This window comes from Streptomyces sp. NPDC031479 (genome assembly GCF_055581065.1).
Genome location: NZ_JBVIKC010000009.1, coordinates 170,233 through 224,294, shown reverse-complemented (window position 1 = coordinate 224,294; position 54,062 = coordinate 170,233). Strand labels below are relative to the sequence as shown.

Here is a 54,062-nt window from a genome sequence, read left to right as displayed (position 1 = left end):
TCGCTGCGAAGCTCGTGAACGGCGAGGTCCAGCCCTATGAGATACCCGGAGGATCCGGCGGCGGCATAAGGCTTCAGGACGGTACCCGGACGAAGCCTGCCAAGGGTGGCGGCTGCAATTGCTTCCTCGCGGGCACTCAAGTGGTCATGGGTGATGGTGAATCCAAGGCCATTGATGAGATCCAGATAGGGGACGAGGTCCTCGCGACTGACCCGAGATCGGGGGAATCCGGGAAGCGGCGTGTAACCGGGCTGATCGCTACCGAAGGTGACAAATTCTTTAACAAGTTATCCATCGCGACAGGTGAAGGGGTCGAAGACCTCAGCGCTACTCACGAGCACCCTTTCTGGTCGCCATCCCAGAATGCCTGGGTTGCTGCCAGCGACCTGAGGGCCGGCATGTCGGTGATGGTCGAGGGCGGCAACGCGGCAATCATCGTAAAAAATGAGCCGTACGCGCAGCACGTGAAGACCTACAACCTGACGATCGAAGACCTCCACACGTACTATGTGCTGGCGGGCGAGACTCCGGTCCTCGTACACAACGCCACATGCCCTAAGTATGAGAATCCGGGGCACCACGATCCGACGGGTGGTCCGAACCCGTATGTTCCGAAGAAGGCAGTGCTGCCGGGTGATGCTGAGGAGCAGTTCAGCAAGAGCGTCCTCGTTGACGGCACCAGGTGGACCAAGGTTGGCTCCGGTAGAAATGCCGAATACTACCGCTACTTCGATGACGGCAACGGCGCGTGGCACTGGAGTGGCAGTACCAACGGTGTGACGAAGTCGGGTACCCCGGTTCCGATCCCGATGAGTCGTGTGCCCATTCAGGTGAGGAGAGGCTAGACGTGAGGTTCTTGACCGACGATGGTCGATTCGGATTTCTTGTCGCCCCATTGAAGGGCCGGAGAATGTTCCGTTTCCAGCTCATCGTGGACGGTCAATTGATCGGTGACACCGAACCGTGCATTCTGGGTACAGCTATGGCCAGGCTGGGAGGCCTGACGCATCTGGACGATGATCGTCTTGGCCTCTTGTTCTCAGATAGGGATGTCGTACTCTCGGCGTTGCTGACCGAGGAGGAACTCCACGACCGCGCAACCCTGTCTATCGCCGAGTCGTTGGATGACTGGTTGATCCACGGATATGTATATAACGGCAACGTAGTTGTGGTGGCGCGAGGTGACGAGGATGGATCAATGACGGGCCCTACGTTGGTCGCGGTCGTGGCGTCTGCTGAGTACGATCCGATTTTCGAGGCAGCGCGAAGTTATTGGTCGAGCGTTAATTGCTCTCCGGTTACTTGATTTGCCAATTCAAGGGAGGGGGTTAATTGCCAGCTGGGGGCAGGTAGGTTACCGCGCTGAGCGATAGGGAAGCTGGTCCTATCGAGGACGGATCTCCACTCGAAGCTGCATGAATTTTCCGCGCGCGCCTATGAAGCCCCCACCAGATGCGACTGATGGGGGCTCCATAGGTGTCTGACGTCAGTGCTTGACGGCAACGTCAGCGGACGGTGCTGCACAAAGTGGCGCTTTGTCGTCGTTGTCGGGCTCGGCGGCGGTTCCGAGGGCTACCGAGGGCGCGGGCGAGGAGAGCGGTGCGGCGTTCAGAGACGCGCGTCTTGGTGGGCAGCGTGGTGAGGCCGCCGGCGCTGGTGCGCTGCAAGGTTCGGCGGATGGCGGCGATGCCCGCGTTGAGGTCGAGGCATTCTCAGTGGAGGCCAAAGAGTCGTCCTTGAGTAGTCCAGTGTGGAGGGTGAGTTCGAACAGCGCGTACATCCCGTGCCGTTGGGCAGTGGTGAGGAGCTGACGGGCTTCGTCAGTGGCGAGGGGTTCGAAGCAGTGGGGTCGGGGGCGACGTTGCGCGAGATCTCCTCTTCGCTCACAGCGTGTTCCAGGGCGGACTTGAGCACCCAGTGGATGTAGGTGAGCGTCAGTGGGGAGAGCGGCTTGCGGCAGCACTGGCCGGCGACGCAGCAGCGCGGCTGGTCACGAAGGGCGTCGATGCCCCGCGCGCAGCACTGGCAGGTGGTGCGGAGCTGGTTGAGCTCCCGGTGCGGACGTCCTTGGCAGTGAGCTTGGTCAGCTTCTTCTTGCCAAGACCGGGGACGGGATAGCAGTTGACGAATGCGGTGTAGTGGGTGTGGGTGTTCTCGCGCAGCGGATGAAGTCGGTCGCGTGTGGGCGGGGATGCGGCGTGGGCGGCCGAGCTAGAGGCGGTCCATAACCTGCGGCACCGTCAGCAACTCATCGGCGTGCTCAGCGTCTCGTCGGGCGCGGTGGTTCTGCGGGCGGTCATCAGCCGCCCCTTCAGCGATGAACTGCCGGGAAAGTTCTCTGCAGTGTCAGAGGGCGATGGCGAGGAGCGCGGCGCCGGGACTGTAGCCGGAGTCGAGGTAGGCCTCGGCGGGCAACGAGGGTCGTGTCCGGATCGGGGTAGGGCAGGCCGGCGCGATGGGCAGGAAGGTGACAAGGGGCGAGCGTAGTGCGGAGCTCCGTGGTGGCAGCGGAGCGGTGCTGCGGGCTCAGGATGGTTCGGGGATGGACGGACTCCCTGCGGGCGCTTCAGCGGGGCGGGGAGGTTCCGGCGTGCTGAGGGGCTGGGGCGGGGTGTGGTCGAGGCCGCGCCAGGCGGGGAAGAGGGGCGGCGCCAGGGTGGTCAGGAAGTAGACGGCGCCGAAGGCCAGGAGGGCGTGCGTGATGCCGAAGGCGTCCACGAGGAGGCCCGCCGCGAGGCCGCCGAGGGGCATCACCAGCTCGCAGCCCGCCATGGTCACGCCGGAGACGCGGCTGCGCAGTTCCTCGGGGACGAGCTCGTACATCACCGTGCCGAGGATGGGGTTGAGCATGCCCGCCCCGAGGCCGGAGAGGGCCATGACGACCGCCAGCGGTGGCGCGGTGTCGGTGAGGGCGGCCGTCACGTAGCGGGGTGCGCCGCAGAGGAGGAAGGCCACCGCGAACACCGCCCGGCGGGGGAAGCGCTCGCCCCACGCCCCGTAGAGCAGGGCGCCCAGCAGGGCGGAGCCGCCGAACAGGGAGACCATCAGGCCGACCGCGCCGGCGCTGCCGAGGTCCTCGCGGCCGTGCACGGGCAGCAGGACCGAACTCCAGCCCTGGTCCAGCCCGTTGGTCATCATCACCATCAGGGTGACGCCCATCAGGAGCCGGGAGCGGGTCAGGAAGCGCCAGCCCTCGGCCATCTCGGCCCGGTAGGCGCCGAACGTCACCTTCTCCGGGGTGGGTTGCGGGTCGGCGGCGGCGACCCCGCGCACGAACGCCGTCATCAGCAGTGCCGAGACGGCGAAGGAGGCCGCGTCCAGGAGCAGGACGGTCTCGGCGCCGACGAACGTGATCAGCAGGCCGGCCGTGGCGGCCCCGAGCATGCGGGCTCCGCGCGAGACGGCGTCGTAGAGGCTGGACGCCCGGCCGATGGTGGTGCCGGCGTGCTCGGCGAGGGCGGGGAGCAGGACGTTGCGGGCGGTCAGGCCCGGGGTGTGCACGAGGCCGCTGACGGCCATCAGCGCGCACAGCATCCAGAACTCCAGCAGGCCCGCGTAGTGGAGCAACGGGATCGCGCCGACCGCGAGCGCGCAGATGAGGTCGGAGGCCGCGGAGACGCGGCGGCGGCCGATCCGGTCGATCAGCGGGCCGCCGACGAGCGCGGCGACGATCACGGGCAGGGTGGCGCAGAAGGCGACGACCCCGGCCCGGCCGGCGCTCCCCGTGGTCTGGAGCACGAACCACGGGACGCCGATCAGGGTGAGTGAACTGCCGGCTATGGAGATGGTGTTGGCGGCCAGGAGTGCGGTGAGGGGGCGCCTGCTCATGCCGCGTGCTGCCGGACGCGGGCGTGGACGTGGGCCGGTTCCATCAGGCGCAGTCCGGCACTGATCAGGGCCTCGCCGAGCCGGTTGCGCAGGGCCGGGACGGCGTGGGTGGCGCGGGCGGAGTGGGCGGGGGCGGCGCTCTCGTGCGCGAGGTGCCAGGCGGCGGCCTCGGCGGCGAGTTCGGCGGTGCGGGCGGCGTGGATCTCGGCGTGTATCTCGGCGTACGGGAAGGCGTGCATGGCAGGACTCCTTCGGTGGTGGTGTCGCTCGGGAGGGAGTGGGGCGGGCCCGGGGCCTACGCGCCCTCGCGGCGCGGGAAGGCGTGCGTGTGGACGCGCACGCTCTCGGTGCCCTCCGACTCCGGCAGGTCGCGGTAGTCGTTGACCAGGTCGTGCATCTTCTGGATCAGTTCGATTGCCTGCTCGGCCGTCAGCCGCAGGGTGAAGTCGCTGATGTCCGAGCCGCGCCGCCATTTCTGCGGCCAGCCCTCGGCGGTGCCGAGCCAGGCGTTCATCTCCTGGGCGTGGATGTTCGCGATCTCGTGGAGGAAGAGCTCCGCCGCGCCGCGGGTGGCCGGGTCCTCGTCCTGGAGCAGGGATTCGTCGAACGCCGTGCCGTCGTGGGCGGCCTTCCACCAGCGCTCGCGGCCCTTGCCGTGCTCGGGGGCGTCCTCGACGAACCCGTGCGCGGCGAGCTGGCGCAGGTGGTAGCTCGTGGCCCCGCTGGACTCCCCGAGCTGCTCCGCCAGCTGCGACGCGGTGGCGGGGCCGTTGCGGCGCAGGGAGGAGAGGAGCCGGATGCGCAGGGGGTGGGCGAGGCCGCGCAGGGAGCGGGCGTCGAGCTTCCGGACGTTGGGCTCTTCGCCGCCGGGCTGCGGGGCGCCGGATGCGGCGTTCTTCTCGGGCATGGCTCAACAGTAGAGTTGCAAAGAGTCCTATGCAAGGGTTTCTTTGCAACGTCTTCTTTGGAACTCCCCGGACGGCTCAGCCCTCGTGCGCCGCCTGCTCCACCAGCGGGATGATCCGCAGCGGCACCGGGTTCTCCATCACGATCGCCGTCGACGCCCGCACGATCCCCTCGAAGCCGACGACCCGGTCGATCACCCGCTGGAGGTCGGCGTTCGAGCGCGCCACGAGCCGGCACAGCATGTCCACGGTCCCGGTGGTCGTGTGCAGTTCCAGTACCTCCGGCACGCCGGCCAGGTGGGTCCGTACGTCCGCCCCCTGCCCCTGCTTGATCTCCAGCGTGGCGAACGCCGTGACCGGATACCCCAGGGCCGCCGGGTCGACCTGCGGGCCGAAGCCGCGGATGACCCCGTTGGACTGGAGCCGGTCCAGCCGTGCCTGCACCGTGCCGCGCGCCACCCCCAGGCGCCGGGAGGCCTCCAGGACCCCGATCCGCGGTTCGCGCGCGAGCAGGACGATGAGCCGGCCGTCGAGTTCGTCGATGCCCATGGGAACCTTCCCTCATTCGGCTGGTCATACTGCACAGATCTCTCAGTCATCATGCGCTGGTGCTGGGCATTCTGTACAGGAGAAAGGGAAACTATTGCGCAGCTTGTGGAAGGGCGGGACTCTGCGCTCATGACTGAGTCTCTGGTGAACCTCGAAACCACCCCGCACACCGCGCGTGAGGCAGACCCCTTCCCGGTGAAGGGCATGGACGCGGTCGTCTTCGCCGTGGGCAATGCCAAGCAGGCCGCGCACTACTACTCCACCGCCTTCGGCATGAAGCTCGTCGCCTACTCCGGACCGGAGAACGGCAGCCGCGAGACCGCCAGCTACGTCCTCACCAACGGCTCCGCGCGCTTCGTCCTCACCTCGGTCATCAAGCCGACGACCGACCACGGCCGCTTCATCGCCGAGCACGTCGCCGAGCACGGTGACGGCGTCATCGACCTCGCCATCGAGGTCCCCGACGCCCGCGCCGCGTACGCGTACGCCGTCGAGCAGGGCGCGCGCGGGCTGGACGAGCCGTACGAGGTCAAGGACGAGAACGGCACCGTGGTGCTGGCCGCCATCGCCACCTACGGCCAGACCCGCCACACGCTGGTCGAGCGCACCGACTACGACGGCCCGTACCTGCCCGGCTACGTCGCCGTCGAGCCGATCGTCGCCCCGCCGGCGAAGCGGACCTTCCAGGCCATCGACCACTGCGTCGGCAACGTCGAGCTCGGCCGGATGAACGAGTGGGTGGCGTTCTACAACAAGGTCATGGGCTTCACGAACATGAAGGAGTTCGTGGGCGACGACATCGCGACCGAGTACTCGGCGCTGATGTCGAAGGTGGTCGCGGACGGCACCAAGAAGGTCAAGTTCCCGATCAACGAGCCGGCGATCGCGAAGAAGAAGTCGCAGATCGACGAGTACCTGGAGTTCTACGGCGGCCCCGGCGTCCAGCACATCGCCCTCGCGTCGAACGACATCGTGGCGACCGTGCGGACGATGCGGGCGGCGGGCGTCCAGTTCCTGTCCGTGCCGGACTCGTACTACGACACGCTGGGCGAGTGGGTCGGCGACACGCGCGTGCCGATCGACGAGCTGCGCGAGCTGAAGATCCTGGCGGACCGTGACGAGGACGGCTACCTGCTGCAGATCTTCACGAAGCCGGTGCAGGACCGTCCGACGGTCTTCTTCGAGATCATCGAGCGGCACGGGTCGATGGGCTTCGGCAAGGGCAACTTCAAGGCCCTGTTCGAGGCGATCGAGCGGGAGCAGGAGAAGCGGGGCAACCTGTAGGTCGCCTGGGCCCGGGTCCCCGGGCGGGGCGCGGGCCGGCCGCCGGCGGGGGTGGGGCGGGCCGGGGACTGCCGCTGCGCGGAGCGGCATCCCCCGGCCCACCCCACCCTTCTGCCGTCCCCGGCTGCCCCGGCCCCCGGGGAGGGCTCCGGTCAGGTGGAGGACGGGCTCGGCTCCGGTCAGGTGGAGGACGGGCTCGGCTTCGGTGAGGCCGGCTTCGGTTTGGGCTTCGGGGGGTTGGGCTTCGGGAGTTCCGGGGCCACCCACGGTGTGCGGGGCTGCATGTTCTCCGGGCCGCCCGAGGGGGGCTGGCCGATCGTGGCGAGGGCTTCCTTCGCGAGGGGGCCGCGCACCGGGGAGAAACCCGGGTTCGTCCGCAGGGCCTCCTCCAGGTGGCGGCGGGCCGCCGCCTCGTCGCCCAGGCCCCGCTCGATCATCGCCCGGTGGTAGGAGAACTCCGCACTGCGCACCCCCAGCTCGGTGGCCTTCTTCGCGTGCTCCAGGGCCGCCGTGTCCTCCCCGCCGCGGTGCAGCGCCCAGCCCAGGGCATCGGCCACCTGCACGCTCTTGTGCCGCTTCCACTCCGCCGACAGGCGGCGTACGGCGGCGCCCGCGTCCCCGTGGTCGGCCTCGAACAGGCCCAGGACCACCGCCTCGTTGACGCCGTTCGCCTCGCGGCGCGCCGCCAGCACCGACACGGCCTCGTACTGGACCCGGGCCTCCTCCGGCCGTCCCAGCGAGTCCAGCAGCTCGCCCAGCTCCAGCGCCAGGCGCGGCTCCGGCGTACGGCCCAGCGCCAGCCGGTAGTCCCGGACCGCCTCCCCGCCCCGGCCCAGCGCGGCCAGTGCCCGTGCCCGGCCGCCCAGGGCCTCCGCCCGCGCCGGGTCCGTGCGCAGCGCGGCCTCCTGCTGGCGCAGCGCCTCCGCCGCGTCACCCCGCTCGAAGGCCAGCTCCCCGAGCCGGTACAGCACGTACGCCTTCTCCGCCGGCGCCTTCGCCGCGCCCGCCGCGTGCTCCAGCGACACCACCGCGTCCTCGCGCCAGCCGCGGTCCCGGTAGACCTGGGCGGCCCGCAGGTGCGCGGCCAGCCCCTCGCGGAGCTCCGACAGCTGCTCCAGCGCCTTCTGGGCGGCCTTGTAGTCGCCGAGGCCCGTGTACGCGTCCACGAGGACCGGGTACGCCGTCCAGCGCCGCGGCGCCTGCGCCCGTACGAGCTCGCCCCACTTCTTCGCCGTCCCGAAGTCCGCGCGGGCGTTGGCGAGGGCGCCCATGCCCGTCATCGCGTCGAAGTTGCCCTTCTCCGCGGGCCGGGTCTCCAGCGACCGCTTGAGCGCCTTCTCCGCCTTCGGGTACCAGTCCGATTCGGCCGTCCGCCGCGCCTGTTCGAGGTACGCGGACCCGAGCACCGCCCACGAAGCGTCGTCGTCGGCGTGCGCGGCGACCCACTTTTCCCGGTCCGCCACCAGCGCCGTCAGGTCCACCGCGGCCGCCGGGGCGCCCACGCCGACCGCCGACGCGGCCCGTTCGCTCGGCCCCGGCGGGCGGGCGTCGTCGCCCGTGCGGGCCGGGCGGATCAGCAGGGCCCCGGCGATCAGGACCACCGCCACCGCGGCCGCCACCACCGTCTTGCGGCCGGTGAAGGTCACGGGCGGCGCGGGCTGCTGCGAATGCTCGTCGAAACCGTCCATGCGCTCACTGTGCGTCAATATGAAGAGCTCGCCGAGGTGTCCGAAGCCGGTCGCGGCCGTGTTCACACCGATGGCCCCGGCTGTCACGCTGGCCCCATGGATGACGATCTGCCGGCACGGCTTTCCGCACGGTCCCCCGAGCAGCCCCCCGAGGAGTTCTCCGAGGAGCCCGCCGCGTACTCCTCCGGGCGGCCCTCCGCGCAGCGGCTCGTCGCGCGCCTGCGCGAGGGGCTCCCGCCCGAGGCCGTCCTCACGGATCCGCAGGTCACCGCCGCCTACGCCACGGACATGGCGAGCTTCTGCGTCGCCGGCACGCCCGCCGCCGTGGTCCTGCCCCGCACCGTCGAACAGGTGCGGCACGTGATGCGCACCGCGACCGCCCTACGGGTCCCGGTCGTCCCCCAGGGCGCCCGTACCGGCCTGTCGGGCGCCGCCAACGCCTCGGACGGCTGCATCGTGCTGTCCCTCGTGAAGATGGACCGGATCCTGGAGATCTCCGCCGTCGACCGGATCGCCGTCGTCGAACCGGGCGTGGTCAACGCGGTCCTCTCGCGGGCCGTCGCCGAACAGGGCCTGTACTACCCGCCCGACCCGTCCAGCTGGGAGCAGTGCACCATCGGCGGCAACATCGGCACCGCCTCGGGCGGCCTGTGCTGCGTCAAGTACGGGGTCACCGCCGAGTACGTGCTCGGCCTCGACGTGGTCCTCGCCGACGGCCGGCTGCTGCACACGGGCCGGCGTACCGCCAAGGGGGTCGCCGGATATGACCTGACCCGGCTCTTCGTGGGCTCCGAGGGCAGCCTCGGCGTGGTCGTCCGGGCGGTGCTGGCGCTGCGGCCGGCGCCGCCCCGGCAGCTGGTGCTGGCCGCCGAGTTCCCCTCCGCCGCGGCGGCCTGCGAAGCGGTCTGCGCCGTCATGGAGGCGGGGCTGGCGCCCTCGCTGCTGGAGCTGATGGACCGGACGACCGTCCGCGCCGTCAACGCCCTCGGCCGCATGGGCCTGCCCGAGAGCACGGAGGCGCTGCTGCTGGCCGCCTTCGACACCCCGGACGCGCCCGACGGTCTCGCGGCCGTCGGCCGGCTGTGCACCGCCGCCGGCGCCACCGCCGTCGTCCCCGCCGAGGACGAGGCGGAGTCGGAACTCCTGCTCCAGGCCCGCCGGATGTCCCTGACCGCCCTGGAGGCGCTGAGGCCCGCGACGATGATCGACGACGTCTGCGTACCCCGGTCGCGGCTCGCCGAGATGCTCGCCGGCACGGAGGCCGTGGCCCGGGAGTACGGGCTGCTCATCGGCGTCTGCGCGCACGCCGGCGACGGCAACACCCACCCGGTGGTCTGCTTCGACCCCGCGGACGAGGACGAGGCGCGGCGGGCCCGGGAGTCCTTCGACGCCATCATGGCGCTGGGTCTGGAACTCGGCGGGACGATCACCGGCGAGCACGGGGTCGGGGTGCTGAAGAAGGAGTGGCTCGCCCGCGAACTCGGGCCGGTGGGCCTGGAGATGCAGCGCAACGTCAAGCGGGCCTTCGACCCGCTCGGGCTGCTCAATCCCGGCAAGCTCTTCTGAAGGCGAGGGGGAGGAAAAGGGGGCCGGGGACGGGGCCTGCGGGGCGCGGTCGTCGGGCGTGAGGTCGTCAGGCGTGTGGTCGTCGGGCGTACGCATCACAGGTCACCGTCCGCCGACTCGTCCGAGGGCCACGGGTCGCGCAGCCACAGCTCGTCCGCCGGGGTCGGGGTCAGCAGCTCCGCCAGCGCCGCGTCCAGTCCGAGCCGGTCCGCCTCGGTCCCCGGCGGCACCACGCGCAGGGTCCGCTCCAGCCATGCCGACACCGATCCGGCCGGGGCCTCCAGCAGGGCGTCGCCGTCGGGGGAGCTGAGCGCCATGCACAGGACCGCCCTGCTGTCGATCTTCGTGGGCCAGATCCGGACGTCTCCGTGCCCGCACGGACGGAACACCCCCTCGACGAGCAGCTCGCGCGCGAAGGTCCAGTTGACCGGGGCGCTGGAGCCGGTGTGGAAGGTGACGTGCACGGCGAACGGATCGTCCGTGAGGTACAGCAGCCTGGCGGGGACGGGGACGCTCCGCTCGGGGGACAGGACCAGCTTCAGTTCCAGTTCGCGTTCGATGACGGGGTGGTGCATGGCGGCCTCACTTCGGTGCTTCGCTTGCGGGCGCGGGGCCGGGACTGCCCCACACCCGCAGAGAGCGTCCGTGTGCCCGGGTATGACGCGACTTTCGGCACCGAAGGAGAGGTTGGCCGAAATCTATCGGCTGACCGAAAACAATCGGGTGGAGTGACGTTCGCTCGAAGGCTTGGAATCTCCCGTTACCGGACCTGTCGGGAGGGGGTTCTTGGCTATGGTCCTCCCCTTGGGTCCTCCCCTGCACAATCCTCAAGCCACGATCGGAGTTGGGGACATTGACGGCCTCCCCTGGTGACGGCGAGCGCGCGGCCCGCGAGGGCTACTACCCCGATCCGTCCATCCCCGGGTACGTCCGGTACTGGAACGGCGCTGCCTGGGTCCCCGGTACGAGCCGCCCCGCCGCCTCCGTCGCCCCGGCGCCCGCCCCCGCCGCGGCGCCCGCCCCTGCCGCGGCGTTCGCCTCGGCCTCGGCCTCGGCCTCGGCGCCGGCTCCCGCGTCCGCTCCCGCGTCGGTGTCCGGACCCGCTCCCGTGGACGAGACGGGGCCGGTGTTCCTCGACGAAACCTCCGCGACCGAGGCGCTGACCGGGCCGCGGACCGGCGTCGGCCCCGGCCTCGGCGCGGGTCCCGGGGCGGGTCCCGGAGCCGTCCCCGGACCGGGACCGGATTGCGATCCGGCGGGCTGGCAGGCCGACCCCCTCCACCAGGCCGGCTTCGGCGGCCCCCGCGACGTGCGCGTCTCCTGGGGCGGCCCGGCGGAACCGGAGCACCGGCCCGGGGGGATCTCCCTGGCCCGGCCCGCGCCCGCCGCGGCTCCCTCCGCCCCCGCCCGGCAGCTTCCGGCGCAGGCCGCGGCGGAGAGCGGGGGCGTCCTCTCGGCCCGCCCGCCGGCCTGGCCCGACGCCCCGGGGGCCGGCGCCTCGGGTCTCACCTCCAGCTGGCCGGAGGCCGCCCCGTCCGCTCCTCGGGCGCGAAGCGCGCCGCGGCCCGTGGCGTCACCCGAGGTACGGGGCCCGGCCCATCCGGCCCACCCCCACCCGGCCCCGTCCGAGGCCGAGCCGTACGGCGGGTGGCCCCCCTCGGCCCCCTCGGCCCCGTCCCCCACGGCAGCCCCTTCGGCCCCGCCGGCCCCCTCGGCGTTCGAGCCGCGGGATGCCGGCCGGAGCCCCGTGAGCGCTCCGGCGCCCGCCCGCCCGGCCCCCGTCCGGCCCCGCCCGGAGGCGCGCGAGGCGGCGGCCGAGTCCCCGTCGCGGTCCGCGCCGCCGCCCGCGCCGCGTGGCACGGAACCCGCGGCTCCCTCCGGGTTCCAGCCCCGTGGCGCGGAGAGCGCCGCCCCCGCCGCCGCCCCCGTCCCTCCCGCGGAGGCGACCCGGGCCGTCTTCGAGGAGATGGCCGAGCGCGCCGTACGTCCCGCCGGGCTGGTCCGCCGGACCCTGGCCCGCGCCGTGGACTCCCTCGTCCTCGCCGGGGTCGCGACGGCCGCCGCGCTGCCCCTCGTACCGGAGGTGACGGCCCACGTACAGGTCAAGGTCGAGGAGGCGCGGGCGAGCGGGCGCACCACCACGGTGTGGCTGCTCGACGGCACCATCACCGGCTACCTGGGTCTGGTCCTGGCGGCCGTCCTCGTCTTCGGGGTGTTCTACGAGGCCCTGCCCACCGCACGCTGGGGTCGCACCCCGGGCAAGAAGCTGTTCGGGGTCCGCGTGCTGGCCACCGCCACCCTGCGCCCGCCGGCCTTCGGGGCGGCCCTGCGGCGCTGGCTGGTGTACGCCCTGCTCGGCCTGCCGGGGAGCCTGTGGTGCCTGGTGGACCGCCCCCGCCGCCGGGCCTGGCACGACCGGGCCGCCGGGACGTACGTGGCCCGGTGAGCGCCGCGGCGGGGCCGTGCCGGGCCCGGCGCCGGGGGCGGTACTCCGAACGGACGCGGTCCCGTTGCGGACCCCGCGGACCCGGGTTCGACTCGGGCCATGAGTACCGACCAGCCGCCGGGCCAGCCGCCCGAGGACGACCCGTTCCTCAAGAAGCCCCAGGAACCGACGCCTCCGTCGGGCGGTTCGCCGTACGGCTCACCGCCTCCGCCCCCCGGCGGCGGCAGCCCGCCCCCGCCGCCCCCGCCCCCCGGCGGCGGGTACCCCCCGCCTCCGCCCCCGTACGGCGGCGGAGGCGACCCGTACGGCGGGGGAGGCGGCTACGGCATGCCCGATCCGCTCGCCGGGATGCCCCCGCTCGCCGACTTCGGCAGGCGGCTCACGGCGCGCATCATCGACGTGTTCATCGTCGGGGTGCCGCTGTTCCTCATCCAGCTGGCGTTCGGCAGGAACCGGTACATGGTCGACACGGACAGGGGGGAGGACGTCAGCGAGGTCATCACGAAGTCGTACAACGGCTCGGGCCTGGTGTGGACGCTCGTCTCGATCATCGCGTACGTCGGCTACGACTGGTGGCTCACCAAGCAGAGCGGCCGAACGGTCGGCAAGAAGGTCATGGGCCTGCGCGTCGCGATGCTGAACGACGGCAGCGTGCCCCCGTCGAACGCCTCGCTCGGCCGCGCCGCCGTGCTCTGGATCCCGACCCTGGTGTGCTGCTTCTGCCTGTGGCCGCTCGCGCTGATCGTGTCGATGCTCGTCGACAAACCGTACCGGCAGGGCCTGCACGACAAGGTGGCCAAGACCGTGGTGGTCAAGACGACTTAGACGCGTACGCCTACGCGTACGCGCACGGGTCCGCGCGGGCGGCCGTCCCTCCGGGGGTGGCCGCCCGCTCCGGTGTTCCCGCTCAGAGGTGGACGGGGTGCTCGGCGGGGGCCGTTCGCGGTTCGGGCACCCGGTGGGCGTCCGGGGCGGTGGCGGTGGCGGCCGCCTGCCCCGTCCGCCCGGCGGCGTGCCGGCCGCGCCGGCGCGGCTGCGGCACGGTGAGGGCGACCAGCAGCCCCAGGGCGAGCGCGGCCGCGGAGATGACGGCGACGCCGAGCCCCGTGCTCGTCTGCGAGAGCAGCAGCATGGCGATCGTCGACACGATGACGGTGGCGGACCCGTAGGCGAGCTGTGCGGCAGTCGGACGCGGCATGGCGTGTTCCGTCCTCAAGGCGGGGAGGGGGAGTCGGCTCGACCGGTCGCGCGTCAAGTGACTCCAGGACGGGATGCCCGAGCCGCACCGGAAGTAAGCGTGACCTTACCCACGGTGTCGCAGCACGGGGGGCGCACGGGCTCTCGTGATGCGCCGTCACCGGCCTCCGTGGAGCGCCCTTCGCCCTGGATGACCCCCGTTGGCGACGGAACGTCCGAATAGCGGAACTCCTTGACCGCATAGTGCAGTTGTAAGGAAGAAGTCAAGGTCTGTCTTTTCTTTAGACTCTCCGGTCAAATGTCGTCACTTGAGACGCGCGCCGCGCGGAACCCCCCGCTCCTATGGAGACGTTCCGACCTACGTTGCGGCCGCGGGAGGGGAACGACATCAAGTGACCGGCAATTCCGTCAGACGACGCACCCTGCGCACCCTGGCCATCGGTGTGACCATGGCCGCCTGCGCGACCAGCGCCACCTTCTTCACCGTCACCGCGGCCCAGGCCGAGGACAAGGGCCCGGGCGTCTCGGCTTCCGACCGGCAGGACCCGACCGCTCCTGCCAAGCTCGTCGACCACGACCTCAAGGGGCCGTTCAGCGAGCAGCAGGCGAAGCAGAAGAAGGCCGCCCTGGAGCAGGTGCTGAGCGGCAAGAAGGACGTCGAGCAGCGCGGCGCCTCGAAGGTCGTCAAGCTCGACGACAAGAAGTACGTCGAGCTCGGCCGCGAGAAGACCGACAAGATCTTCACGATCCTCGTCGAGTTCGGCGACCAGGTCGACAACACGACCATGTTCGACCCGGACGGCCCCGACGGCCCGAAGCCGCCCGCGCCGAAGTACGGCGGCACCCCCGGCCCGCTGCACAACCAGATCGCGCAGCCTGACCGCGCGAACAACAACAGCACGGCCTGGCAGAAGGACTACAGCCGCCAGCACTTCCAGGACCTGTACTTCGGTACCGGCCAGGGCAAGGACTCGCTGAAGACCTACTACGAGAAGACCTCCTCGGGCCGCTACTCCGTCGACGGCCAGGTCGCCGACTGGGTCAAGATCCCGTACAACGAGGCCCGTTACGGCTCGAACTACTGCGGCCAGACCAACTGCTCCAACGTGTGGGACACCGTCAAGGACGGCGTCAACGCGTGGGTGGAGGCCCAGAAGAAGGCCGGCAAGACCGACGCCGAGATCAAGGCCACGCTGGCGCAGTACGACCAGTGGGACCGCAACGACTACGACGGCGACGGCAACTTCAACGAGCCCGACGGCTACATCGACCACTTCCAGATCGTCCACGCGGGCGAGGACGAGTCGGCCGGCGGCGGAGTGCAGGGCACCAACGCGCTGTGGGCGCACCGCTGGTACGCGTACGGCACCGACGCCGGCAAGACCGGCCCGGCGAACAACAAGGCCGGCGGTACCCAGATCGGTGACACCGGCATCTGGGTCGGCGACTACACGATGCAGCCGGAGAACGGCGGCCTCGGCGTCTTCGCGCACGAGTACGGCCACGACCTCGGTCTGCCGGACCTCTACGACACCTCCGGCGGCGGCGACAACTCCGTCGGCTTCTGGTCCCTGATGTCGGCCGGCTCCTGGCTCGGCGACGGCAAGGAGTCCATAGGCAACGTCCCCGGCGACATGACCGCCTGGGACAAGCTGCAGCTGGGCTGGCTGAACTTCGACAAGGCCAAGGCCGCGACGAAGTCCACCCACAAGCTGGGTGTGTCGGCGTACAACACCAAGGACAAGCAGGCGCTGCTCGTCGAGCTGCCGAAGAAGCAGGTCAAGACCGACATCGTCGCTCCCGCCGAGGGTTCCTCGCAGTGGTGGAGCAACATGGGTGACGACCTGAAGAACACCCTCACCCGCTCCGTCGACCTGACGGGCAAGAAGTCCGCCGCCCTTTCCCTCAAGGGCTGGTGGGACATCGAGCAGGACTACGACTTCCTCTACACCGAGGTGTCCACGGACGGCGGCGCCACCTGGACCGCGGTGGCCGGCACCGCCGACGGTGCGGCCATCCCGAACGACGCCTCCGGCAGCCCGTCGCTGACCGGTGTCTCCGGCGCCTGGAAGTCCCTGAACTTCCCGCTCGACGCCTACGCGGGCAAGAAGGTCGACATCCGCTTCCGCTACCAGACGGACGGCGGCGCGGGCGGCAAGGGCTTCGCCGCCGACGCCCTCAACCTGACCGCGGACGGCGCCACCGTCTTCGCCGACGGTGCCGAGAACGGCGACAACGGCTGGACCGCCAAGGGCTTCTCCCGCCAGGGCGCCGGCTTCACCAAGGAGTACGCGCAGTACTACCTGGCCGAGAACCGCCGCTACGTCTCGTACGACTCGACCCTCAAGGTCGGCCCGTACAACTTCGGCTTCGCCAACACCAAGCCGGGCTGGGTCGAGCACTACCCGTACCAGGACGGCCTGCTGCTGTGGCTCTGGGACACCTCCCAGAAGGACAACAACACCAGCCAGCACCCGGGCTCCGGTCTGATCCTGCCGATCGACGCCAACGCCAAGCCGATGAAGTGGTCGGACGGCACCCTGCTGCGGAACAAGATCCAGCCGTACGACGCCCCGTTCAGCGCCTACTCGACGGACGCGTTCACGCTGCACAAGAACGGTGAGGCGCTCTTCGTCAAGCCGAAGCCGGCCCAGCTGGTCTTCGACGACCACAAGGGCAAGTACTGGTACGAGGAGAACCCGACCGGTTCGGTGAAGGTCACTGACACCAACACCAAGATCAAGATCGCGAAGGAGACCTACGACGGCCTCCAGATGACGGTCGAGGTCGGCCCCGCCGCCAAGTAACTCGGCAAAACTGCAGGTCACAGCATGATCGGCCGTCGCCCTCTAGCGGGCGGCGGCCGATCGCGTTTAGATGCGGGTGCGAGTTTTCTTATTGACGGGGGAGCTGAAGATCATGCCAGGTGGAGGTTTCGTCAGACTGCCGGGCGGCAGCGTGGTGGTCGCGCTGACGCTGCCGCGGCCGACCGGAGAGGGCGGGAACGTCCGCGTGCTGGTGCACGCCGCGAACCGGGCCCGCGCCCTGACCAGGCTGCGGAACCTCGGCATGCGGGCCGTCTACCTGCGCGGCAACGCCCAGCCGCCCACCCCGGACGAGGTCACGGCCGTCCTCCACCACCCCGACGGCCTGCTGTGGCGCTGCGCACCGGACCGCGCCACGGAGCTCTGGCACCCGATCCGCGCCCTCCTGGGCAACGCCTAGCCGCGGCCGCGCGGGGGCCGCAGGAGGGCCGAGGCCGCCGCCGGGGGCCCTGCCGGGGCCTCACCGGGCCCCTGCCGGGCCCCGGCGGCCCCGGGTCAGCGAAGGCCCGGGGCGTCGCCCACGAGGGCCACGCCCGCCGTGCGCAGGTCGTCCAGCGCCCGGGTGGTGGTGTGGGGGGCCACGGCGGCCGTGAGGTCCAGCAGGACGCGGGTGGCGAACCCGGCACGGGCCGCGTCGAGGGCGGTGGCCTTCACGCAGTGGTCGGTGGCGATGCCGACCACGTCGACCTCGCTCACCATGCGCTCGCGGAGCCAGTCCGCGAGCGTCACGCCGTTCTCGTCGGCCCCCTCGAAACCGCTGTACGCGGCCTCGTGGGCGCCCTTGTCGAAGACGGCGGCGACCGCGCCGGAGGCGACGGCCGGGGCGAAGTTCGGGTGGAAGCCGACGCCCTCGGTCCCGGCGACGCAGTGCACCGGCCAGGAGGTCTCGAAGTCGGGCTCGGCCGGGGGGCGCGCGAAGTGCGGACCGGGGTCGACGTGGTGGTCCCGGGTGGCGACCACGTGCCGGTAGCCGGCGGTGCTCTGCCCGATCAGCTCGGTGATCGCGGCGGCGACGTCGGCCCCGCCGGTGACGGCGAGGCTGCCGCCCTCGCAGAAGTCGTTCTGTACGTCGACGACGATCAGTGCGCGGTGCATGTCACGTGCCTTTCGGCTGGTTGGTGTGCGGCGGGCCCTGCGGGGGCTCTTGCCCCGCCCCGCCCCTACCCGAAACGGGCCCCGGCCCGCTCCGTCCGGCGGCTCAGAGGTACTCCGTCGGGATCACGGCCTCGCCGCGGGAGAGCTGCGTCGCCGAGAGGGGCAGTGCGGCGCGGGCCGCCAGGTGGCGGTCGCGGGCGGCCTCCAGGGGCTCGCGGGCGACCACCTCGCCCGCCTTGACGAGCTGGGTCAGCAGCTGGTGGTCGGCCAGGGCGGCCGGCACCGGGCCGGTGCCGACGACCTCGGCCTCGGCGATCCCGTCCGCGTCCACCCGGCGCGCGGCCCACTTGCGCCCGCCGATGGAGGTCTTGCCGCCGGAGGACTTCTTCGCCACCGGGGCCAGGGCGGCCTTCGGGTCGGCGGAGACCGCACGCGCGACCAGCTTGTAGACCATCGAGCACGTCGGGTGCCCGCTGCCCGTCACCAGCTGGGTGCCGACCCCGTACGCGTCCACCGGCGCCGCCGCCAGCGAGGCGATGGCGTACTCGTCCAGGTCCGAGGTGACCACGATCCGCGTGTTCACCGCGCCGAGCTCGTCCAGCTGCTGGCGCACCCGGTGCGCGACCAGCAGCAGGTCGCCGGAGTCGATCCGGACGGCGCCCAGGTCGGTGCCCGCCACCTCCACGGCGGTGCGGACGGCCTCGGCCACGTCGTAGGTGTCCACCAGCAGGGTGGTGCCCCGGCCCAGCGAGGCCACCTGGGCGGTGAACGCGTCCCGCTCGCTGTCGTGCACGAGGGTGAAGGCGTGCGCGCTGGTGCCGACCGTCGGGATCCCGTACCGGAAGCCGGCCGCCAGGTCGGAGGTGGAGGCGAAGCCGCCCACGTACGCCGCCCGCGCCGAGGCGACGGCGGCCAGCTCGTGGGTGCGCCGTGCGCCCATCTCGATCAGCGGCCGCCCGCCGGCGGCGGAGGCCATCCGGGAGGCGGCGGCCGCGATGGCGGAGTCGTGGTTGAGGATCGACAGGATCACGGTCTCCAGCAGCACGCACTCGGCGAAGCTGCCCTCGACCCGCAGGAGCGGCGATCCGGGGAAGTAGACCTCCCCCTCCGGGTAGCCCCAGATGTCACCCGAGAAGCGGTACGAGGCCAGCCAGTCCAGCGTCCGCATGTCGACGACGGCCCGTTCCCGCAGGAACTCCAGCACCGCGCCGTCGAAGCGGAAGTTCTCGACGGCGTCCAGCACGCGCCCGGTGCCGGCGACGACTCCGTAGCGCCGGCCCTCGGGCAGCCGCCGGGTGAAGACCTCGAAGACCGAGCGCCGGTCGGCGGTGCCGTTGGCCAGGGCGGCCTGCAGCATCGTGAGCTCGTAATGGTCCGTGAAGAGCGCTGTCGACGGCACGTCCACCGGCAGGCCCAGGTCCGCAGGGTTCATGTCACGGATGCTAGCGCACATCTCGTCAAAGTGACGAGATGTAGGGGCCCGTTTGTGCGACGGACCCTCCACAGTGGCAGCATGGGACAAGTGAGTGTTGCTCCCATTGAGATCGAACGCACCGAAGCGGCCGAAGAGACCTTCGCGGTCCCCGAACCCGACGTCCCGTGGGTGACCCTGGTGCACAACGACCCGGTCAACCTCATGAGCTACGTGACGTACGTGTTCCAGGCGTACTTCGGCTACCCCAAGGACAAGGCGACCAGGCTGATGCTCGACGTCCACCACAAGGGCCGGGCGGTCGTGTCCAGCGGCAGCCGCGAGGAGATGGAACGGGACGTGCAGGCCATGCACGGCTACGGGCTCTGGGCGACCCTCTCGCAGGACCGCTTCTGATGGGCGGCGTGTTCGAGACCCGCGAGGGCGGCGGCGCCGTCGTGGCCCTGGACGGGATCGAGATCTCGATCCTGCGCTCCCTCGCCGTGCAGCTGCTGGAGCTGATCGGCCCCGGAGAGCCGGAGCCCGCGGCGGACGCCGACCCGCTGGCCGTGCTCTTCGCCTCCGACGGCCCCACCGAACCCCCCTCCGACCCGGCACTGGCCCGGCTCTTCCCCGACGCCTACGGGGGCCCCGGCGCGGCCGAGGGGCAGGGCGAGGAGGAGCTGCGGGCGCGCTCGGCGGAGTTCCGCCGCTTCACCGAGAACGACCTGCGCACCCGCAAGCGGGAGGACGCGCTGGCCGTCGTCCGCAGCCTCGACGGGCTCTCCCCGGACGGCGAGGGGGCGGCGCTGCTGGAGCTGACCGACGAGCTGCCGCTGCGCTGGCTCGGGGCCCTCAACGACCTGCGGCTGACCATCGCGGCGCGCCTGGACATCACCGAGGACGACGAGAGCGCGGTGCTCTTCCGCCTTCCGGACGACGATCCGCGCAAGCCGATGGTGATGGCCTACCTCTGGCTCGGCGGCCTGCAGGAAACGCTCATCGAGACCCTTTAGCCGCGCATCGGTCACGTGAGGTTCGCTCAGCGGACGCTCAAATCCGGATAACGATCAGATCACCACCATGTGGTGATCTGATCTGTTCCATGCTCTATGTCCGGATTTATCTATGTCGTGCGTCACATTCTGGTTCCTCGGCCACCCGTAAGCACGTGATAAATCTTCACGACCGCCGACGGGGCGCCACCCATGCCCCCCGGCCTGCTTGAACCGGCTGACCGCCGGCGTGCAACTCCATCCGTATCCGGGGGGATCGAGGACCCGATCCGCAGCCAGTGAAGGCGCGGGTCGGCGTGGAGAAAGGCGCACCAGACATGACCTCTGTGCAGGTCGAGCAGCACGACAGGACGCCCGGCGAGGGCGCGCAGGGCGAGGGCGAGGGGTACCACCGCGCGCTCGGAGCCCGCCAGATCCAGATGATCGCCATCGGCGGAGCCATCGGCACCGGCCTGTTCATGGGCGCCGGCAAGGCGATCTCCAAGGCAGGCCCGAGCCTGATCCTGGCCTACGCCATCGCGGGTCTGGTCATCTTCTTCATCATGCGGGCGCTGGGCGAGCTGCTCATGTACCGCCCCGTGTCCGGTTCCTTCTCGGACTACGCCCGCGAGTTCCTGGGCCCGTTCTGGGGGTACGCGACCGGCTGGACGTACTGGCTCTTCTGGGTGGTCACCGGCATCGTCGAGGTCACCGCCGCGGCCAAGTACATGTCGTACTGGACCCACGACAGCTTCCCGCAGTGGGCCTACGCGCTGATCTTCACGGTCATCCTCTACCTGGCCAACCTGATCTCCGTGAAGCTCTTCGGTGAGCTGGAGTTCTGGTTCTCCATGGTCAAGGTCACCGCCATCGTCGGCATGATCCTGATCTGCGCCGGAATCCTCACCATCGGCTTCTCCGACGCCGCCGACACCGCCTCCGTCTCCAACCTGTGGAACAACGGCGGCTTCTTCCCCAACGGCATCGGCGAGACGCTGATGACCCTGCAGATCGTGATGTTCGCCTTCCTCGCGGTCGAGCTGGTCGGCGTCACCGCCGGCGAGTCCAAGGACCCCGAGAAGACCCTGCCCAAGGCCATCAACACCGTGCCGTGGCGCATCGCCGTCTTCTACGTCGGCGCCCTCATCATGATCATGTCGGTCATCCCGTGGTCGAACTTCAAGGCGGGCGAGAGCCCGTTCGTGCTCGCCTTCGAGAAGATGGGCCTGGGCGTCGGCGCCGCGATCGTCAACTTCGTCGTGCTGACCGCCGCGCTGTCCTCCTGCAACTCGGGCATGTACTCCACCGGCCGCATGCTGCGCGACCTCGCGCTCAACGGCCAGGGCCCGAAGTTCTTCACCAAGCTCACCAAGAGCGGCACCCCGCTCGTCGGCACCACCTTCTCCGCCGCGCTGATGCTGGTGGGCGTCTGGATCAACTACGTCGCCCCGGGCAAGGCCTTCGACTACGTCGTCTCCTTCGCCACCATCTCCGGCATGTGGGCCTGGATCATGATCCTGGTCTGCCAGATCCGCTACCGCGCCAAGGCCGACCGCGGCGAGCTGCCGCAGTCCCCCTTCCGCGCCCCCGGCGCCCCCTGGACCAGCTGGTTCGCCCTGCTGTTCATCGGCATGGTCATCGTGATGATGGGCGTCGACAAGGACGCCCGCGTCTCGTTGTACTGCGCGCCGCTGTGGGGCCTGATCCTCGGTGTCTCCTACCTCGTCCTCAAGAAGCGCAACCCCACCGGCGCGGCCTTCAACAAGGTCGAGAAGGCCTCGCAGTCGGCCTGATCGCCGCCCCCCGGACCGTGGGTCCCGGCCGCCTGCCACGGCCGGGAAGCACGCCCCGGAAGCCTCGTGTCCATCATTCGGGCCCTCCCGTACCGCTCCTCGGTACGGGAGGGCCCGTCTGCTTATCCTGTCGCTCATGCTGACCCTCACCCAGGACCTGTACGACCGGATCGTCGGGCACGCCCGCAAGGACCACCCCGACGAGGCGTGCGGCATCGTGGCCGGCCCGGCGGGCACCGGGCGCCCCGAGCGGTTCGTCCCCATGCTCAACGCGGCCCGCTCGCCCACGTTCTACGAGTTCGACTCGAAGGACCTGCTGAAGCTCTACCGCGAACTGGACGACCGCGACGAGGAGCCGGTGATCGTCTACCACTCCCACACCGCGACCGAGGCCTACCCCTCGCGCACCGACATCACGTACGCGAACGAGCCCGGGGCGCACTACGTCCTGGTCTCCACGGCCGACCAGGACGGCCTCGGGGAGTTCCAGTTCCGGTCCTACCGGATCGTCGACGGAGTGATCACAGAGGAAGAAGTGCAGGTCGTCGAGGGCTACTGACCAGTATGCGAGCGGATGTGGTCCACGATGCGGGATCACACTCCAAACGGGGGACCGGGAATCGTTAACATGACCGCATGGTTTCCCACGACGTGAGCATCGAGACGCCCGGCAGGCTGCTGCTCGTGGCGCGGCTGCACGTCGACCTGTGCCGCCTCGCCAGCGCCATCTGTCCTGCCGCCTGAGCACCCCCGGCCCCCGCGCGGGGCCGCAAGAGCCGCGCGCCCGCACTTCCCTTCACGCCCTCCCGACACTGGAGCCTGCTGCCATGGCCATCGAGGTCCGCATCCCCACCATCCTCCGCACCTACACCGACGGCGAGAAGGCCGTGAACGGTGAAGGCGCGACCCTCGCCGACCTGCTCGCCGACCTGGAAACCCGCCACAAGGGCATCGAGGAGCGCATCGTCGACGGCGGCCAGCTGCGCCGCTTCGTGAACGTCTACCTCAACGACGAGGACGTCCGCTTCCTCGACGGCATCTCCACCGCCCTCAAGGACGGCGACAGCGTCACCATCCTCCCGGCCGTGGCCGGCGGCTCGAAGTAATGCGCTACGACTCCCCGCTCGCGGCGGTCGGCAACACCCCGCTGGTCCGGCTGCCGCGACTGTCGCCCTCGGCGGACGTCCGCATCTGGGCCAAGCTGGAGGACCGCAACCCGACCGGCTCGATCAAGGACCGCCCCGCGCTCCACATGGTCGAGCAGGCGGAGAAGGACGGCCGCCTCTTCCCCGGCTGCACCATCCTGGAACCCACCTCCGGCAACACGGGCATCTCGCTCGCCATGGCCGCGAAGCTCAAGGGCTACCGGATCGTGTGCGTCATGCCGGAGAACACCTCGCAGGAGCGCCGGGACCTTCTCGCGATGTGGGGAGCCGAGATCATCTCGTCGCCGGCGGCGGGCGGCTCCAACACCGCCGTGCGGGTGGCCAAGGAACTGGCGGCCGAGCACCCCGACTGGGTGATGCTCTACCAGTACGGCAACCCGGACAACGCGGGCGCCCACTACGCGACGACGGGCCCCGAGATCCTCGCCGACCTGCCCTCCATCACCCACTTCGTGGCGGGCCTCGGTACGACCGGCACCCTGATGGGCGTCGGCCGCTACCTGCGCGAGCACGTCCCGGGCGTGAAGATCGTCGCCGCCGAGCCGCGCTACGACGACCTCGTCTACGGCCTGCGCAACCTCGACGAGGGCTTCGTCCCGGAGCTCTACGACGCCTCGGTCCTGACGACCCGCTACTCGGTCGGCTCCGCGGACGCGGTCACCCGCACCCGCGACCTGCTCCGCGAGGAGGGCATCTTCGCGGGCGTCTCCACGGGCGCGGCGCTGCACGCGGCGATCGGCGTCGGCCGCAAGGCGGTGGCGGCGGGGGAGACGGCGGACATCGTGTTCGTCGTGGCCGACGGCGGCTGGAAGTACCTGTCGACGGGCGTCTACACGGCGGCCACCACGGAAGAGGCCATCGAGGTCCTCCACGGCCAGCTCTGGGCCTGACCCCCCCCGGGGGGCTCCCCGCCCGCCCGGCCGGCCGCCGGGCGGGCGGGGCGTCACGCGGGCGGGGCGTCACGCGGGGCCGGGGCCCAGGAGTTCCGCGAGGACCGCGGCGTGGGCGGCGGCCGGGTCGCGGACCGCGGTCAGCAGGGTCACCGTCCCCGACGCCGCCACCTCCCGCAGCCGCTCCAGCTCCGCCACCGCCTCGGGCTCCGCCAGCTCCGCCTCGTAGCGCCGCCGGAACTCCGCGGCGGAACCACCCCCGTGGAACCACTTCCGCAGCTCCGTCGACGGCGCCAGCGCCCGCGGCCACTCGTCCACCGCGGCCGCCGCCTTCGACAGCCCCCGCGGCCACAGCCGGTCCACCAGCACCCGCACCCCGTCCGTCCCCGGCTCGGGGGGATCGTAGACGCGCCGCAGCCGGATCACCCCGCTCCGCCCCCCAGCCCCTTGGCCTCGTCCCACACCACCGGGTCCACCGTCCCCGTCCGCGTCCCGAACTCCCACAGCGACACCTCCTCCGGCCGGTCCGCCTCCAGGAAGGAGACGCGCCCCTGGGAGCCCACGACCCCGGGCGGCAGCGGGATCACCCCGGGGCGCCGGTCGTCGTACTTCCCGGTGATCCACGCGACCCGCGCCCGTTCCCCGTGCCGGCGCACCGCCAGCACCAGGCACGGCCGGCCGTCGGCCAGACACCACAGCTCACCGGCCCGCACGGAGGGCGGCGGCCCCGGCCCGTGGGGGCCGCCCGGGGCCCGGCGGACCGGCCGCGCCCGCCGTGGGATCAGCACCACCACCGCCACGGCGACCGCCGCAAGCACGGCGGGCCACCAGGACGTGTCCATATTCCGACCGTAGCCGCGCCCGGGGGCCCCGGCGCGGCAACGCCCGTCCCCCCTGTCGCTCCCCTGGGTGACAGCGCAGGTGATTCCCCCCACAACGGCCTGCCGCGGAGGAGCGACCGGAGGTTTCGCGCCTTACGCTCGACCCACGCACGGCCCGCATTCCGTCCACGGACCGTCCACGGAGGTTCACGCTCCATGAAGCTCACCGTCGTCGGCTGTTCGGGGTCCTTCCCGTCCGCGGATTCGGCATGTTCGAGCTATCTCGTCGAGGCCGACGGCTTCCGGCTGCTCCTCGACATGGGCAACGGCTCCCTCGGCGCGCTCCAGCGGCACTGCGGTCTCTACGACCTCGACGCGATCTTCCTGAGTCACCTGCACGCCGATCACTGCATCGACATGTGCGCGTACTTCGTCGCCCGCTACTACCGGCACGAGGGCGGCCGCTGCGGCGCCCTCCCCGTCTACGGGCCCGAGGGCACCGAGCAGCGGCTGACCACGGCCTACGAGGACGTCCCCGACGCGCGCTCGATGAGCGAGGTCTTCGACTTCCGCACCCTGAAGTCCGGCGGCTTCGAGATCGGCCCGTTCACGGTGCGCACCGAGCGGGTCAGCCATCCGGTGGAGTCGTACGGCATCCGCGTGGAGCACGGCGGGCGCTCGCTGGTGTACTCCGGGGACACGGGTGCCTGCCCGGAGCTGGCGGCGCTGGCCGAGGGCGCCGACCTGTTCCTGTGCGAGGCCTCCTTCACGGACGGCAAGGAAGACGTCCCCGACCTGCACCTCAACGGGCGCGAGGCCGGCGAGTACGCGCGCGGCGGTGGCGTGGGGCGGCTCGTGCTGACGCACATCCCGCCGTGGACGGACGCCGAGCGGAACCTGGCCGACGCGCGGGCCGTCTACGACGGCCGCGTGGACCTCGCGCGGCCGGGCGCCGTCTACGAGGTCTGACGCGCAGCGCATCCCGGCGCGGATCCCGGCGCCCCGCCGCGCCCCGCCCCGCCCAGCCCCGCCCCGCATCCGGCAGAACGCAGGAGCCCCCGCCGTCCCTTCCGGGAGAGCGGGGGCTCCTGTGCTCGGTGAGGCGTGCGGGCCTACTTGCTCTCGGCCTTCAGCAGCTCGGCGAGCTCCTCGTCGGACTCGCGGCCCGGCGTCGGGAGGTTCCACTTGGTGATCGCGAAGCGGAAGACCACGTAGTAGACCGCTCCGAAGGCCAGGCCGATCGGAATGATCATCCACGGGTTGGTGGCGAGCTTCCAGTTCAGCAGGTAGTCGATCAGGCCGGCCGAGAAGCCGAAGCCGTCGTGGACGCCCAGGCCCCAGGTGACGGCCATGGAGATACCGGTCAGGACGGCGTGGACCGCGTACAGCAGCGGCGCGAGGAAGAGGAAGGTGAACTCGATCGGCTCGGTGACACCGGTGACGAAGGAGGTCAGGGCCAGCGAGATCATCATGCCCATCACGACCTTGCGGCGCTCGGGGCGGGCGCAGTGCGCGATGGCGATGGCGGCGGCCGGCAGGCCGAACATCATGATCGGGAAGAAGCCGGACATGAACTGGCCGGCGGTCGGGTCACCCGCGAAGAAGCGCGGGATCTCGCCGGTGACGATGCTGCCGTCGGCCTTGGTGAAGGAGCCGACCTGCTGCTGGAAGAAGGTGTTGAGGAACTGGTGCATGCCGACCGGGATCAGACCGCGGTTGAACACGCCGTAGATGCCGGCGCCGACGGAACCGAGGCCGATCAGCCACTCGCTGAAGCTGCCGAGCGCGTCACCGATCGGGGCCCAGGCCAGGCCGAAGAAGACGCCGAAGAGGGTGCCGACGAAGGCCATGATGATCGGGACCAGGCGGCGGCCGTTGAAGAAGCCGAGCCAGTCGACCAGACGGGTCTTGTGGTAGCGCTGCCAGATCATCGCGCTGACGAGACCGATGAGGATGCCGCCGAGCACGCCCGGGTCCTGCGGCTTGCCCTTGGGCAGCAGCGCGGTGACGCTTCCGTCCATGGGGAACGCGGTCAGCACGTTCTTGTAGACGAGGAAGCCGACGAGGGCGGCGAGGGCCGTGGAGCCGTCGGCCTTCTTCGCGTAGCCGATCGCCACACCGACGCAGAACAGCAGCGCAAGGTTGGAGAAGACGGCGTCACCGGCGGAGGCGAACACCGTGGCGACCTTGCCCCACTGGAGGCCGTCCTTGCCGAACACGTCGTCCTGGCCGAGGCGCAGCAGGATCGCCGCGGCCGGCAGGACGGCAACGGGCAGCTGCAGGGCCTTGCCGACCTTCTGCATGCCCTGCAGCAGCGCGGCACCCGGCTTCTTGGCCGGTGCGGCGGTAGCCGTAGTCATCAACTTCCTCCATTGGGCAAGGCGCCGCCAGGGGACAAGAAGAAAGGGGGACGGCGACGTCTCAGAGAGAGTGACCACGGCTGCTCGGCAGGCGCATGGTCTACACCATTCGGTGGTGTAGACCAGTTGTAGCACGGTGGGGGTTAGATAAGGAACCTTCGATTTCCTGTGGTCTCGACCACGTGACGAAGGTCCCCCGGATCGAAGGATCCGAGGGACCTGGAGGCATGAGACGAAAGGCCTGGAAGTCGTTTCCCCTGCATATTGTGCCGGGTTCTATGCCTTGGTGTTCTCCGCCTGCATCGCGGCGATCTCCTCGTCCGACTCCCGGCCGGGGGTCGGGACGTCGAACTTCGTGATCACGAACCGGAAGACGGCGTAGTAGACGACCGCGAACGCCAGGCCGATCGGGATGATCAGCAGCGGCTTCGTCGCCAGCCCGAAGTTGATGACGTAATCGATCAGGCCCGCCGAGAAGCTGAACCCGTCGTGCACCCCCAGCCCCCACGTCACCGCCATCGAGACGCCCGTCAGCAGCGCGTGGATCACGTACAGCACCGGCGCGACGAAGAGGAAGGAGTACTCCAGGGGCTCCGTGATCCCCGTGACGAACGAGGTCAGCGCCACCGACAGCATCAGGCCGCCGACCTCCTTGCGACGCTGCGGCTTCGCGCAGTGCGTGATCGCCAGCGCGGCCGCCGGGAGCGCGAACATCATGATCGGGAAGAACCCGCTCAGGAACTGCCCCGCGTCCGGGTCGCCCGCCAGGAACATGTTGATGTCGCCGTGCACCGTCGTCCCGTCCGGCTTGGTGTAGCTGCCGAACTGGAACCACACCGGCACGTTCAGGAACTGGTGGAGGCCGATCACCAGCAGCGCGCGGTTGGCGACGCCGAAGATGCCGGCGCCCCAGGAACCCAGCCCCACCAGCCAGTCCGAGAAGCTCTCCAGCGCGCTGCCGACCGGCGGCCAGACCCACAGGCACAGCGCCGCGAAGCCGATCGCCACGAACGACATGATGATCGGGACCAGGCGGCGGCCGTTGAAGAAGCCCAGCCAGTCGACCAGCTTCACCCGGTGGTAGCGCTGCCAGAACCAGGCCGCCAGCAGGCCCATGATGATGCCCCCGAACACCCCCGGGTTCTGGTACGTGAACTCCACGAACGTGTTGTCCGGCCCCACGCAGCCGCCGCCCACGGCCTTGCTGCCGCTCGGGCAGTCGTTGGGGAAGGCGTGCAGCACGCCCCGGTAGACGAGGAAGCCCGCCACCGCGGCGAGGGCCGTCGAACCGTCCGCCTTCCTGGCCATGCCGATCGCGACGCCGATGCAGAACAGGAGCGGCAGGCCGAGGTCCGCGTTCAGCAGCGCGCCGCCCGCGGCCACCATCACCTTGGAGACGATCGTCCAGTTCAGGCCCTCGGAGCCGAACACGCCGGGCTGGCCGAGCCCGTTGAGGAGCCCGGCCGCCGGCAGGACCGCGATCGGAAGCTGCAGGCTCCGCCCCATCTTCTGCAGCCCCGGGTACAAGCCGCTCCACCACTGCTTCCGCGGCGCTTCCGCGGCGCTGCTCGCGCTCATCGCGTACTCCTCCCTGGACCGGCCCGTTTTGGCAGCCGCGACACTTGCGGCACACTGGTGTAGACCAGTCGAGGGCAGGCTGCTGCTGATCGTCATCATTCGGCAGAAGTCCGGCTCGTGCTCGCGTGAATAGGCCAACCGTGAGCTAACGTGACGAAGCGGACGATGTTGGTCACGGCCGCCGAGACTCGTTCTTCGTAACACCCAGGGAGAAACGCATGGCCACCAAGGCTGAGAAGATCGTCGCCGGGCTCGGCGGTATCGAGAACATCGAAGAGGTCGAGGGCTGCATCACCCGCCTGCGCACCGAGGTCGTCAACCCCGACCTCGTCGACGATGCCGCGCTGAAGGCCGCCGGCGCCCACGGCGTCGTCAAGATGGGCACCGCCGTCCAGGTCGTCATCGGCACCGACGCCGACCCGATCGCCGGCGAGATCGAAGACATGATGTGAGCTGAGCCCCCGGCTCGACACGGCTCCGCGAGGACCCCGTACCGCACGGCGGACGGGGTCCTCGCGTACGCGCGCACCGACTAGGCTCACAGGCATGTCTCGCATCGACGGCCGCACGCCCGAACAGCTCCGCCCGGTCACCATCGAACGCGGATGGAGCAAGCACGCCGAGGGCTCCGTCCTCGTCTCCTTCGGAGACACCAAGGTCTTCTGCACCGCCTCCTTCACCGAAGGCGTCCCGCGCTGGCGCAAGGGCAGCGGCGAGGGCTGGGTCACCTCCGAGTACTCGATGCTGCCCCGCTCCACCAACACCCGCGGCGACCGCGAATCCGTCCGCGGCAAGATCGGCGGCCGCACCCACGAGATCTCCCGCCTCATCGGCCGCTCGCTGCGCGCCGTGATCGACTACAAGGCCCTCGGCGAGAACACCATCGTCCTGGACTGCGACGTCCTCCAGGCCGACGGCGGCACCCGCACCGCCGCGATCACCGGCGCCTACGTCGCCCTCGCCGACGCCATCGCCTGGGGTCAGAAGAAGAAGCTGATCAAGGCCGGCCGCAAGCCGCTCACCGGCACCGTCGCCGCCGTCAGCGTCGGCATCGTCGACGGCGTCCCGCTCCTCGACCTCTGCTACGAGGAGGACGTGCGCGCCGAGACCGACATGAACGTCGTCTGCACCGGCGACGGCCGCTTCGTCGAGGTCCAGGGAACCGCCGAGGGCGAGCCCTTCGACCGCAAGGAGCTCAACGCCCTCCTCGACCTCGCCGCCGGCGGCTGCGCCGACCTGGAGGCCCTCCAGCTCGGCGCCCTGGAGCTGCAGCTCCCGTAGAACCGCAGGACGCGGGCACGCGTCCACTCAGGTACGGGCGCACGGTGTCGAAGCCGTGCGCCCGTCCACGCATCCGAGCCCCGGGGGACCCGAATGAAGCCGAAGCACCGCCTCGCCGCCGTCGCGCTGACCGCCGTACTCGCCGTCCCGGCCCTGGCCTCCTGCGACGCCATCTCCACCGCCATGGACTGCGCCAACACGGCGGTGGCCATAGCCAACAGCGTGGACCAGCTGCAGCAGGCCGTCTCCCAGGCCGGGAACAGCGTCCAGGACACCCAGAACGCGCTCACCCAGATAGAGACGAACCTCAAGCAGATCAAGGACTCGACGGGCAACGCCGACCTCTCCAAGGCCGTCGACTCCATGACCACCGCCGTCAAGAACGTGCGCACGTCCGTGGAGAGCGGCAACACCGCCCCCGACGTCCAGCCCGTCGCGGACGCCGCCAAGGAGATCTCCAAGGTCTGCACCCCGGGCTGACCCGGCCCGGCCCGGACCGGGCTGACCCGGCCCGGACAGGACCGACCCGGACCGGACAGGACCCGGCTCCGGCTCCGGGTGCGGCGCGCGGCGGAAATAATGGGGGCATGACTTCCACGCCCACCTCTCCCCAGCCGCCCCGCCGCCTGATCCTGGCCACCCGCAACCCCGGCAAGGTCACCGAGCTCCACGCGATCCTGTCCGAGGCCGGCCTCCCCTTCGAGCTGGTCGGCGCCGACGCGTACCCGGAGATCCCGGACGTGAAGGAAACCGGCGTCACCTTCGCCGAGAACGCCCTCCTCAAGGCCCACGCCCTGGCCCGCGCCACCGGCCTGCCGGCCGTCGCCGACGACTCCGGGCTCTGCGTGGACGTCCTGAACGGCGCCCCCGGCATCTTCTCCGCCCGTTGGGCCGGCGCCCACGGCGACGACAAGGCCAACCTCGACCTCCTCCTCGCCCAGCTCGGCGACATCGCCGACGAGCACCGCGCGGCCCACTTCTTCTGCGCGGCCGCCCTGGCCCTCCCGGACGGCACCGAACGCGTCGTCGAGGGCCGCCTCCTCGGCACCCTGCGCCACACCCCGGCGGGCGACGGCGGCTTCGGCTACGACCCGGTCCTCCAGCCCCTGGGCGAGTCCCGCACCTGCGCGGAACTGACGGCGGCCGAGAAGAACGCCATCTCCCACCGCGGCCAGGCCTTCCGCGCCCTGATCCCGGTGGTCCGCGAACTGCTGGGCTGAGGCCCGACACGCCGAGGGCCCCGTACGCGGCTGCGTACGGGGCCCTCGGCGTCGATGTGCGGTTGGGGGGACTCGAACCCCCACGGGTTTTACCCCACTGGGACCTAAACCCAGCGTGACTGCCAATTCCACCACAACCGCGACACTTCGACCAATTCGGACATCAGGTCCTGGTGATCGCGCTCAGTCTACGACCGTGGGGGCCTGTGGGGCCACGGGGTCGCGTCGGCGTCCCTTGCCGCACCAGGTGTCGGTGAGGGCGTGACAATTGGGGCGCAGGTGGCGGAGGTTCTCCCGACGGTTGTCGAGCCAGTCGCCGCTGATGTGGTCGGTCTGCAGGGTGATCGGCCGCCCCGGCCATTCCCCGGGATTCCCGCACGTGGCGCAGGAGTAGGGGACGCCGACTTCCTGCAGGGCCCGCTGTAGTCGACTGCGACGGGTCCGGGCGGACCCCTCGGACGTGCGCCGCCTGAAATGGCCGACGTCGAGTCCCGGTTGCGTCTGGTAAACGGAACGGCCCGCGCCGGTTGGGCGCGGGCCGTGTGGTGCGGTGGTGCGGATGGCGTCAGATGCCCAGGTCCTTGATGATCTTGGCCACGTGGCCCGTCGCCTTGACGTTGTAGAAGGCGTGTTCGACCTTGCCCTCCTCGTCGACGACCACCGTGGAGCGGATGACCCCGGTCACCGTCTTGCCGTACAGCTTCTTCTCGCCGAAGGCGCCGTACGCCGTCAGGGTCTCCTTCTCGGGGTCGCCGACCAGGGTGACCTTCAGGTGCTCCTGCTCGCGGAACTTCGCGAGCTTCTCCGGCTTGTCCGGGGAGACGCCGATGACGTCGTAGCCGGCCGCGGCCAGGAGGGAGAGGTTGTCGGTGAAGTCGCAGGCCTGCTTGGTGCAGCCCGGGGTCAGGGCCGCCGGGTAGAAGTACACGATCACTTTGCGCCCCTTGTGGGCGGCCAGCGAGACCTCGTTGCCGTCCGCGTCGGGCAGGGTGAAGGCGGGGGCGGTGTCGCCCGGCTGGAGTCGCTCGCTCATCGGTGGGTCTTCTCCTCGGGAGGGGAACGGTACGCCACGAGACTAAGCTGACAGACTGTTCACGGCGGAGTACGCCCCAGACGACCACGAGCACGACACGACGACGGAGGCAGCGCGGTGCCGGAAGCCAGGACCCCCGCACAGATCGAGGCGGACATCGTCCGCCGCCGCGAGCAGCTCGCCGAGACGCTCGACGAGATCGGCGTGCGTGTGCACCCGAAGACGATCATCGGGGACGCGAAGGCCAAGGCGGTCGGGGTCGTGGACCACACGGCCGGCCGCGCCTTCGCCGCCGTCAATCGTCTGGTCACGGACGTGAAGGACAGTCTGCGCGACGAGAACGGCGCACCCCGGGCGGACCGGATCGTGCCCGTGGCGCTCTTCGCGGCCGGCGTCGTCGGGCTGATCGTCGTCACGGCGCGGCGCAAGCGGTGAGCACCCTCCGGCGTGCGGGGCGTGCGGCGGCAGGTAGGTTCGGGTCGTGAGCGAGAACACCACCCACGACAAGCTGCCCATCCGCATGCTCCACGACCGCGTGCTCGTGAAGTCCGACCTGCCCGAGGGCGAGCGGCGCTCGGGCGGCGGCATCCTGATCCCGGCGACGGCCGCGGTGGGCAAGCGGCTCGCCTGGGCCGAGGTGGTCGCGGTCGGGCAGAACGTACGCAGTGTGGAGCCGGGTGACCGGGTCCTGTACGACCCCGAGGACCGGGCCGAGGTCGAGGTGCGCGGGGCGACGTACGTGCTGATGCGCGAGCGGGACCTGCACGCCGTGGCGGCGGAGCGGCTGGAGGGGGCCAAGGACTCCACCGGGCTCTACCTCTGATTCTGAGCCGCAGATCCATCATGAAGGGCCGGTGACCGGGGTCACCGGCCCTTTTCGGTTGGATTTGTTACGGTGGTGGGGAATTACCCCGACGAGACGCGCCGTACCGGGTAGCAGGACGCAAAGACGACGCACTCCCTTTCCGTCCTCGTCCCGGAGGTGCCTCGTCATGGCATGGGTTCTTCTTCTCGTCGCCGGTCTCATCGAAGTCGGCTGGTCGATCGGCATGAAGTTCACCGAGGGCTTCACCCGGCTCTGGCCGTCCGTGTTCACCGGTGCCGGCATCGTAGCCAGCATGGTGCTGCTGTCCATCGCGGCCAAGACCCTGCCCATCGGTACGGCGTACGGCGTCTGGGTCGGCATCGGCGCCGCGGGTGCGGCCGTGCTCGGGATGGCGGTGCTGGGGGAGCCCGTCACCGTCTCCCGGATCTTCTTCATCTGCCTGCTGCTGGTCGCCGTGGTGGGGCTGAAGGTCACCTCCGGGCACTGACCCCGGCCCGGATCACTCCAGGAGATCGGCCGCGGGGCGGCGGCGGAGTGCCCCTCCGCCCGTGGTGTCGCCCCCGGTCGTCTCGCCGCCGGTGGTCCGGCCGCCCTGGGTCTGGTCCCCGGTGGTCCGGCCGCCGGTGGTCTGGCCCCCGGTCGTCTCGCCGCCGCTGGTCTGGCCTCCCTGCGTCTGGCCTCCCTGCGTCTGCCCGCCCTGGTCCTGGCCCCCTTGAGTCTGCCCTCCCTGGTTCTGGCCGCCCTGCGTCTGGCCCCCCTGGTTCTGCCCTCCCTGGTTCTGTCCCCCCTGGTCCCGGCCGCCCTGCGTCTCGCCGTCCGTCGGCGGGCTCGGCTCGGACGGCGGCCGGCTGCCCTGGGGCTGCTGCGGGGTGGTCGGCGCGACGGGCGGCGGGGGCTGGGCCGCGCCCGGCTGGAGGTCCAGGTCGAAGTCCACCGGGTCCGTGGCCTCCAGGGCCTTCTTCGTGTAGGCCGCCCAGATCCGGGCCGGATAGCCGCCGCCCCCGATGCGGGCCTCGCCCAGGGCCCCGTAGAGGGGCTGCAGGGTGCCCGTGTCCGGGTCCTGGCCCATCATCGAGACCACCGTGACCAGGTCCGGGGTGTACGCCGCGAACCACGCCGAGCGGTCCTGCTCGGCCGTGCCCGTCTTTCCGGCGGCCGGATGGCCGGCCGCGAGGGCGGCCGTGCCCGTGCCGTTGTCCACGACGCTGACCAGCATCGAGGTGGTCGTGTCGGCGGCCTCCCGGCTGATGGCCTGGGTCGGGGTGCGGTCGGGGAGGCGGACGTTCTCGCTGCCCTTGGTGATCTTCTCCAGGAAGGTGTACGGGGTGCGGCGCCCGTGGTCGGCGAGGGTCGCGTACGCCTGCGTCATGTCCAGCACGCTGGCCTGCATGGTCCCCAGCGCGATGGCCGGGCCCGCGTCGAAGTTCGGGGTGTTCTCCGGGATCCCCAGGGCGATGGCGGTCGACTTGACCTTCGCCCCGCCCACGTCGACGGCCATCTGCGCGTACACGGTGTTGACGGAGAGGTCGGTGGCGGTGTTGACGGTGATCGGACCGTACGACACCTGCCCCTCGTTCTCGGGCGCGAAGCGGATCCGGCCGCCGACGACGGGGCGCTTGTTGTCGCCGTTGTAGAGGGTGTTCGGGGTGATGCGGCGGCCGTCCTGGGTGCGGGATTCGTTCTCGACGGCGGAGGCGAAGACGAACGGCTTGAAGGTGGAGGCCACCTGGTAGTCGTGCCGGGTCGCGTTGCTGACGTACTGCTTCGTGTAGTCGATGCCGCCGTAGAGGGCGACGATCTTGCCGGTGGCCGGGTCGACGGAGACCCCGCCCGCGCGCACCAGGCGGTCCGCGGGCCGGGCCGCCGGGTCGAGCTTGTCGACCATCTGCTTCCGGACGGCGTCGACGAACTCGCCCTGGCGCCGCTTGTCGATGGTGGTGGTGATCCGGTAGCCGCCCTCGGCGAGGGTCTTGTCGTCGAGGATCCCGTGCTCGGTGATGTAGTCCCTGACGGCCTCCACGAGGTAGCCGCGCTGCCCGGACAGCCCGGCGGCCGGGCGGACCTTCCCGGGCTCGGGGAAACGGACGGCGGCGCGCTCGGCGGGGGACATCCACTTCTTCTTGACCATGCCGTCGAGCACGTAGTTCCAGCGGGCGACGGCGCGGTCGCGGCTCTGGGGGTGCGAGACGACGTCGAAGGCGCTGGGGGAGTTGAGGAGGGTGGCGAGGTAGGCGCCCTCGGCGGCGGTGAGTCGGGTGACGTCCTTGCCGTAGTAGGCCTGGGCGGCGGCCTGGATGCCGTAGGCGTTGCGGCCGAAGTAGCTGGTGTTGAGGTATCCCTCGAGGATGTAGTCCTTGGACTTCTCACGACCGAGTTTGATCGCGATGAAGAACTCCTTGGCCTTGCGCTTCAACGTCTGTTCCTGGCCCAGGTAGTAGTTCTTCACGTACTGCTGGGTGATGGTCGATCCGGACTGGGTGCCCTTGCCGGTCGCGGTGTTCCAGGCGGCGCGCAGTATCGCCTTGGGGTCCACGGCGCGTTCGGAGTAGAAGTCGCGGTCCTCCGCGGCGAGTACGGCTTCCTGGACGCTGCGGGGTACCTGCGAGAGCGGCACGTTGACGCGGTTGACCTCGCCGTCCCGGGCGATCTGGGAGCCGTCGGCGTAGAGGTAGACGTTGGACTGCGCGGTGGCGGCGGCGTTGGCGGGCGGGATGTCGACCAGCAGGTAGCCGGCCACGAGGGCGCCGCCGACGAGCAGGGCGAGCAGCAGGACGCCACCCAGGAGCATGCGCCAGGTGGGCAGGGCGCGGCGCCATCCGGTGCGCCGGCGCCCGCCGTTCGCGGTGGCCGCCGGTCCGCGGCCCGGGGGTGGCGGGGCGCCGGGCGCGCCCTCCCGGGCGCCGTCGCCGGGGGGTTCCCGCGGGGTGTCCGGGTCGCGAGGGGGCCAGCCCGGGGGTGGTGACTGGTCGCTCATCGCCGGGACTCCTCGTGACCGTGCGAAACATCCACTTCCGTACCTCAAGGTGTGTCTACCCGATGGCCGTTGATTCCGCTCCGGACGGGCATAAAACGGTCGCGTGGCTCGCCCCTCCGCACTAAGCTCGCGCGCTTTGGCCGACGTAGGAACGACGTGGGAAACGGAGGGATACGGTGCGTCAGAGAGCGGGTGGCGGAGCGGCCCGGCGCGAAGGCGTCCGGGAGGGCTCGGGCGGGGGCTCCGGCGGGGGCTCCGGTGACGGTAGCGCAGGGCACAGGCCGTGGCTCTACGCGGCTGTGGCGGCGGGCGGGTTCCGGCGTTACGCCACCTACGGAACGGCCACGGCCGCCGGGGTCTTCACCAACACCGTCTTCGGCTTCATCGTCGCGTACACGTACATCGCGCTGTGGGACGAGCGTCCCGGCCTCGGCGGGTACGACCAGGCGCAGGCGCTCACCTTCGTCTGGGTCAGCCAGGCCATGCTGGCGGCCGCCTCGTTGCTCGGCGGCGGCTTCCAGGAAGAGGTTCAGGAACGGATCCGTACGGGTGACATCGCCGTCGACCTCTACCGGCCGGCGGACCTCCAGCTGTGGTGGCTGGCGGCCGACCTCGGGCGGGCCGCCTTCCAGCTGCTGGGGCGCGGGGTGGTGCCCCTGCTGGCGGGCGCGCTCGCCTTCCGGCTGGCGCTGCCGGCCGATCCGGCGCGCTGGCTGCTGTTCACGGTGTCCGTCGTCCTCGCCCTCACCGTCAGCTTCGCGGTGCGCTACCTGCTGGGCCTGGCGGCCTTCTGGCTGATGGACGGCGCGGGGATCAACATGATGGCCGCCGTCGTGACGATCTTCTGCTCGGGGATGCTGCTGCCGCTGACGGTGTTCCCGGGCGGCTTCGGCGAGTTGGTGCGGCTGCTGCCGTGGTCGGCGATGCTCCAGGTCCCGCTGGACGTGCTGCTCGGTACGCACGCGGGGGCGGGCGGCGCGGCGCGGGCGCTGGGGTTCCAGGCCGGGTGGGCGCTCGTCCTGCTGGGCGCGGGGCGGCTGGTGCAGTCGGCGGCGACGCGGAAGGTGGTGATCCAGGGTGGCTGACGCCGCCGGGGTACCGGGCGAGGTGGCCGAGGTGGTCGAAGCGGTCGAGGTCGGTGTCGCGGGGGACGCCCGGGGCGTGCGGGACGACCGGGGCGTGCGGGATGTGCGGGACGTCGTGTCGTGGCGCGGACGGGCCCGCGAGGGGCTGCGCGGCTACCGGCTGATCGTGGCGATGTGGATCCGGTCGACGATGGCGTACCGGGCGTCCTTCCTCCTCGCCTCCTTCGGGAACGCGGTGATCTCGCTGCTCGACTTCGTCGCGATCGCCGTCATGTTCTCCCACATCGAGGCCCTCGGCGGTTTCACGCTGCCCGAGGTCGCCCTGCTCTACGGGACCTGCTCGGTCTCCCTCGGCCTCGCCGACCTGTTCCTCGGCAACACCGACCGGATCGGGCTCCGGATCCGCGACGGCTCCCTCGACACCATGCTGGTGCGCCCCGTCCCGGTCCTCGCGCAGGTCGCGGCCGACCGCTTCGCGCTGCGCCGGCTGGGGCGGATCACGCAGGGGCTGGCGGTGATGACCTGGGGGATCTCCGTACTGGAGGTGGACTGGACGGCCGGGAAGGTGCTGCTGGTCCCGGTGATGGTGGTGGCCGGGGCGGGGATCTTCGCGGCGGTGCTGGTGGCCGGTGCGGCGTTCCAGTTCATCGCGGGGGACGCGGCGGAGGTGCAGAACTCCTTCACCTACGGGGGCTGCACGATGCTCCAGTACCCGCCGACGGTGTTCGGGCGGGACCTGCTGCGCGGGGTGACCTTCGTGGTGCCGCTCGCCTTCGTCAACTGGCTGCCCGCGCTGTACGTGCTGGGGCGGCCCGTTCCGCTGGGGCTGCCGCAGTGGACGGCGTTCCTGAGTCCGCTGGTGGCCTTCCTGTTGTTCCTGCCCGCGTCGCTGGCGTGGCGCGCGGGAGTCCGTTCGTACCGAAGCACGGGGAGCTAGTCGTGGCGGATCCGCTGATCTCGTTGGACGGGATCGAGAAGGTTTTCGACGTACGCCGTCGGGTGGGGCTGATGCGTCGGGAGAAACGGCAGGTCAGGGCCGTCGACGGGATCAGCTTCGAGGTCGCCCGGGGTGAGGTGGTCGGCTACATCGGGCCCAACGGCGCGGGGAAGTCCACCACCATCAAGATGCTGACGGGCATCCTCACCCCGAGCGGCGGCCGGCTGCGCGTCGCGGGCATCGACCCGGCGCGGGAGCGGATGCGGCTGGCGCACCGCATCGGAGTGGTGTTCGGGCAGCGCACCACGCTGTGGTGGGACCTGCCGCTGAAGGACTCGTACGGGCTGATGCGGCGGATGTACCGGATCCCGGAGGCGAGGTTCGCGCGGAACATGGAGCGGTGCGTCGAGCAGCTGGACCTGGCGGCGTTGCTGGACGTGCCGGTGCGTCAGCTGTCGCTCGGGCAGCGGATGCGCGGGGACATCGCGGCGGCGCTGCTGCACGATCCGGAGGTGCTGTACCTGGACGAGCCGACGATCGGGCTGGACGTGGTCAGCAAGGCGAAGGTACGGGGCTTCCTGCGGGAGTTGAACGAGGAGCTCGGGACCACGGTGCTGCTGACCACGCACGACCTCCAGGACATCGAGCAGCTGTGCGAGCGGGTGATGGTGATCGACCACGGGCGCCTGATGTACGACGGGGCGCTGGGCGGGCTGCACGCGCTGGGGGAGGGCGAGCGGACACTGGTGGTCGACCTGGAGCGGGAGCTCGCGCCGGTCGAGGTGCCGGGGGCGCGGGTGGTGAAGGTCGAGGGGGCCCGGCAGTGGCTGGCGTTCCCCGCGGGGGTGTCGGCGGCGCCGCTGGTGGCGGAGGTGGCGGGGCGGTACCCGCTGCTGGACCTGTCGGTGCGGGAGCCGGACATCGAGGACGTGATCGCGCGGATGTACGCGGGGCGGGGGTGAGTGGCCGGTGGGGGCGGAGCCGGGGCCTGCGGGGCATTCAACTGGGCCGCGTCTCTGCATAGGGTGGCCCACATGAGTGACGAGCGGCCGCAGAAGCCATCGCTGGACAAGCCCTCGCTGGACAAGCCCCCGGCGGAGATGGCGGCGCCGGAGAAGGCGGCGCTGGACGAGCCGTCGCCGGAGCCCTCGCTGGAGAAGCCGTCGCCGGACAGGCTCTCGCTGGAGAAGCCCTCGGCGGAGAAGGCGGCGCCCGCGCGGTCGGAGGCGGCGGTGCCCGCGATGAGGGCGTCCGACGCCGACCGCGAACGGGTGGTGGAACGGCTGCGCGACGCCGTCGCCGAGGGCAGGCTCGACCTGGAGGAGTTCGAGGAGCGGCTGGAGGCGGCGTACGGGTCCCGGACGTACGCGGAGCTCGAACCGCTGACCCGCGACCTGCCGCCCGTACCCGGCCCGTCGCTGCCCGGCGCCGCCCCCGCGACCGCGCAGGCGCCGGGCGGAGCCGCCTGGCCGGGCCGGATCGGCGGCTCCGGGGCCTCGTCCACGGCGGTCGCCGTCATGTCGGGCTTCCAGCGCAAGGGCCGCTGGGTCGTCCCGGCGCGCTTCAACGCGGTGGCCGTCTGGGGCGGCGGTGAGCTCGACCTGCGCGAGGCGGATTTCGCGGAGCGCGAGGTGGTCATCACCTGCGTGGCGATCATGGGCGGTATCCAGATCACGGTCCCGCCGGGCGTGCAGGTCGACGTACGGGGCATCGGCATCATGGGCGCCTTCGACCACAGCGGCGCCCAGACCGTGCCGCAGCCGGGCGCCCCGCGGGTGATCGTGAACGGGCTGGCCTTCTGGGGCGGGGTGGAGGTCCGCACCAAGGCGCCGAAGGGCTCGAAGCCGCTGGACGGCGACAGGCCGCGCAAGGAGCTCTAGCCGTCGTACGCGCCGCACCCGCCGTCGTACGGCGCGCCGGGAACTCCCCGAGCCTCCCGGGAGTCGGATGCTATGCAGACAAAACCGGCCACCGGGGGAAGGCAGGAGCACGTGGACAGCGTGAAGAGCGGCGACGGTGACGGCGGCGAGGTTGACGGCGGTGGCGGTGGCGGTGGCGGCGGTGGCGGTGGCGGCGCGGACGGTGGCCTGAGCGGCGTCGACCGCGGCCGGGGCCACGGCGGTGCCGCGGGTGACGCCGGGGGCGATGCCGCGGGCGTCCGTACGAGGGCGCGCGCCGCGCCCCCGCCGGCCCGCGGCGCGTTCGTCTTCAGCGCGGCGGACGAGGAGCGGCGGCACGGCGTACGCCGGATGAAGACCACCGCGACGGGACTGCTGCTCCTGGTCGCGCTGGTGTACGTGCTGGCCAAGTACGCCCAGCACGCGTGGGGCGCGGGCGGCTGGGCCGGGTACGTCGCGGCCGCCGCCGAGGCCGGCATGGTCGGTGCCCTCGCCGACTGGTTCGCGGTCACGGCGCTGTTCCGGCGGCCCCTCGGCCTGCCGATCCCGCACACCGCGATCATCCCGACCAAGAAGGACCAGCTCGGCGTCTCCCTCGGGGAGTTCGTCGGGGAGAACTTCCTCTCCGCCGACGTGGTGCGCGCCCGGCTGCACGCGCTCGGGATCGGAGGCCGGCTCGGCGCCTGGCTGGCCGAGCCGGAGCACGCCGACCGGGTCACGGCCGAGCTCGCCACGGCGCTGCGCGGGGCCCTGACGGTGCTGCGGGACTCCGATGTGCAGGCCGTCGTGGGGGAGGCGATCACGCGGCGCGCGGAGACCGCCGAGATCGCGCCGGGCCTCGGCAAGACCCTGGAGCGGGTCGTCACCGACGGCGGCCACCACCGGGCCGTCGACCTCGTCTGCGCGAAGGCCCACGACTGGCTCGTCACCCACGGGGACTCGGTGATGGACGCCGTCCAGGGCGGCGCCCCCGGCTGGACCCCGCGTTTCGTGGACCGCAAGATCGGCGACCGCGTGTACAAGGAGCTGCTGCGCTTCGTCACGGAGATGCGGGACATGCCGAACCACCCGGCGCGGGGGGCGGTGGACCGCTTCCTCACGGACTTCGCGGCCGACCTCCAGTCCGACACCGCGACGCGGGCGCGGGTGGAGCGGCTCAAGTCCGAGATCCTGGCGCGGGCCGAGGTGCAGGACGTGATCGCCTCCGCCTGGACGGCCGTCCGGTCGATGATGATCTCGGCGGCGGAGGACGAGCGGAGCGAGCTGCGGCTGCGGGTCCGGTCGTCCCTGATGTCCCTGGGGGCGCGGCTGGCGACCGACGGGCGTCTGCAGGGGAAGGTCGAGAGCTGGATCGAGGGGGCGGTGGTGTACGTGGTCACCACCTACCGCGCCGAGATCACCTCGCTGATCACCGACACGGTGGCGGGCTGGGACGCGGAGCACACCTCCCGCAAGATCGAGGCCCACATCGGCCGCGACCTCCAGTTCATCCGCATCAACGGCACGGTGGTCGGCGCCCTGGCGGGCCTCTTGATCTACACGATCTCCCAAGCCTTCGGCGCCTGACCCCTCCCGGGTCCTTCCGGCCGCCGAAGTCCGGGCCCTCCGGCCGCCGCGAGGCCACCCCTGACCCGGTGCCGGACCGGCCCCACTGTCCCCGCGGCCAGGCCCGGTCCGGCCCGCATACGGGTCAGCCGCGGTCGGCCCGTACGCAGGTCAGCCGCGGTCGGCCCGCGACGTACGGGCCAGCCGCGGCCGGCCCGTACGTGGGTCAGCCGCGGTCGGCGACCGCCCAGGACGTCGCCGCGACGACCCCGGCCGCGCCGATGACCGCCGGCCAGGCGCCGACCTTCTTCGCCAGCGGGTGCGCCCCCGCGAAGCCGGCCAGGTAGAGCGCCCCCAGCCCGGCCGCCGCCGGGGTGCCGCCCCGGCGGTGCCATTCCCGTCCGGCCACGAGCCCGGCCGCGCCGAGCACGACGCCGCCCAGCGGCCGCTTCTTGGTCCAGCGGGCGACGGCGTAGCCGCCGACCAGGCCGGCGGCCGCCACCACGGAACTCGGTACCCGCGCCATGTCGAACTCCCTCGTTCTTCTTGTCTGCTGATTCGATCATTCGATCATTCGATCATTCGATGGGTCGCCTACGAGGCTAACGCGGGCCCCTCGACGCCCGCCGGACACCCACCGCCCCGAGCAGGAGCACGGCCCCGCCGACCACGGCGTCCGGCACCGCCTCCCGCACCGCGCGCGGCAGCAGCGCCACGATCCCGAGGACGAGGAGGAACGCGAGCGCGCACCGGCCCGTCGCCCGCAGCAGTCTGTCCACGGGCTGCTCAACGCCCCACACCCGTCCGCGACACGGACGCCGCGCGGCCGATTTGTCGCACACTCGCCGTTTCTGCGCACCCACGGGAGCGGGAACTTCCTGGGCGTAGATTCGGTCTTCCAGGAGGAAACCCCCTCAACTCACCACCCGCCACCCGCACCCCACCCATCCCCCCCCAGGAGCCGACAGCGTGATCTCTTACGGACGGGCCGTCCTCGACCTCGCGGACGAGCTGGTCGACGCCTACGCGGACGTCTTCTCCGCGCCACCCTGGAACGAAGGCGAAGAAACCATTCGCCAGTTCTCGACGCGCCTCCAGGCGGACGTCCGGCGCCCCGGTTTCCGTACGGCCTTCGCCCAGTCCGCGACCGGCATCGACGGGTTCGCCACCGGCTGGCTGACCGGCGCCCCCTTCCCGCGCACCCGCGCCTACCCGCAGGTCGCCGCCCAGCTCGGCGCGGAACGGGTCCGGGAACTCCTCGTCGGGGCGCTGGAGATAGACGAACTCGCCGTACGCGCCTACGCGCGCGGCCACGGCACCGGCCGGGCCCTGCTCACCGAGATCACCGCGGACGCCCCGCAGCGCCGGGCCTGGCTGCTGACCTCGCGGCTGGCCACGGACACGGTGGCCACGTACCGCCGCCTGGGCTGGCACGAGGTGTCCGCCCTCCCGGGCACCGAGAGCGGCGTGGTCGTCTTCCTGTCCCCCGATCACCCGGGCCGCGACAGGTAGACCGCCGCCCGCACGGGCATACCGGGGCCGTGATCACGCTCAAGGAACCCGTACCGGTGGCCCGTCGCCAGCTCGGCCTCGCCACCCGCCACCAGCTCACCACCACCGCCGGGATCCCCGGCGCCACACTCACTTCCCGCACCCGCCCCGGCGGCCCCTGGCAACGCCTGCTGCCCCGGGTCTACCTCCTCCAGACCGGCCCGCCGGACCACCGCCAACGGGCCCTGGCCGCTGTCCTGTACGCCGCCGAGCCCGCCGCGGACCCGCTCTCCGGCGACACGGCGGCCCTCACCGGCGCCGCCGCCCTCGCCCTCCTCGGCATCCGGGACGCTCCGGACGTCCCCGCCGACGTCGTGATCCGCGCCCCGCGCCGGCTCGCCGCGCTCCCGCAGGTCCGGCCCCGGCCCACCAGCCGCTGGCCCCGCACCCTCACGGTGTCCGGCATCCCCAGCACCCGCCCGGTCCGGGCCGCCGCCGACTTCGCCGCGCGCGCGGCCCACCCCGACCGGATCCGCTCGGTACTGGCCCAGGTCGTCCAGGCCGGCTGGTGCCACCCGCACGACCTGCACGCCGAACTCCGCGCCTCCCGCCTCCTGGCCCGTCCCGAGATCCGCGCGGCGGCGACGGAACTCCTCGCCGGGGTCCGCTCGGTCGCCGAGGCCCGCGCCCGCGACGTCCTCACCGGTACCGACCTCCCCACCCCCCTGTGGAACGCCCGCCTCTACACCCCGGACGGCACCTTCCTGGCCACCCCGGACGCCTACTGGCCCGACGAGGGCGTGGCCCTGGAGGTCGACTCGGCGGAGTACCACTACACCCGCGACGCCTGGCAGGCCACACTCCGGCGCCGGCTGCGCCTGGAGTCCCACGGGGTCCTGGTGGTCAGCGCGACCCCGTCGATGATCCGCGACACCCCGGCGGAAGTCATCGCGGCCCTCCGCACCCTCCTCACCCTCACCACCCCCCGCCGAACCCCACCCACAGCCCTGGCCCGCGGCCACCAACAGCTGGCCCTGCCCTTGGGTTACTGAACGGAGACCGCCAGCAGGTAGCTGACGTCGTCGTGCCGGCCAGCCTGCTGGAAGGCGGCGGTGACGTTGAGCACGGCTTGCCTGTCCGGGCGCTCGCTGACGCTGGTGAGCACGGCGTCCGCCGCTTCGTTCAGCCCCGTGTTCCGGCAAGAGGAGACGACGTCCAGGATCTGGCTGGCCGTCATGGTCGCACCGGCCTGCCAGAGCAGGATGCCCGCGTCACGCTGCCTGTCCTGGGACAAGTACCGCGCCACTGTCTCCAGCTCCGTCCACACCGGCCCTCCGTCCGGGTGTGCCGCGGGGTGCCGGTCCCCTCCGGGAGGGGGGACCGGCACCTGCGCGGCGGGCGCCGCTTCCACGGACCGTGACGCCAAAGACCTCTTCCGCCTCGCACGGCGCTCGTGCCGGAGCCGGTAGGCGGCGCCGAAAGCCGGCGCCTCCCCACCTGTGGAACCGGAGCCGGAGCTGTCCGTGTCCTGTCCGGAGCTGGCCGTCGTGCAGCACGCGCAGTGCCTCGTGGAGGCGCGGTGGCGGTAGTCCCGCAGCTGGCCAAGGGTGAAGGGAAGCTGGCGGCCAACGGAGTCAGCCGCGGCCTGCGCAGCCGCGTAGAAGCTCTCCATCAGGGGTTCTGTGGGTACACGGGTACCACTCAGGTGGGTCGATAACGTACCCGGGCTGATTCCCGCGGCCGCAGCGATGGCCCGCTGGGTGCGGCCGGTCACCGCCTGGACAGCACTGAGGGCCGCCGCCAGGACGCGCTGTTCCGGGGACCTCTGGTCCGGCATCGTCGATTCCTCGGACAACACGGCTCCATTCTCCACGAAGATCCAACTCTTCGAAGTCTCGCCCGGCGGATGCTCGGAGCGGAATGCCGAAGGTGTTTGCATCTGCCGGGGAATTCGGACACGGCCTGGAATACGGCCAGTTGATCGGCAAAGGTTGAGGAGCTGGCAGAGTTCCGATGGGGATCCGCGGGTATCGGCCAGCCATTTCCGGCTGACTCGACTGAGGGGAACTGCACATGGCTGTGCTGCCGTCGTGGACGGACACCAAGCTGGGAGCCAAGCGGCGGGCGGCGCTGTGGCTGCTGACCGAAGTCGGGGAAGGCGAGTGCTTCACCAAGGAGCAGGTCCGTGTCGCGTTCCCCGGAATGAGCCAGATCGACCGCCGTGTGCGCGAGCTCAGGAGCCATGGCTGGAGGATCGACACGAACCGTGAGGACAGCACTCTCAGCCAGCACGAGCAGCGCTTCGTGTCGGCCGGCGAGCCGGTCTGGGAGCAGGGCAAGGGAACGCTCCCGTCGACGGGGTACACGGACACGCAGCGCCGTGAGCTGCTGGCGAAGGACGGTCACTACTGCCGGTCGTGCGGCATCGTCCCGGGTGCCGTGTTCGCCGGCACCTACGAGTCGGCGCAGCTCGACATCGCACGCCGTCCCGTCCGGCAGCCGGACGGGACCAGCACGGTGGAGCCCGTCGTGGAGTGCAACCGCTGCCGCGTGGGCGGCAAGAAGCTGACGGCGGACCTGTCCGGCGTCCTCGCCGGAGTGTCCAGGCTCGGTGCGATGGAGCTGAAGATGCTGGGAAGCTGGATGGACTCGGGAGAGCGGGACTTCGCCCTGGTCGAACGGATCTGGGCCGACATCCAGACGCTGCCGGCCGAGTCCAGGGAAAAGGTCCGCAAGGCCCTCGCCCAGGCGTAGGTCTGACAACGAGCACGACCGGGGGCCGCGACAGAGCGGCCCCCGTTCCCCACACCGACGTTGCCCTTGGAGGAGAACCAACGTGAGCATGGACTTCGGCCGGCCGCCCCGCGCCGCCGAGAACTGGGAACTGGTCGAGCAGCGGCTCAAGGAGGTCAGTGCGGGCGACCAGTTGCAGGAAACGCTGACGGTCGAGTGGCGGACGAAGCCGATCGTTGTCCAGGTCATTGACATGCCCATCGACCAGGTCTACTTCAACCCGTCGACGCACCGCATCCGCGCGCAGCGCACCTTCGACCCGGCGCGGGACGAGCTGCTGAACATGGACAGCTGGAGCCCTGAAAGCCAGGACTATCTCCGTCACCTCCTCCAGGCCCTGCCGTCGGACCCCGCCAAGCGCGACCCGGATTTCGACCTGCTCAGGGAAAGCCTGAAGGAATACCGCCAGAACGAGCCTGGGCTCATCACCCGTGACGGTGTTCTCGTCAACGGCAATACCCGAGTGGTGGCGCTGCGCGAACTCGGCGTCAAGAGCGTCCGGGTGGGAGTGCTCCCCGAGAGCTGCACCTGGGCTGACGTCAACGCCGTGGAGCTCTCACTGCAGCTCCGGCATGACACGCGCCGGCCGTATTCGTACATCAACAGGCTGCTGACCATCGACGAGCAGGTGACCAACGGCCGGCCGGTCGAGGACGTCGCGAAGGACTTCCGCATCCGGGCCGCGACGGCCGAGCAGGACCTGTGGGTGCTGTCCTGCCTGAGGGACCTGGTGGCGCGGTCCAAGACGGGGCCGGCCCAGCTCAAGCTCATGGACTTCGAGGACGCCCAGGAGAAGCTGAGGGAACTCCACCGGGCCTTCGCCAAGGCGGTCAAGCAGAATCCGGGCCAGGCCGATCTGCTGAAGGAGAACCGACTGGCCCTCATCGTCATGGACTTCTCCAAGACGGACGTACGTCTCGCCGACATCGACTTCCGGACCAGGTACCTCCAGCGGTACCTGCCCGAACAGCTCAAGCAGGCGCCGACGCAGACCGCGGGTGTGATTCCGGGTCTGAACAGGCCCGCGTGGGGCGACAGCCCGCAGGTGGCTGCGGCGAAGGCCCTCACCGACGTGCTGCTCCAGGCCAAGGCGGTGGACCGCTCGTCGGGGCCGGTCTCCCCTGAGCGCCTCCAGGAAGCCGCCCAGGTCTGGGAGCAGGCCCGCGCGGCCGTGGAGGAAGCCCTGGTGCCGGCGGGCAAGGACGCACGTGTGCGCAAGCGGAAGCAGGCGGCGCCGGACCGTATCTACGACGCGGTCCAGGACATCGAACAGTGCGTGACGGACATGTCGCTGGCCCGGGCATCGCGCAGCCTGGACGAAGAAGGCCTGGACGAGGCGGTGCTGGCGCTCAAGGCAAGCCTGTCGAAGCTCGCCCGTGAGGCGGGCCGGAGCATCGGGGAACCGGGTGACGGCGTGGCCTGGCTCCTCGACGCCATGCTGCGGGAGGAGGCGTGAGCGGTCAGGCGGCGCCGTCGCTGAGGCTCATGTTCGACGTCACACGGACGAAGGCCAGCCTCCAGGCTGGCGAACCGTACCGGGCCGAACTCGCCCGGCTGGCGTCTGGCTTCACCCTGGGGGGCCAGCGCGGCCCCCTGACGGTGGAGGTGCCGCTCGACGACTTCCTCTCCCGTCTCAACGTCCTCACGCAGTGGCCGCACCCGGAATCCGTTGAATGGGACGCGGACCTCGTCGCGCTGGTCGGTGAGGTCCTGGATGACGCCGACACCGCAGCGGCGCACCTGGGGGAAGGTCCCGACCCCGGTGCCGGCATGGACGCGGCCGACGTGCTGGCTGCCCTGGGCCCCAGCTGGTGTGCGGACCTGACGGACTTCCAGCGCAGGGACATCGCCCGGCTGCTGTCCATGCGGCACGGCGCCAACTTCAGCGTCCCCGGCGCGGGCAAGACCAGGGTCGGCCTCGCGGTCTACGCGGCGATGAAGGAGCGGGGCACGGTCCGGCGCCTTCTCGTCGTCAGCCCCAAGTCGGCCTACGAGTCGTGGGACTACGAGAGCCGCGCGTGCTTCCGTGACGCTCCGGTGATCCGGGTGATGGGCAAGCTTCCCGACCCTCACGCCGAGATCCTGATCGTCAACTACGAGCGGCTGGACAGGGCGCTCTCCGGGCTCGCCGGGTGGCTTCGCGCCGCCCCCTCCATGGTGATCCTCGATGAGGCACATCGGATGAAGCTGGGCGCCGAGGGCATCTACGGCAGCGCCTGCATGGCGCTGGGACCGCTGAGCAGGCGCCGCCTGATCCTCACCGGGACGCCCGCGCCGAACGGCGCACGCGACCTGGAGAACCTGCTCTCCTTCGTCTGGCCCGGCCACGGCCGCAGGGTCGTCACCCAGGCCGTCGCCGGCGGAGACCTCGCCTACGCCAGTTCAGTGCTGCGCCCGCTCTTCACCCGCACGACCAAGAAGGAGCTGGGGCTGCCGTCGTTCCAGCCCGTCATCCGGCCGGTACCGCTGGAGGGTTTGCACCGGGAGATCTATGACGCGCTGGTCGGCCGGTATACGGCGCGGGCGGAGCTGGCCCGGGATGATTTCGACTCCCTCGGAAAGGCGATGCTGCGGCTGCTGATGGCGGCCACGAGTCCGGCCCTGCTGGTGGAAGGGAGTACCCGGCACGAACCGGTCAGTTTTCAGGTGCCTCCCCTGGACATTCCAGATGGAGAGTCGCTCTACACGCTGCTGCAGAACCTTTCTCAGCACGAGCTCCCGCCGAAGTACCGGGCGGTCCGGGAGATCGTGTCGGCGAACGCCGCCGTGGGCCGGAAAACTCTGGTCTGGTCGACCTTCGTGCGCAGCATCACCACTTTGCAGGGGCTCCTGTCGGAATTCGGACCGGCGGCGGTCCACGGCGGGACGCCGGACAGGGAGGAGCAGCTCCGCCGCTTCCGGGAAGACCCGGACTGCCACGTCCTGATCTCGAACCCGGCGACCCTGGGGGAGGGGATAAGCCTCCATCACGAGTGTCACGACGCCGTCTACGTCGACCGGGACTTCATGGCGGGCCGCTTCCTCCAGAGCCTTGACCGCATCCACCGGCTCGGCCTGGCGCCCGGCACTGAGACCCGCGTCACGGTGCTGGCGGCCACGGAAACGATCGACGAGATCGTGGCCACGCGGCTCGCGGAAAAACTGGAGTTCATGGGACGCATCCTCGACGACCCTTCGGTGCGGGCGCTGGGCGACCTGCAGGAGGAACGGCAGGTGGCGAACGGTATGGACGAGGCCGATATCCGGGCGGTCCTGGAACACGTGGGCGCTGTCCCGGCCCGGTGATCCGGGCGGCTCAGGTGAGCCATGGGGCATGTGGCAGGCCTGGGGATCCGAGGGTGGCACGTTGATGTCAGTGGCAGATGCGACACTGGCCTGTCTGCATCTGCCACACCAGGAGGACTCGATGGATGCCAGCGATCACACGCTGACCTCGATTGAGATTTGCGCCGGAGCCGGAGGGCAAGCCATCGGCCTCCACCAGGCCGGCTTCAGCCATCTTGCCCTCGTCGAGATCGACCGGTACGCCGCGGCCACGCTGCGGCGCAACGTCGCTCAGCGCGACGGCTGGGAATTCGAGCGAAAATACTGCGACGTCATCGAAGGTGATGTCAAGGAATTCAGCGAGAAGATCCAGCTGGAAAAGCCTGTCGAATACCTGCGGGGGCACCAGCTGAAAAAGGGGGAGCTCGACCTCCTCGCGGGCGGCGTTCCGTGTCCTCCGTTTTCCCATGCGGGCAAGCAGCTGGGGAAGGACGACGAGCGTGACCTCTTCCCCGAGATGCTGACGCTCGTGGACAAGCTCCGCCCCAAGGCCGTCATGATCGAGAACGTCCGCGGCATCAAGGACGACAAGTTCAAGGACTACCGGGACTGGGTCGTGGCCCGCCTGGAGGGCGGCGAAGCCAAGCATCCACAGACCGGCGAACGGCAGACCTTCGAGGGCGCTGGCTACAAGGTGTGCGGGTGGCAGGTCCTGGAGGCCAGCGATTTCGGCGTCCCGCAGCTGCGCCCCCGCGCCATCCTCGTCGCCATCCAGCGGGAGCTCCTCGCGGTTCAGGATTTCCAGTGGCCCACGCCTGACGCGGAGATCACCACCGTCCGTGAAGCCCTTGAGGAGACGATGGAGGAGCGGTACAAGCCCTTCATCGCCCGGGGCGGCGCGGTGGGAAGCCTGGCCCAGAGCAAGCTAGACGCATGGCGCGAGAAGGAAACCGGCGTCGCCCCCACCCTGGTCGGCGGGTCGAAGAAGCACGGGGGTGCGGACCTCGGTCCCAGCCGTGCCAAGGCCGCGTGGAGGAAGCTGGGAGTCAACGCGCTCGGTGTGGCCAACTCTCCCCAGGACTGCCTCAACAAGGAGAGCTGGGAACGGGACCTCTTCCGGGAAGAGGGCCCCATGCTCACCGTCACCCAGGCGGCGATCATCCAGGGCTTCCCCCCGGAGTGGGACTTCGAGGGGGACAAGTCCGAGGGCCGTCTTCCGGGCAAGACGGCTCAGTACCGGCAGGTCGGCAATGCCTTCCCGCCCCCGGTCGCGCGCGCCGTCGGAGAAGCCATCGCCAAGGTCCTCCGTGCTGCCGGGCCCCAGCCGCAAGACGGTCCTGAGGGCCAGCGCTAGGAGCTTGGGGCCTGCGGGTGGCCGCGGCGCTCCTGGACGGCGGCGGCGACCGCGGCAGCGCAGACGTCTGACGGCTCGTGCTCCCAGAACCGGAGCACGAGCCAGCCGGCCTCTTCGAGCTGCCGGTCGGTGTCCCGGTCCCTGGCCATGTTCCGGGCCACCTTCTCGGACCAGTAGCCCGGGTTGGTCTTCGGGGACACGTAGTGTTCCGGGCAGCCGTGCCAATAGCACCCGTCGATGAACACTGCTACTTTCGCCGGCCGGAAGACCAGGTCGGCCGTTCTGCGCAGACCGGGCAGAGGGCGGGCGGCGATGCGGTAGCGCAGACCTCTGGCGTGAACCAGGCGCCTGATGACGAGCTCGGGCTTCGTGTCACGGCTCCGGATCGCCTGCATGTTGCGGCGGCGGGCAGCCGAGGACGCCCAGGAACCCTCGGGGGGCTGCCAGGAACTCTCATCCGGCATCGTCCTGGTCTCCTTCCGTCCGCAAGGCGACCCAGTCCTCCGGCCCAAGCGTGATCTTGTGGGCTGCCGCGAGGTCCCGCTGCTCGGGGAACTTTCCGCAGAGCAGTGTCAGCCCCTCGCGCGCGAGGCTCTTCCTGATGTTGCGCGCTCGTCGCAGAGGGTCGTGATGGCCCGCCCCGACTGTGGTGATCACGCTGCGCGGGACCACGAGCCCCTCAAGGTAATTGAACATCATCGCGAACCGGCGTTCCTGACCCGGCCGCTTGGCGAGTACCCGGCTGGCCTGTTCTGGTGTGAGGAGCGTCAGTGGGTTGACCGGCAGGGGAGTCCAGTCGTACAGCGGCACGCTCCAGTGTTCACGGGCGTGCACGGCCAGCCCCCGCTTTCCGTCCCGGTTTCCCGAACCCCGGTAGAGCCAGGAACGGTGCGCGCGCACGAGCCAGGACCTGTGCCGGCCCCGGCCGAGCTGTATCTGCGTGCAGATGCAGAGCTGACAGTGAGCCTCGGCCGGGATGGCCCAGTTCGCGCCGACCGTGGCCTTGAAGTCCACCGGTACGCCCGCGATCAGCGTGTCGAGCGGAGGTTCTTTCGGGAGGCTGAAGGAACGGAGCACTTCGTACTCCAGTTTGGCTCCCACCGATGCCTTCTCGCCGGGGTGGACGTCTCGGGACAGCAGGTCGTACCGCCCGGTCCGGGCTCCGTCGAGGACGTAGTCGATCGCGTTGGCGATCGCACCGGTGTAGAGCCCCGCGACGTCGAACGGGCGCAGCCCGCTGAGGACGGCCTGCAGACCGTCGTCCTCAGCGGGGGTGCGCAGGACGTGCTGTTCCGCGTCAGTGTTGGCGCAAGTTTCCCCCGGCCCAAGCAGTACGAGGCGTCCCCTGCTCACCCGCCGGACGCTCCGGAGGTGTCCCCGTGGCATTCCGCGTAGGGCTTGCCCGAGGTGCACCAGCAGGGGGTGGTGGGGGTGGGGGGCCAGGGGGTGGCCTTGCCGCGGGCCGCGAGGGTGGTGGCGTATTCCGCCAGGAGGGAGGGGGAGGCCGGGGAGGTCTTCTCCGAGGCGGCGAAGGCCTCGTAGGAGGGGACGCTGCCCGTGACGATGCCGAGGTTGGTGGTGCCCGAGGCGGCCAGGGCGCGCAGCGAGGCCTCGGTGGCTGCGAGGTGGGCCGCGTGGGACGGGTACTCCGCCGCGAGCGTGGGGTAGGAGGCGACGAGTTCCGCGAGCTCGCGCTGGGGCCAGTGGAGGATCGCCACCGGGAAGGGGCGCGAGAGGGCGGCGCGGCGGTCGCCCAGTTCGGCGCGCAGGCGGGCGATCTCGGCGCGCAGTTCCGCCGGGTCGTCGGAGCCCAGGGCCCAGATGCGCTTCGGGTCGTGGAGTTCGTCGAGGGGGATCGGGCCCGAGTGGCGGGTGTCGGCGACCATGTCCCAGTCGTCGTGCGGGAGTCCGAGGAGGCGGCGTACGCGGTGGCGGCCGGTGAGGAGGGCCGCGGTGGAGCGGGTGAGGGGGGTGTCCTCCGAGGTGAGGAGGGTGGCCGCCTCGGTGAAGCACTCGTGCGAGGCCTCCAGCTCGTCGTGGGCCTCCAGGGCTTCCGCGATCACCTCCCAGGGCGCCGGGTCCGCGGGGGCGGCGGCGCGGATGCCCGAGATCAGGGCGCGGGCCTCGGCCTCGTGGCCGTACTCCCAGAGGTTCGCGGCCTGCAGGGCCTTGATGAGGTGCGGGTTCGCGGGTGCGTCGGCCAGGAGTTGGTCGTAGAGGGTGCTCGCCCGCTCGCGTGCGTCGCCCAGTTCGAGGTGGGCCGCGGCCTGGAGGAGCAAGGGCTCCTGGTCCTCGGGATAGCGGGTCGCCGTGCGGATGAGGCGCTCGGCTTCGGCGATGTGCTCGGCAGGCGTGTCGGGGCGCATGGTTCACACCGTACTGCCGCTGGTCAGTTGAGGGGGGAGGTCTTAAGGTGCGGGCCGTGCGGGATCGCGTGCGTGTGGTGGTGCAGGGGGGCGGCCGGCGGGGGCGCCGGGGCGCTCTCGCGCGGCTGCTGTGGGTGGGTGCCGAGGCGATCACCACGGTGGGCGTGGTGGTGGCGCTGCTGGTGGTGCACCAGGTGTGGTGGACGAACCGCCAGGCCGTCGCGGCCGCCCAGGAGCAGGTGCGGGAGCTGGAGCACGCCTGGGGTGCGGGGGGAGCGCGGCAGCCCGGCCCGGGGGGTGGGGCGGATGTCGGTGAGGGTGAGGGTGAGGGTGCGGGTGCGGATGCGGGCGGGGGTGACGGGGACGTGTCGGACGTGCCCGTGGTCGAGGGGGCGTCGGGCGGGCCCGGTGCCGGGCGCGGGAGTGTTCCGGTGCCCGGCCGGTCGGCGGGGGGCGGCGAGCGGTCCGCGCCGGCTTCGGCTCCGGCTCCGGCGCGCGAGGAGGCGTACGCCGTGCTGCGCGTTCCGCGCCTCGGCCTGACCGTGCCCGTGGCCCAGGGCGTCGACAAGCGGACCGTGCTGGACAAGGGCTACGTCGGCCACTACCCGGGGACCGCGCAGCCCGGGGCGGCGGGGAACTTCGCGCTGGCCGGGCACCGCAACACGCACGGGGAGCCCTTCCGCTACATCAACCGGCTCCGGGCGGGCGACGAGCTGCTCGTCGACGTCCGGGGGCGGCGGTACACGTACGTGGTGGGCAAGGTGCTGAACGAGACCACCGAGCGGGACACCGGGGTGATCGCGCCCGTGCCGCACAGCACGGTCCGGCCCGACGCCGGTTACGCGGAGGCGGGTTCGTACATCACGCTGACGACGTGCACGCCCGAGTACACCTCCAAGTACCGGCTGGTGGTCTGGGGCACGCTCAGGTCCTAGCGGCGCCGTTGTCGGTGGGGCCCGTTAGGATCGGTCGTGAGTACCCGGTCTCGTAAGGGAGTTCGGGGCTCGTGGAAGGGGAGGGGGCGGTCCGGATGTCCCGACGAGCCGACGCGCGGCCCCTGCTGTCCTTCCTGGTCTCCTCGCGGGCGGGTGCCCTGCTCGCCGCCCTGCTGGTGTTCGGCGGGATCCTCGGCCTGATGTCGGGGGAGAACGCCCTGGCCGCAGCCGTGGTCGCGCTGGCCGCGGCCGTGGCCGTCGGGGCCGCCGCGCTGGCGGCCTCCCTCGTGCGGTCCGTGCCGCCGCACCGAATACGCACCGCGATCCGTGATCGCGAGCAGCGCACGGCCTTCCTGCCGCAGCGCGATCCCGACGCCTCGGGCCGGTCGCGGCCCAGGGCTCCGGGCCGTCCCGTCCTGACGGCCGCGTAGGGGCGCGCAGTACTTCCCTCGCCTTCTGCTCACTGATCACTGTCGTCGCCCCTCGCGGGTCGTCGCGCCGAAATGCACCTTCTTCGACGTTCGACGAGACCCCTCGGAGGGCCCGCGTGTCCGTTTTCACCCATCTTGTTGCCGAGCTGGGCCGGCTCATGGAGCCGGTACTGGCCGAGTCCGCGACCGCTGCCGCGATCGTGCTGTTCACCGTGCTCGTACGGCTCGCCCT

General features: G+C 71.1%; 58 protein-coding genes, 1 tRNA gene and 1 riboswitch (2 of these 60 only partly in view). Of the genes, 37 read left to right on the top strand and 22 right to left on the bottom strand.

The features are described from left to right. Positions 1-845, top strand: partial view of a polymorphic toxin-type HINT domain-containing protein gene (locus ACZ5D2_RS13665; RefSeq protein WP_468929072.1) — the final stretch only. 5,845 nt of this gene lie to the left of the window's left edge; only the last 845 of its 6,690 coding nucleotides appear in the window; its start codon lies beyond the left edge, outside the window; the stop codon is at positions 843-845. Between the two features lie 2 nt (positions 846-847). After that, entirely contained in the window at positions 848-1,306 is a 459-nt protein-coding gene (locus ACZ5D2_RS13660; protein ID WP_468929070.1) for a hypothetical protein, read from the top strand. A 1,220-nt stretch (positions 1,307-2,526) separates the two neighbouring features. Here ACZ5D2_RS13660 and ACZ5D2_RS13655 read toward each other — a convergent pair. From ACZ5D2_RS13655 to ACZ5D2_RS13640, 4 genes are all read right to left on the bottom strand, one after another. Beyond that, the gene (locus tag ACZ5D2_RS13655) at positions 2,527-3,828 is read right to left on the bottom strand and encodes an MFS transporter (protein ID WP_468929069.1); all 1,302 of its coding nucleotides are present in this window, start codon (positions 3,826-3,828) and stop codon (positions 2,527-2,529) included. Then, positions 3,825-4,067, bottom strand: a complete 243-nt coding sequence (locus tag ACZ5D2_RS13650; protein WP_371678364.1) for a hypothetical protein — start codon at positions 4,065-4,067, stop codon at positions 3,825-3,827. Before ACZ5D2_RS13650 ends, ACZ5D2_RS13655 begins: the two co-directional genes overlap by 4 nt. Positions 4,068-4,123: 56 nt before the next feature. Next, positions 4,124-4,735 carry an ArsR/SmtB family transcription factor gene (locus ACZ5D2_RS13645; protein WP_468929067.1) on the bottom strand — a complete coding sequence of 204 codons (612 nt, stop codon included), beginning with the start codon at positions 4,733-4,735 and terminating at the stop codon, positions 4,124-4,126. A 76-nt stretch (positions 4,736-4,811) separates the two neighbouring features. Further along, on the bottom strand, positions 4,812-5,282 hold the full coding sequence (locus tag ACZ5D2_RS13640) for an Lrp/AsnC family transcriptional regulator (RefSeq protein WP_371678366.1): 471 nt from the start codon (positions 5,280-5,282) through the stop codon (positions 4,812-4,814). A 129-nt stretch (positions 5,283-5,411) separates the two neighbouring features. Between ACZ5D2_RS13640 and hppD the strand changes: the two genes are divergently transcribed. Further along, entirely contained in the window at positions 5,412-6,566 is a 1,155-nt protein-coding gene (gene hppD, locus ACZ5D2_RS13635) for a 4-hydroxyphenylpyruvate dioxygenase (protein ID WP_371678367.1), read from the top strand. A gap of 179 nt (positions 6,567-6,745) precedes the next feature. Here hppD and ACZ5D2_RS13630 read toward each other — a convergent pair whose 3' ends face one another. After that, positions 6,746-8,341: a tetratricopeptide repeat protein gene (locus ACZ5D2_RS13630; RefSeq protein ID WP_468929064.1), complete on the bottom strand. Its 1,596-nt coding sequence runs from the start codon at positions 8,339-8,341 to the stop codon at positions 6,746-6,748. 9 nt (positions 8,342-8,350) lie between these two features. Here ACZ5D2_RS13630 and ACZ5D2_RS13625 point away from each other — a divergent pair, with 9 nt between their 5' ends. Then, positions 8,351-9,820, top strand: a complete 1,470-nt coding sequence (locus ACZ5D2_RS13625; RefSeq protein ID WP_468929062.1) for an FAD-binding oxidoreductase — start codon at positions 8,351-8,353, stop codon at positions 9,818-9,820. Between the two features lie 95 nt (positions 9,821-9,915). Here the strand turns inward: ACZ5D2_RS13625 and ACZ5D2_RS13620 are convergent, their stop codons facing one another. Beyond that, positions 9,916-10,395: an SsgA family sporulation/cell division regulator gene (locus tag ACZ5D2_RS13620; protein ID WP_371678370.1), complete on the bottom strand. Its 480-nt coding sequence runs from the start codon at positions 10,393-10,395 to the stop codon at positions 9,916-9,918. A gap of 278 nt (positions 10,396-10,673) precedes the next feature. Between ACZ5D2_RS13620 and ACZ5D2_RS13615 the strand changes: the two genes are divergently transcribed. Both ACZ5D2_RS13615 and ACZ5D2_RS13610 read left to right on the top strand, forming a co-directional pair. After that, positions 10,674-12,266 carry an RDD family protein gene (locus tag ACZ5D2_RS13615; protein WP_468929059.1) on the top strand — a complete coding sequence of 531 codons (1,593 nt, stop codon included), beginning with the start codon at positions 10,674-10,676 and terminating at the stop codon, positions 12,264-12,266. A gap of 99 nt (positions 12,267-12,365) precedes the next feature. Next, complete coding sequence (locus ACZ5D2_RS13610; RefSeq protein ID WP_371678372.1) at positions 12,366-13,091, top strand: RDD family protein; 726 nt, start codon at positions 12,366-12,368, stop codon at positions 13,089-13,091. An 82-nt stretch (positions 13,092-13,173) separates the two neighbouring features. Here ACZ5D2_RS13610 and ACZ5D2_RS13605 read toward each other — a convergent pair whose 3' ends face one another. Continuing rightward, on the bottom strand, positions 13,174-13,464 hold the full coding sequence (locus tag ACZ5D2_RS13605; RefSeq protein ID WP_371678373.1) for a hypothetical protein: 291 nt from the start codon (positions 13,462-13,464) through the stop codon (positions 13,174-13,176). Positions 13,465-13,912: 448 nt separating this feature from the next. Between ACZ5D2_RS13605 and ACZ5D2_RS13600 the strand changes: the two genes are divergently transcribed. Then, positions 13,913-16,270 carry an immune inhibitor A domain-containing protein gene (locus tag ACZ5D2_RS13600; RefSeq protein WP_371681261.1) on the top strand — a complete coding sequence of 786 codons (2,358 nt, stop codon included), beginning with the start codon at positions 13,913-13,915 and terminating at the stop codon, positions 16,268-16,270. A 112-nt stretch (positions 16,271-16,382) separates the two neighbouring features. Next, entirely contained in the window at positions 16,383-16,688 is a 306-nt protein-coding gene (locus tag ACZ5D2_RS13595) for a hypothetical protein (protein WP_266839281.1), read from the top strand. 95 nt (positions 16,689-16,783) lie between these two features. Here ACZ5D2_RS13595 and ACZ5D2_RS13590 read toward each other — a convergent pair whose 3' ends face one another. Further along, positions 16,784-17,383 (bottom strand): isochorismatase family protein, encoded by a 600-nt coding sequence (locus tag ACZ5D2_RS13590; protein ID WP_371678374.1) that lies wholly within the window; start codon positions 17,381-17,383, stop codon positions 16,784-16,786. 103 nt (positions 17,384-17,486) lie between these two features. Beyond that, on the bottom strand, positions 17,487-18,815 hold the full coding sequence (locus ACZ5D2_RS13585) for a nicotinate phosphoribosyltransferase (protein WP_468929055.1): 1,329 nt from the start codon (positions 18,813-18,815) through the stop codon (positions 17,487-17,489). An 81-nt stretch (positions 18,816-18,896) separates the two neighbouring features. Here ACZ5D2_RS13585 and clpS point away from each other — a divergent pair, with 81 nt between their 5' ends. The 7 genes from clpS (at position 18,897) to ACZ5D2_RS13550 (ending at position 23,638) form a co-directional block, all read left to right on the top strand. Beyond that, positions 18,897-19,211 (top strand): ATP-dependent Clp protease adapter ClpS, encoded by a 315-nt coding sequence (gene clpS / locus ACZ5D2_RS13580; protein WP_266839278.1) that lies wholly within the window; start codon positions 18,897-18,899, stop codon positions 19,209-19,211. Next, positions 19,211-19,810 carry a DUF2017 domain-containing protein gene (locus ACZ5D2_RS13575; RefSeq protein WP_371678376.1) on the top strand — a complete coding sequence of 200 codons (600 nt, stop codon included), beginning with the start codon at positions 19,211-19,213 and terminating at the stop codon, positions 19,808-19,810. Before clpS ends, ACZ5D2_RS13575 begins: the two co-directional genes overlap by 1 nt. 317 nt (positions 19,811-20,127) lie before the next feature. Then, on the top strand, positions 20,128-21,582 hold the full coding sequence (locus tag ACZ5D2_RS13570; RefSeq protein WP_371678377.1) for an amino acid permease: 1,455 nt from the start codon (positions 20,128-20,130) through the stop codon (positions 21,580-21,582). Positions 21,583-21,718: 136 nt separating this feature from the next. Further along, a complete protein-coding gene (locus ACZ5D2_RS13565; protein WP_468929052.1) occupies positions 21,719-22,141 on the top strand; it encodes a M67 family metallopeptidase in 423 nt (140 codons plus the stop codon). Between the two features lie 77 nt (positions 22,142-22,218). After that, positions 22,219-22,326: a putative leader peptide gene (locus tag ACZ5D2_RS13560; protein ID WP_311736929.1), complete on the top strand. Its 108-nt coding sequence runs from the start codon at positions 22,219-22,221 to the stop codon at positions 22,324-22,326. A gap of 83 nt (positions 22,327-22,409) precedes the next feature. Beyond that, positions 22,410-22,688, top strand: coding sequence for a MoaD/ThiS family protein (locus ACZ5D2_RS13555; RefSeq protein WP_356217617.1), 279 nt, complete (start codon positions 22,410-22,412; stop codon positions 22,686-22,688). Further along, complete coding sequence (locus ACZ5D2_RS13550) at positions 22,688-23,638, top strand: PLP-dependent cysteine synthase family protein (protein ID WP_249766215.1); 951 nt, start codon at positions 22,688-22,690, stop codon at positions 23,636-23,638. The genes ACZ5D2_RS13555 and ACZ5D2_RS13550 overlap by 1 nt, the downstream gene beginning before the upstream one ends. A gap of 69 nt (positions 23,639-23,707) precedes the next feature. Here ACZ5D2_RS13550 and ACZ5D2_RS13545 read toward each other — a convergent pair whose 3' ends face one another. Beyond that, positions 23,708-24,064: a DUF488 domain-containing protein gene (locus ACZ5D2_RS13545; RefSeq protein WP_468929049.1), complete on the bottom strand. Its 357-nt coding sequence runs from the start codon at positions 24,062-24,064 to the stop codon at positions 23,708-23,710. Next, entirely contained in the window at positions 24,061-24,480 is a 420-nt protein-coding gene (locus ACZ5D2_RS13540) for a hypothetical protein (protein ID WP_371678380.1), read from the bottom strand. Before ACZ5D2_RS13540 ends, ACZ5D2_RS13545 begins: the two co-directional genes overlap by 4 nt. A gap of 195 nt (positions 24,481-24,675) precedes the next feature. Between ACZ5D2_RS13540 and ACZ5D2_RS13535 the strand changes: the two genes are divergently transcribed. After that, positions 24,676-25,428 (top strand): MBL fold metallo-hydrolase, encoded by a 753-nt coding sequence (locus tag ACZ5D2_RS13535; RefSeq protein ID WP_266839266.1) that lies wholly within the window; start codon positions 24,676-24,678, stop codon positions 25,426-25,428. 143 nt (positions 25,429-25,571) lie between these two features. On the opposite strand, the gene ACZ5D2_RS13530 is transcribed toward ACZ5D2_RS13535, so the two are convergent. Together ACZ5D2_RS13530 and ACZ5D2_RS13525 are read right to left on the bottom strand one after the other, a co-directional pair. Further along, positions 25,572-26,819 carry a PTS transporter subunit EIIC gene (locus tag ACZ5D2_RS13530; RefSeq protein ID WP_371678381.1) on the bottom strand — a complete coding sequence of 416 codons (1,248 nt, stop codon included), beginning with the start codon at positions 26,817-26,819 and terminating at the stop codon, positions 25,572-25,574. 276 nt (positions 26,820-27,095) lie between these two features. Continuing rightward, a complete protein-coding gene (locus ACZ5D2_RS13525) occupies positions 27,096-28,397 on the bottom strand; it encodes a PTS transporter subunit EIIC (RefSeq protein ID WP_371678382.1) in 1,302 nt (433 codons plus the stop codon). Between the two features lie 218 nt (positions 28,398-28,615). Between ACZ5D2_RS13525 and ACZ5D2_RS13520 the strand changes: the two genes are divergently transcribed. The 4 genes from ACZ5D2_RS13520 to rdgB all read left to right on the top strand — a co-directional run bounded on the left by ACZ5D2_RS13520 (position 28,616) and on the right by rdgB (position 30,898). Further along, on the top strand, positions 28,616-28,849 hold the full coding sequence (locus ACZ5D2_RS13520; protein WP_266839262.1) for a PTS sugar transporter subunit IIB: 234 nt from the start codon (positions 28,616-28,618) through the stop codon (positions 28,847-28,849). Between the two features lie 94 nt (positions 28,850-28,943). Next, positions 28,944-29,678, top strand: a complete 735-nt coding sequence (gene rph, locus ACZ5D2_RS13515) for a ribonuclease PH (protein WP_365158264.1) — start codon at positions 28,944-28,946, stop codon at positions 29,676-29,678. 93 nt (positions 29,679-29,771) lie between these two features. Beyond that, positions 29,772-30,158, top strand: a complete 387-nt coding sequence (locus tag ACZ5D2_RS13510) for a hypothetical protein (RefSeq protein WP_371678383.1) — start codon at positions 29,772-29,774, stop codon at positions 30,156-30,158. Between the two features lie 107 nt (positions 30,159-30,265). Then, on the top strand, positions 30,266-30,898 hold the full coding sequence (rdgB, locus tag ACZ5D2_RS13505; protein WP_371678384.1) for an RdgB/HAM1 family non-canonical purine NTP pyrophosphatase: 633 nt from the start codon (positions 30,266-30,268) through the stop codon (positions 30,896-30,898). 57 nt (positions 30,899-30,955) lie between these two features. On the opposite strand, the gene ACZ5D2_RS13500 is transcribed toward rdgB, so the two are convergent. Together ACZ5D2_RS13500 and bcp are read right to left on the bottom strand one after the other, a co-directional pair. Next, positions 30,956-31,039, bottom strand: a tRNA-Leu gene (locus ACZ5D2_RS13500). A gap of 424 nt (positions 31,040-31,463) precedes the next feature. Then, on the bottom strand, positions 31,464-31,931 hold the full coding sequence (bcp, locus tag ACZ5D2_RS13495; RefSeq protein ID WP_030239052.1) for a thioredoxin-dependent thiol peroxidase: 468 nt from the start codon (positions 31,929-31,931) through the stop codon (positions 31,464-31,466). Positions 31,932-32,048: 117 nt separating this feature from the next. Here bcp and ACZ5D2_RS13490 point away from each other — a divergent pair, with 117 nt between their 5' ends. From ACZ5D2_RS13490 to ACZ5D2_RS13480, 3 genes are all read left to right on the top strand, one after another. Continuing rightward, complete coding sequence (locus ACZ5D2_RS13490; RefSeq protein ID WP_371678385.1) at positions 32,049-32,366, top strand: DUF3618 domain-containing protein; 318 nt, start codon at positions 32,049-32,051, stop codon at positions 32,364-32,366. A 46-nt stretch (positions 32,367-32,412) separates the two neighbouring features. Then, positions 32,413-32,754 (top strand): GroES family chaperonin, encoded by a 342-nt coding sequence (locus ACZ5D2_RS13485; protein ID WP_359942254.1) that lies wholly within the window; start codon positions 32,413-32,415, stop codon positions 32,752-32,754. Between the two features lie 61 nt (positions 32,755-32,815). Next, positions 32,816-32,890: riboswitch (guanidine-III (ykkC-III) riboswitch) on the top strand. Between the two features lie 33 nt (positions 32,891-32,923). After that, positions 32,924-33,244 carry a DMT family transporter gene (locus ACZ5D2_RS13480; RefSeq protein ID WP_371678386.1) on the top strand — a complete coding sequence of 107 codons (321 nt, stop codon included), beginning with the start codon at positions 32,924-32,926 and terminating at the stop codon, positions 33,242-33,244. A 12-nt stretch (positions 33,245-33,256) separates the two neighbouring features. On the opposite strand, the gene ACZ5D2_RS13475 is transcribed toward ACZ5D2_RS13480, so the two are convergent. Beyond that, the gene (locus tag ACZ5D2_RS13475; protein ID WP_468929042.1) at positions 33,257-35,731 is read right to left on the bottom strand and encodes a transglycosylase domain-containing protein; all 2,475 of its coding nucleotides are present in this window, start codon (positions 35,729-35,731) and stop codon (positions 33,257-33,259) included. Positions 35,732-36,030: 299 nt separating this feature from the next. Between ACZ5D2_RS13475 and ACZ5D2_RS13470 the strand changes: the two genes are divergently transcribed. The 5 genes from ACZ5D2_RS13470 to ACZ5D2_RS13450 all read left to right on the top strand — a co-directional run bounded on the left by ACZ5D2_RS13470 (position 36,031) and on the right by ACZ5D2_RS13450 (position 41,217). Then, on the top strand, positions 36,031-36,816 hold the full coding sequence (locus tag ACZ5D2_RS13470; protein WP_468929086.1) for an ABC transporter permease: 786 nt from the start codon (positions 36,031-36,033) through the stop codon (positions 36,814-36,816). A 76-nt stretch (positions 36,817-36,892) separates the two neighbouring features. Beyond that, positions 36,893-37,753, top strand: a complete 861-nt coding sequence (locus tag ACZ5D2_RS13465; protein ID WP_371681263.1) for an ABC transporter permease — start codon at positions 36,893-36,895, stop codon at positions 37,751-37,753. Positions 37,754-37,755: 2 nt separating this feature from the next. Further along, positions 37,756-38,715 (top strand): ABC transporter ATP-binding protein, encoded by a 960-nt coding sequence (locus tag ACZ5D2_RS13460; protein WP_371678388.1) that lies wholly within the window; start codon positions 37,756-37,758, stop codon positions 38,713-38,715. A gap of 72 nt (positions 38,716-38,787) precedes the next feature. Continuing rightward, entirely contained in the window at positions 38,788-39,633 is an 846-nt protein-coding gene (locus tag ACZ5D2_RS13455) for a DUF1707 SHOCT-like domain-containing protein (protein ID WP_468929040.1), read from the top strand. Between the two features lie 120 nt (positions 39,634-39,753). Then, the gene (locus tag ACZ5D2_RS13450; RefSeq protein WP_468929083.1) at positions 39,754-41,217 is read left to right on the top strand and encodes a DUF445 domain-containing protein; all 1,464 of its coding nucleotides are present in this window, start codon (positions 39,754-39,756) and stop codon (positions 41,215-41,217) included. A 205-nt stretch (positions 41,218-41,422) separates the two neighbouring features. Here ACZ5D2_RS13450 and ACZ5D2_RS13445 read toward each other — a convergent pair whose 3' ends face one another. Beyond that, positions 41,423-41,722 carry a hypothetical protein gene (locus ACZ5D2_RS13445; RefSeq protein ID WP_266839246.1) on the bottom strand — a complete coding sequence of 100 codons (300 nt, stop codon included), beginning with the start codon at positions 41,720-41,722 and terminating at the stop codon, positions 41,423-41,425. Between the two features lie 76 nt (positions 41,723-41,798). After that, positions 41,799-41,975, bottom strand: a complete 177-nt coding sequence (locus tag ACZ5D2_RS13440; RefSeq protein WP_371678391.1) for a hypothetical protein — start codon at positions 41,973-41,975, stop codon at positions 41,799-41,801. 190 nt (positions 41,976-42,165) lie between these two features. Here ACZ5D2_RS13440 and ACZ5D2_RS13435 point away from each other — a divergent pair, with 190 nt between their 5' ends. After that, positions 42,166-42,708, top strand: coding sequence for a GNAT family N-acetyltransferase (locus tag ACZ5D2_RS13435; protein ID WP_371678392.1), 543 nt, complete (start codon positions 42,166-42,168; stop codon positions 42,706-42,708). A gap of 29 nt (positions 42,709-42,737) precedes the next feature. Further along, complete coding sequence (locus tag ACZ5D2_RS13430; protein ID WP_468929038.1) at positions 42,738-43,739, top strand: hypothetical protein; 1,002 nt, start codon at positions 42,738-42,740, stop codon at positions 43,737-43,739. On the opposite strand, the gene ACZ5D2_RS13425 is transcribed toward ACZ5D2_RS13430, so the two are convergent. Continuing rightward, positions 43,733-43,981 carry a hypothetical protein gene (locus ACZ5D2_RS13425; RefSeq protein WP_468929036.1) on the bottom strand — a complete coding sequence of 83 codons (249 nt, stop codon included), beginning with the start codon at positions 43,979-43,981 and terminating at the stop codon, positions 43,733-43,735. The two genes, ACZ5D2_RS13430 and ACZ5D2_RS13425, sit on opposite strands and share 7 nt — an antisense overlap. 779 nt (positions 43,982-44,760) lie before the next feature. On the opposite strand from ACZ5D2_RS13425, the gene ACZ5D2_RS13420 reads away from it, so the two are divergent. From ACZ5D2_RS13420 to ACZ5D2_RS13405, 4 genes are all read left to right on the top strand, one after another. Next, positions 44,761-45,441: a hypothetical protein gene (locus tag ACZ5D2_RS13420; RefSeq protein WP_468929034.1), complete on the top strand. Its 681-nt coding sequence runs from the start codon at positions 44,761-44,763 to the stop codon at positions 45,439-45,441. Between the two features lie 88 nt (positions 45,442-45,529). Then, positions 45,530-46,936, top strand: coding sequence for a ParB N-terminal domain-containing protein (locus tag ACZ5D2_RS13415; RefSeq protein WP_468929081.1), 1,407 nt, complete (start codon positions 45,530-45,532; stop codon positions 46,934-46,936). Beyond that, positions 46,933-48,765, top strand: a complete 1,833-nt coding sequence (locus ACZ5D2_RS13410; protein WP_468929032.1) for a DEAD/DEAH box helicase — start codon at positions 46,933-46,935, stop codon at positions 48,763-48,765. The genes ACZ5D2_RS13415 and ACZ5D2_RS13410 overlap by 4 nt, the downstream gene beginning before the upstream one ends. A gap of 121 nt (positions 48,766-48,886) precedes the next feature. Then, the gene (locus ACZ5D2_RS13405) at positions 48,887-50,098 is read left to right on the top strand and encodes a DNA cytosine methyltransferase (protein ID WP_468929031.1); all 1,212 of its coding nucleotides are present in this window, start codon (positions 48,887-48,889) and stop codon (positions 50,096-50,098) included. On the opposite strand, the gene ACZ5D2_RS13400 is transcribed toward ACZ5D2_RS13405, so the two are convergent. Genes ACZ5D2_RS13400 through ACZ5D2_RS13390 form a run of 3 tightly spaced genes read right to left on the bottom strand, consistent with a single transcriptional unit; the run spans position 50,095 to position 52,464 of the window. After that, complete coding sequence (locus tag ACZ5D2_RS13400) at positions 50,095-50,562, bottom strand: very short patch repair endonuclease (protein ID WP_468929029.1); 468 nt, start codon at positions 50,560-50,562, stop codon at positions 50,095-50,097. The genes ACZ5D2_RS13405 and ACZ5D2_RS13400 overlap by 4 nt on opposite strands. Then, complete coding sequence (locus ACZ5D2_RS13395; protein ID WP_468929027.1) at positions 50,552-51,451, bottom strand: NaeI family type II restriction endonuclease; 900 nt, start codon at positions 51,449-51,451, stop codon at positions 50,552-50,554. Before ACZ5D2_RS13395 ends, ACZ5D2_RS13400 begins: the two co-directional genes overlap by 11 nt. Next, a complete protein-coding gene (locus ACZ5D2_RS13390) occupies positions 51,448-52,464 on the bottom strand; it encodes an SEC-C metal-binding domain-containing protein (RefSeq protein WP_468929025.1) in 1,017 nt (338 codons plus the stop codon). Before ACZ5D2_RS13390 ends, ACZ5D2_RS13395 begins: the two co-directional genes overlap by 4 nt. Positions 52,465-52,511: 47 nt before the next feature. On the opposite strand from ACZ5D2_RS13390, the gene ACZ5D2_RS13385 reads away from it, so the two are divergent. The 3 genes from ACZ5D2_RS13385 to ACZ5D2_RS13375 form a co-directional block, all read left to right on the top strand. After that, the gene (locus ACZ5D2_RS13385; RefSeq protein WP_468929023.1) at positions 52,512-53,399 is read left to right on the top strand and encodes a class E sortase; all 888 of its coding nucleotides are present in this window, start codon (positions 52,512-52,514) and stop codon (positions 53,397-53,399) included. A 95-nt stretch (positions 53,400-53,494) separates the two neighbouring features. Continuing rightward, entirely contained in the window at positions 53,495-53,830 is a 336-nt protein-coding gene (locus ACZ5D2_RS13380) for a DUF6412 domain-containing protein (RefSeq protein WP_371678397.1), read from the top strand. A gap of 116 nt (positions 53,831-53,946) precedes the next feature. Next, positions 53,947-54,062, top strand: partial view of a hypothetical protein gene (locus ACZ5D2_RS13375; RefSeq protein WP_371678398.1) — the 5' portion only. The gene runs 700 nt beyond the window's last position; only the first 116 of its 816 coding nucleotides appear in the window; the start codon lies at positions 53,947-53,949; its stop codon lies off the right edge, out of view.

What these genes read in the sequence shown, in the direction of transcription:
- ACZ5D2_RS13595 (WP_266839281.1), top strand. Translation starts at nt 16,383, where the DNA reads ATGCCAGGTGGAGGTTTCGTCAGACTGCCGGGCGGCAGCGTGGTGGTC.
- ACZ5D2_RS13390 (WP_468929025.1), bottom strand. Translation starts at nt 52,464, where the DNA reads ATGCGCCCCGACACGCCTGCCGAGCACATCGCCGAAGCCGAGCGCCTC.
- ACZ5D2_RS13650 (WP_371678364.1), bottom strand. Translation starts at nt 4,067, where the DNA reads ATGCACGCCTTCCCGTACGCCGAGATACACGCCGAGATCCACGCCGCC.
- ACZ5D2_RS13605 (WP_371678373.1), bottom strand. Translation starts at nt 13,464, where the DNA reads ATGCCGCGTCCGACTGCCGCACAGCTCGCCTACGGGTCCGCCACCGTC.
- ACZ5D2_RS13510 (WP_371678383.1), top strand. Translation starts at nt 29,772, where the DNA reads ATGAAGCCGAAGCACCGCCTCGCCGCCGTCGCGCTGACCGCCGTACTC.
- rph (WP_365158264.1), top strand. Translation starts at nt 28,944, where the DNA reads ATGTCTCGCATCGACGGCCGCACGCCCGAACAGCTCCGCCCGGTCACC.
- ACZ5D2_RS13525 (WP_371678382.1), bottom strand. Translation starts at nt 28,397, where the DNA reads ATGAGCGCGAGCAGCGCCGCGGAAGCGCCGCGGAAGCAGTGGTGGAGC.
- ACZ5D2_RS13405 (WP_468929031.1), top strand. Translation starts at nt 48,887, where the DNA reads ATGGATGCCAGCGATCACACGCTGACCTCGATTGAGATTTGCGCCGGA.
- bcp (WP_030239052.1), bottom strand. Translation starts at nt 31,931, where the DNA reads ATGAGCGAGCGACTCCAGCCGGGCGACACCGCCCCCGCCTTCACCCTG.
- ACZ5D2_RS13530 (WP_371678381.1), bottom strand. Translation starts at nt 26,819, where the DNA reads ATGACTACGGCTACCGCCGCACCGGCCAAGAAGCCGGGTGCCGCGCTG.
- ACZ5D2_RS13455 (WP_468929040.1), top strand. Translation starts at nt 38,788, where the DNA reads ATGAGTGACGAGCGGCCGCAGAAGCCATCGCTGGACAAGCCCTCGCTG.
- ACZ5D2_RS13570 (WP_371678377.1), top strand. Translation starts at nt 20,128, where the DNA reads ATGACCTCTGTGCAGGTCGAGCAGCACGACAGGACGCCCGGCGAGGGC.
- ACZ5D2_RS13600 (WP_371681261.1), top strand. Translation starts at nt 13,913, where the DNA reads ATGGCCGCCTGCGCGACCAGCGCCACCTTCTTCACCGTCACCGCGGCC.
- ACZ5D2_RS13380 (WP_371678397.1), top strand. Translation starts at nt 53,495, where the DNA reads ATGTCCCGACGAGCCGACGCGCGGCCCCTGCTGTCCTTCCTGGTCTCC.
- clpS (WP_266839278.1), top strand. Translation starts at nt 18,897, where the DNA reads ATGGGACAAGTGAGTGTTGCTCCCATTGAGATCGAACGCACCGAAGCG.
- ACZ5D2_RS13445 (WP_266839246.1), bottom strand. Translation starts at nt 41,722, where the DNA reads ATGGCGCGGGTACCGAGTTCCGTGGTGGCGGCCGCCGGCCTGGTCGGC.
- ACZ5D2_RS13610 (WP_371678372.1), top strand. Translation starts at nt 12,366, where the DNA reads ATGAGTACCGACCAGCCGCCGGGCCAGCCGCCCGAGGACGACCCGTTC.
- ACZ5D2_RS13555 (WP_356217617.1), top strand. Translation starts at nt 22,410, where the DNA reads ATGGCCATCGAGGTCCGCATCCCCACCATCCTCCGCACCTACACCGAC.
- ACZ5D2_RS13560 (WP_311736929.1), top strand. Translation starts at nt 22,219, where the DNA reads ATGGTTTCCCACGACGTGAGCATCGAGACGCCCGGCAGGCTGCTGCTC.
- ACZ5D2_RS13420 (WP_468929034.1), top strand. Translation starts at nt 44,761, where the DNA reads ATGGCTGTGCTGCCGTCGTGGACGGACACCAAGCTGGGAGCCAAGCGG.
- ACZ5D2_RS13540 (WP_371678380.1), bottom strand. Translation starts at nt 24,480, where the DNA reads ATGGACACGTCCTGGTGGCCCGCCGTGCTTGCGGCGGTCGCCGTGGCG.
- ACZ5D2_RS13590 (WP_371678374.1), bottom strand. Translation starts at nt 17,383, where the DNA reads ATGCACCGCGCACTGATCGTCGTCGACGTACAGAACGACTTCTGCGAG.
- ACZ5D2_RS13400 (WP_468929029.1), bottom strand. Translation starts at nt 50,562, where the DNA reads ATGCCGGATGAGAGTTCCTGGCAGCCCCCCGAGGGTTCCTGGGCGTCC.
- ACZ5D2_RS13625 (WP_468929062.1), top strand. Translation starts at nt 8,351, where the DNA reads ATGGATGACGATCTGCCGGCACGGCTTTCCGCACGGTCCCCCGAGCAG.
- hppD (WP_371678367.1), top strand. Translation starts at nt 5,412, where the DNA reads ATGACTGAGTCTCTGGTGAACCTCGAAACCACCCCGCACACCGCGCGT.
- ACZ5D2_RS13655 (WP_468929069.1), bottom strand. Translation starts at nt 3,828, where the DNA reads ATGAGCAGGCGCCCCCTCACCGCACTCCTGGCCGCCAACACCATCTCC.
- ACZ5D2_RS13585 (WP_468929055.1), bottom strand. Translation starts at nt 18,815, where the DNA reads ATGAACCCTGCGGACCTGGGCCTGCCGGTGGACGTGCCGTCGACAGCG.
- rdgB (WP_371678384.1), top strand. Translation starts at nt 30,266, where the DNA reads ATGACTTCCACGCCCACCTCTCCCCAGCCGCCCCGCCGCCTGATCCTG.
- ACZ5D2_RS13535 (WP_266839266.1), top strand. Translation starts at nt 24,676, where the DNA reads ATGAAGCTCACCGTCGTCGGCTGTTCGGGGTCCTTCCCGTCCGCGGAT.
- ACZ5D2_RS13645 (WP_468929067.1), bottom strand. Translation starts at nt 4,735, where the DNA reads ATGCCCGAGAAGAACGCCGCATCCGGCGCCCCGCAGCCCGGCGGCGAA.
- ACZ5D2_RS13640 (WP_371678366.1), bottom strand. Translation starts at nt 5,282, where the DNA reads ATGGGCATCGACGAACTCGACGGCCGGCTCATCGTCCTGCTCGCGCGC.
- ACZ5D2_RS13620 (WP_371678370.1), bottom strand. Translation starts at nt 10,395, where the DNA reads ATGCACCACCCCGTCATCGAACGCGAACTGGAACTGAAGCTGGTCCTG.
- ACZ5D2_RS13575 (WP_371678376.1), top strand. Translation starts at nt 19,211, where the DNA reads ATGGGCGGCGTGTTCGAGACCCGCGAGGGCGGCGGCGCCGTCGTGGCC.
- ACZ5D2_RS13550 (WP_249766215.1), top strand. Translation starts at nt 22,688, where the DNA reads ATGCGCTACGACTCCCCGCTCGCGGCGGTCGGCAACACCCCGCTGGTC.
- ACZ5D2_RS13565 (WP_468929052.1), top strand. Translation starts at nt 21,719, where the DNA reads ATGCTGACCCTCACCCAGGACCTGTACGACCGGATCGTCGGGCACGCC.
- ACZ5D2_RS13415 (WP_468929081.1), top strand. Translation starts at nt 45,530, where the DNA reads ATGGACTTCGGCCGGCCGCCCCGCGCCGCCGAGAACTGGGAACTGGTC.
- ACZ5D2_RS13520 (WP_266839262.1), top strand. Translation starts at nt 28,616, where the DNA reads ATGGCCACCAAGGCTGAGAAGATCGTCGCCGGGCTCGGCGGTATCGAG.
- ACZ5D2_RS13475 (WP_468929042.1), bottom strand. Translation starts at nt 35,731, where the DNA reads ATGAGCGACCAGTCACCACCCCCGGGCTGGCCCCCTCGCGACCCGGAC.
- ACZ5D2_RS13480 (WP_371678386.1), top strand. Translation starts at nt 32,924, where the DNA reads ATGGCATGGGTTCTTCTTCTCGTCGCCGGTCTCATCGAAGTCGGCTGG.